We start from the raw sequence: 57,671 nt of genomic DNA, 5'->3' as shown, positions 1-57,671 counted from the left end.
AACAAAAATATTTTGATCTCATAATAAAATATCCTGACCCGGATTTCATTTTAAATACGATAAACCTGATGAACGATATTGGATTATTGAGTAATGGACGAGGCAGGGAAAATTTTGATGCCATTATGAATTGTATTAAAGCTAAGGAAGTGGTTGAAGCATTATGGAGATTACGCACTTCCCATGTATTATTGGCCTCAGAAACTCAAAAGCAGTTTGATGCTCTTCTTATTGATGAAAACCCGATTCGCTACGCTTTATTATATATAGAATCAGAGCAGGTTATGATCGTTCCTCTGTCTTTCAATTTTTTGAAAATACCTGAAAATTTACAGATTATAGATGATTTATACTGGAATGGTGCTTTATCTCATGAGAGTTCTGAAGATTCTGATGCACACGCTGAACATGATATGTTTAATGGAACTCAAGAGTCTATAAAGGATATTTTGGGTGAGTCTTCTCAATCCCCATTATTTGAAATGAATAAAGTCCAAAATAGAAGAGCTGTTTTGAAACATAAAAATGCAACTGCTCTTGCTGCCGCAGTCGATTTTCTTTATCAACATGGACTTTTGAATCAGGATAATTTTAACAGGCTGATAAAGCATAAGCAGATTGATGTTTTAGTTAAAGGGCTTTCTACCTTAAATAATGCCCATTTAATGAGTAGTGATTGGGGGCAAAAACTGTTTAAACAAGTTGCAGCTCATGAAAGTCCTTGGCATGCCGCTGTAGCTTTATGGGAATTTTCTCAGTTTGGATTATTAACAGGGACCAATGTTGATGCTCATATTCGAACTATCGGTGGTTTAAACCCTTCGGACTTGCGCTTATTAGGTGATGCTGTTGAGCTGTTACATCACGATGACCTATTAGACGATGCTGCTCTGCGCCTATTGAGTAGCAGCAGTAATCGTTACGATCTTGCCCAGGCACTGGTTATCTTGAATAACCACGGTTTATTAGCTGGTTATGCTGCAAAGGCAAACATTCAAACAGTAGTCTCTAGCTTGTTTCCAAAAGAAATGGCTTCCGCTTTGGGTATTTTGCATCAAAGAGGCATATTGAAAGGTATTAAAGCGCCAACATTAAGACATAAATTAAGTAAACATAAATCGCCTTATGATTTGGCCATCGCGTGGTGTAAATTAGAGGAGTATGATTTATTAACTGCTGAAAATATAGAACTGGTCAACGCCCACAATAATTCTCTTGCTGCTGCAAGCACACTGGGTACTGTGTATTCTGTGAGTGCCGCTACAGATAAAGCTGATCATTTTTTAAAGAAAGCAATCCGCACAAAGCAAAATCCGGCTGTCATTACAGAGGCAATGCGTGTATTCAGTGATAACGGATTGTCCAATGAATTTTCGGCAACGTTATATCAGAATGCAGTACTGAACCATCCTGATCCAGTGAGCCTGGCCAAAGCTTTTTTCGCGTTTTTACAATCCAAACCTATTAATGAACTATTCCAATTGCAGTATCTTAATGCTATCTCAACACACCCTAACCCGTTGTTTGCTGCAACACTGCTTTTATTACCTTGTTTAGCTGGGCATGAGGCACAAAAACACAGGCATCTAAAACAAATCAATGAACAGAACAACACCCTTGGTGCTCAAACCATCCTGAATGCTTTAGATTCTGTTCACTTATTGTCGGCAGAATTTCTGGAACATCATTTTGGGCTGATTTTGAAATGCAAAGATGCTGATCATTTATCTGTAATGATCACAATGCTTGGTAAGGTTCAACTATTTTCTTCAGACAATGGAAGACGAAATATAGTTTTGCTGTTTCAGCATGAAAATCCACTCATTCTATTTCAGGCGTTAGACAGACTTAACCAGCTGGGTTTGCTTACTTGCGAAAATGCTGAAGAAATACTTATTAGCAGATGCCCTCAATTGCTGTCGCAAGCACTGACAGATTTACATAAAGCCGGATTATTAAATGAGCACAATAGAAATATCCTGGTGAAACACAGTCAACCTTTAGATGCGTCACGCGTGCTTATTCATTTAAGCAATTTTGGTTTATTATCCTTGAAAATGGCCTCCTCTTTTGAGGACGCAATTGCCGGGCATGCCGCACTTGAGACTGTTGCGGATAATCTGGCCAGGTATGATACTGAAGAACTTAATACCAATCGCATGCCTAATGAGCGATATTCTTTAATTATCGACCTTAAAAAATATATTGCCCGGACTGAATTCTATCAGGAAGGACGACCTGGCACGATTGACTTTGAACAAGGCTTTTTGTTTTTTACTAAATCGCGGGGTGCTAACAGACAGGCTAATTATCTGCTGGCTTGTCATTTGTTGAAAGTGCTTCTCTTTTTCCCTGAGATCTCGGTCGGGAATTTGTATGAAAATGTATATGCTTATCGTGCAGAAATTATCATTGAAAACAATATTCAGCATCACAGTGACAGGACTATCCATAGTAACGGATTAAATGCAATTATCGAAAAGCTACGGCATTTGGCTTTGCAAGAAATTAGTGAACTAAACCCATTGCAAACTGATATAGGCGTGGATTTCTGGATGAAAAAAAGGTATGTTTAAGGGCTATTCTCCACGAGGAGAGTATCTTCTTTGTTAACGTCCTTTTTGGAAACTTCGTATACGTGATGAATCAGACTTACAAGCACATATTGATTATATTCACTTTAACCCGGTTCAACATGGATATGTTTCCTCAGTAAAAGAATTGCCATACTCCCAGGCTACGCTGGCTCTTGCTTTGAACAATCGGAAATTACTATTATCAACCAGCCATTTTAACCTGTTGTTCTGTGAAGTTATAAATTGATAAAGTGCATAAGGGGTTTTTTCTAATAACCGAATAGTTAGTTATAGCCTACAATTATTAAAAAACAGGCTGGATGTAACCTCACATCCTTGCATCATTGTTGGCCTGAAAAATAAAGGATTCCTTGAAATGGAAGATTGTCACAAATTACTTGCATCAAAAATAAATGTTTTCATTAGGAATTATATTGGCTATAATGTTTATTTTTTGAACCAGTCAGGGCTTGGCCTTCATGATTTAGGTCTATATTATAAATTAAGGAACTATTATGGATTGGGGAGTTGAATAATTGCAAACCATTTCCGCAACGAAGAAAAATGGAGTTGGCTCATTAGAATATCAACGTATTGCTCATCCCCATTCTGAGCAACATGCAATGGGTGAATTATCCGAAGAGCATTTGCAAAAACAAGCTGATTTTTCAAAAACCATTGAAAACCCTGTTATCTTTGGCAAATTTAATAGTGAGCATCATTACTTAAATACACTCAAACTCGTCCTTTCATCAACGCATGAAACACGAAACAGAATATTGTTTTGCTTAAATGAAATTCTTCCTCAAATTCCCGCAGATGGATCGTTGTTGGATATTGGTCCTGGAGATGGTTCGTTAACAAAAGCTATAGCCCAGCATTTTAAACAGGTTACTTTGGTGGATGTGAACCATAATGCACTAGATAATATGAAAGAGTTATTACCTTTATCTGTGAATAGTACTCAAATTACAGGAAGTATTCTGAATGTTGATTTAAAATTAAGCCAGTATAATTTAGTACTGTTATCACACATGCTCTATTACATCGATCCTCCGTTATGGTTAGGGATCATCAAGTCAGTTTATCAGAGCTTAAAAGATGGTGGGATTTTGGTTATTATTCTGGGTGGAGATGAGCTGGGTAAATCAGAATTAATTCATCATTTTGGTGGCCAAGTATTAGAAATTGACCAACTGGCACATCAATGTCGCAATACATTTGGAGACCATAATGTTCATCTTTATGCGTCTGATGAGTCTTTTGTTACATCCACACAAGAGGCCATGCTTCATATTGCAGGTTTTATGCTAGCAGATGCTGATGTTACTGCATCAAAGGATGAGTTAAATCGTTATATTATCCAAAAATTACAACATTCCCCAAGTCATTTTGAACTGACAACACGGCAGAAGTATATCATTATCAAGAAAAACAGTCTGTTAATGGATGGTCTACATGACTCTGAAACAATACTTCCTGAAATTCAATAAAAATGTTGATGAGCATGCAAAAAAATTTGCTCATCCCTACATAACCTTCGCAATTTTTGGAATTATTACCTATCCATTGTTTTACCTGGTCTGGATGGTTGCGGCTTCTGGTGGTTATGAAAACCTGGAATTACGCTTAGTCACTGTTTTTCTTTGTGTTTTATTAGCTTTAAAAGACTACTGGCCTAATAAATATAAGAAATTTTTTTCTTTATTCTGGTATATAACACTTTTATACAGTCTCCCGTTTCTTTTTACATTTCTTCTATTAAAAAATGATATGTCCTATTCCTGGTCTATGAATGGGATTACAGTCCTGGTGTTATCTATTTTGTTATTAGATTTATTATCACTGTTTATCATATTAACGTTAGGAATTTGTTTAGGATTAATCGTTTTTTTAATCACTGGTGGTGTCCTGAGCTTACCCCCCGATTATATGACTGTTATTGTTACCTATTGCTCAGTATTATTGTTTGGTACGATTTTCTCATATCGCAAAGATCAGCTTAAAGAAAGAGAAAAGAGAATAGCTGCGGAGGCGGCTAATCAAGCTAAATCTGAATTTATAAGTAATATGCAACATGATTTGAAAACCCCGTTTGCGGGTATTAGTGCAGTAGCAATGATGCTGTATGAAATGGAAACTGATTCAGATAAAAAATCACTTTTACAGGACTTGCTCAAAAGCTCTCAACAATGGGAAGCAGTTCATCATCAGATTATTGCCGTGTTGTCAATAAAAGAACCTCAAGCAGTTCGAAAGGAATGGCTTTCTGTGAGCCATGAATTGAATCAAATTAAGGATATGCTATCAGCGACGATAAGGGTAAAAGCACTGGATTTTTATATTGATGAGATTTCAAATCAAGAAAACAAAATAAAAACAGATAAATTGAAATTTAATTTGATTTTATCAAACTTGATCGGAAATGCTATCAATTTCACAGAAAAGGGATTCGTGAAGATAAAGGTCGTGAATGACGGAACGACTTGCACAATACAGGTTATAGATACGGGGATTGGGATTCCTGAGGACAAACTGGATTATATCTTTGAGAAATTCACAAAGTTATCGCAATCGAACAAGTATCAGGATTTTAAGGGGGTTGGTTTGGGGTTATATACTTCCCGTCTGATGGCTATTCAGTTAGGTGGAGATATTAGGGTACAAAGCAAGTTAGGTGAGGGAAGTGTTTTTACACTTACGCTGCCACTTCAGGAAAAAAGCGAGCGACAAGTTCCCTTGCCGTTTCAGGAGTAAAGGGCTTGGAAAATACATCGTCCATGCCTGCTTCGAGACATTGTTCGCGTTTTAGGGGTTCCTCATTCGCAGTGACTGCTACAATTGGTGTTAATGTGTTGTTTATCCTTGATTGATCCATTCTGATTTTTATAGTTGATTCTATTCCATCAATTCCCGGTAATCCTATATCCATAATAATTAAGTCATATTTTTTATTAAGAGCTAAATCTACTCCTTCTTCTCCTGTCATCGCGCAATCAACCTCAAAACCCATACCTTCTAAAATTATTTTTTGCATTTTACTGGCAATGTGGTTGTCTTCAACAACAAGAATATGTTTAGTCAATTGAATAGCCTCTTCAAAATAGGTTTATTTTAATTATAGCTCAAAGGTTAATGGGAAATAATTTTAATGCGCCAGAGTAGCCTGGGAGAAGGCCCCAAGGGCCGAATCCCAGGTTTCATTGTACTTCCAAAGCACAATAAATCCCTATAAAATTCGCTTCACAGGAAATCCAACTTCACAAGCAATTATGGTTACTTTTCGCAGAGACTATACGCCGGGCGGTACTTATTTTTTTACTCTTGTTTTGAACAATCGTAAATCTCAATTATTAACCAGCCAAATTAACCTATTGGGTGAGGCATTCCGGAAAGTTAAACAAAAATATCCTTTTTGTACGGAGGCTATAGTCGTATTGCCTGATCATATACATACAGTGTGGAAATTGCCTGACAATGATTTTAATTACTCTTTACGTTGGCATCAAATTAAATCGAATTTTACAAAAAGTTTAATAAAGGAACACGTAAAAATAATAAAAGATCAACGAGGAGAGTATTCTCTTTGGCAACGTCGTTTTTGGGAACATCGAATACGTGATGAATCAGATTTACAATCACATATCGATTATATTCACTTTAACCCAGTTAAACATGGATATGTCACCTCAGCAAAAGAATGGCCATACTCCAGTTTTCATCGATATGTTCAGAATGGAACATTGCCTGAAAATTGGGGATCTGATGGGGCTCATGGGGAGTTTGGAGAGTGAATGCTTGCGAATGTAAACCTGGGATTCTGCCCTTTGGGCCTACTCCCAGGCTACGATGATAATAGTACTCATTGGCGACGGCTCTTCACTGAGGAAATATGCTTGCAATTTAATCAATGCCGAATGTAAACCTGGGATTCTGCCCTTTGGGCCTACTCCCAGGCTACGTTGATAATATTACTCATTGGCGATGGCGCTTTATTGAGGCAATATGCCTGTACTTTAATCAATACAGGTTATGACAAGAGAATAGAACCTATGTTTAATGAAGAAAAATCAAAACTCATCCGAAATACAGAACTTGCTGCCTTGGGAATGGATGAAATCAATAAAAGATTCCCTCTGGGCGCATTGAACAGAAAAGATGTAGTCGCTACATTGCCTGCAGAAGTGTATAAGGAGCAACTGCTCTTGTTGTTTACCATTCGGAACATGATAAGAGATAAAGATTTTAAGGCAGATCATTTATTTCAGTTTTTACAAGCCGCTCAATGTGGTGAAATGACGTTTTTTGCAGTTTGCAGAATTGAGGAGGCTTGTCCGGAAGCAAAGGTCGAAGCGGTAAGCCTGAAGCATCATGAAATGGTCGTTATTGGTCGAAAAAAAAATTCAGATCCTAAAAATATTCTTACCTGGGGTAAGAACGCAGTCATTTGTGACCCTTGGGCTAAAATGTCTTATATGGCGACATCATTTTTTAAAGTTCGTGACGAAACGCCACACATTCCTTTTTTTGTGAAGGAGGGCGAGGAAATTCAGGAGCATTTTCTTGCTGGTAATCCAAGTATCATTTCCTAGATGCTTTCTCTGATTGGCTGGACTGTCCTAATAAACAATGTTTCATAGAATAAATGACGTTCTGCGATATTATCTATTCCTGGTCGAAATATTGGGACTATGAAACAATCGAAATTAGGATGCTGGAGGATAGGGAGCATGCAAGAATGTGGAACAGTTTATGGAACGTTTTCCAATATCTTTTTAATGAATTATCTATCTACAATGGTATTAACTACATGGACATGCTGATTAATGATCATACGTCTGGATTGGATGATTAACATAATCCTTGTGCTATCTGTTTTTATGAGGAGGTTATTAGCGAGTAGGGTTATTCGCTTGCTGTAAAGTTAGGCATAGCAATTTTTCATTTACCATCTGCATGAAAGATACAAAAAAAATTAAAAAAAGATGATATAATTAACAACATGCAATTAAATAAACCATGGAAGGAATAATGTCATACCATTTCATTAATCACTTTTCTCATGCTGTAAACCAGTATGCTAATAAACCCGCCCTATATTACGACAATGCTATCTATAGCTATGAAACCATAAATAGAATGTCGAATAAAATTGCTCATTTAATAGCACAATTTGACCTTCCTAAAGAAACCATTATTCCTTTGGTATTGGAAAGAACACCAAATATTATTATTACCATGTTAGGTATCTTAAAATCAGGATGTGCTTTTTTACCAATAAGTCCATCTTCCCCATGCTCTCGCATCGAGTATATTTTAAAAGAAACCAAAGCCAAGATCTTATTTTGTGATATTCAGACTGCATTTATGGTACCTGAAGGGGTACATCAAATAGATCCTGCGACACTTCCTTCTTGTGATGAGGACGCTTGTTGTATGACCTATGAAGATCATGATCTTGCCTATGTTATGTATACCTCCGGTTCAACTGGAACACCAAAAGGTGTTTTAATTGAACATCAATCAATGATGAATTTATTTATTTCATTAACTGAAATACTTAATTTTTCGAACAGCGATTTGTTTCTTGCTTTGACAGATTACACATTTGATATTTCCTTAATTGAATTACTCATGCCGTTAACTCTTGGTGCTTCTATTGTTCTTACTGAACATGGTGTTGTAGCCGATGGAAAAAAAATAAAACGTTATTTAAGAGATTTTGATATCAGTTTAATGCAAGCAACGCCATTAACCTGGGAAATTTTGTTAAAAAATGGTTGGGTAAATAATGGATTAATGCGGATATTAGTTGGCGGGGAGCAGTTTAAAACCAATCTTGCTCTAAAGCTGCAGTATGAAAAGGGAAATGTTTGGAATGTATATGGTCCAACTGAAACGAGTATGTGGTCGATGATATACCATGTGAAAAACTCTTTAAACTCCGATTCAGTTCCACTTGGAGAGCCTATAGCTAACACCTATCTTAAGCTTATTGACGAAGAAGGTACCTCTAAATCTGAATTATGTATCGGTGGTTTCGGAGTCGCCCGAGGTTATTTAAATGCTGAAGAACTTACCCGAGCAAAATTTATCGTTGATGAACAAGATAATATTCGCTATTACAAAACAGGTGATTTGGTAGCGCCTACAAACAACAGTATGTTCTGTTATGTAGGAAGAAGAGACAACCAGTTAAAATTCGGTGGTATTCGAATTGAAGCAGGAGAAATAGAAGCTACAATTGAGCAAGAAGTTTTTGTAAAAAAAGCTGTTATAAAAATTCATGAACATAATGATTATTATAAAACCTTGGCGGCTTATATAGAAATTGATGAGGCGCTTCTATTTTCACATGGTACGCATATTATCAGTGAAGACTCATCTGAATATATGGGTAAGATATATGATGAAGCATATGTTCATGCTAAAGAGTTTGAATATGACACTATAAATACGTGTGGCTGGCAGAGTTCATTTACTGGTACTACTTTTCAAGCTGAAGAATTATCCGAGTCTTATAATAACATTCGTCAATACATCCATAAATCCAATCTTGAACACGTACTTGAAGTGGGTTGTGGCACTGGATTTCTGCTTTTGGACTACTTGCCAAATGCTCAAAATGTGACATTGGTGGAAATTTCACAAAAAGCAATAGATTATGTGCAGTCTATTGTTCCTAAAGTGTATCAGCATAAAATTAATTTTAAATTGGAATCTATAGTTAATATTCATGGGGTAAATCAATACAGTTGTATTGTTGTTAATTCGGTGATCCAGTATTTACCTAGCATTAAATCACTTTTGGATACAATGAAACAATTGGTTAAAGCAACAAGGGCTGGTGGAACTATTCTGATTGGTGATGTACGTTCGCTCGAATTATTAGAGTTATATCTGGCTATAAAGCATGCTTGTCATCATCAGCAAGGTGCCGAGGTTTGTCCTTCGAGTCTATTTTATAAATCACGCGATAGTGAAATTGTATTATCCCCCTTGTTTTTTTATGCATTAAAACAGCATTTCAAACGAATAAGTTGGGTAGATATCAGCGTAAAACACGGACACCATCTGAATGAACTGAATTATTTTCGCTATGATGTGATTATTCATATAGAAAAAGAGGTGAAGCAGGTTGATTGTCATGTTTTGGCATATAATGAACTACATCACGAAATGATGTTGAGCGAACTTACAAATCAAATCACAAAACCAATCAAAATCCATAATATACCCTATGACTATTTTTCTTCTCTTTGCAGTAAATTGTCTCTAATCGAAAATCACTATCTAGATCGATTAATAAAAACAACCACGCATTCATTAGACGAGACAAAGAAAAAACAGGCATTATTGTTAATTAATGGTCAATTTGATAAGTTTGAGATATTCATTCAATATCAATCCAATGCCCCTCAAAGCCATTTACAAATGCTTTTAGTGCCTATCACCGATAAACAAGTTTTAATTCGTCCAGTTGAGAAAGAAAAGTTTGATTCGTTTCATGCTTATTGTAGAGAACCATTTAGTCCATGGTTACAAAAATTTTGTTTTGATCATATAAAATTGAATGTCAAAAAGCACGTCATGTCTTGGGTTAATCCCTCCATTTATATTTGGGTTGAACAATGGCCGCAAACTATTAATGGAAAATTGGATAGAAAACAATTAGTACTCCCATCTTCTTACCATCCCGAAGAAGAGAGTGGGGCAATTTTATCACAGCTCAAGCATATTTGGTTTAATATAACAGGTGATAATGCTTTAGTTACTGAGGAGTTTTGGACGCATGGTGTTTCTTCATTATCTATGTATTATTTTTTAGCTACTATAAACGAAACTTTCCATCTGCATCTGACCTATCATAAATTTCATCAATACAATACTATGGAAAAAGTAGCAACGCATATTGAACAATTGCTTAAGACCTCTTCGGAAAATGAACTATCCTCGGAGCAGATTGAATGAGAAATAAAACCTCCATAAATCAAGAGACTCAAAGCATAAAAGAAGGTTCGTTTTTTGAGCTATCTCCACAAGAATCTGAAACCATTGTTTTTTTTCTTAATCAAAAATATGTGATTGAGAATATAATATTGAAAACGAGGCAAAGTTATTTTTCAAAACTTCCTTACTTTAGTAAGAAATCATTTACTACAGCAATTTCTTATTTAAATCTCGATAAAAAAAGTGTTTTGACATTGCTGGAACAGGCAGAATCAGCTTTATTTATTCAACAAGAATTAAGCGACAATAACCATACCTGCGAATACATGGTATCAGTGGCTTACACCTTTCCTTCTTGTGTCGTGATATTGACTGTCATTGATAGAACCAATGAAGCCTTAAAAGCCTATATCAACACGATTATTAATACATTGCCAGGTGCTATCTATTGGAAAGATACTGAAGGACGATATCTTGGATGTAACCAATTTGTTGCTAATATGGCTGGATTTGATCGCCCCGAGCAAATTATTGGCAAAACAGATTTTGATCTATGTTGGAAAGAGTTCGCTTCAGATTGGCGTATTTTTGATCTAAAAGTGATGAATGAAAATAAAACTCATAAGACAGAAGAAATTGCCAGATTAGCGGATGGACGTCTTATCACTGAAATTACGATAAAAAGCCCTTTGTGCAATGATAAGAAAGAAATTGTTGGCATTATCGGAACATCAATGGATATTACGGAGCAAAAGAATTTAGAGCAGGACTTAATTGCAGCACGAAAAAAAGCAGAAGAGGCAAGTCATGCGAAGACGGAGTTTCTTGAAAACATGCGCCATGATATTCGAACTCCTTTAACGGGTATTATAGGATTTGCTGAGATTCTTAAGATGGAGTCGGATAAACCACAATTTAAAGAATATGCTGAGAATTTGGTTGCTTCAAGTCATGCCCTGCTTGACTTCCTGGATGAAGTATTAGAAGCCGTACGAGTAAGCTCGGGGGAAATTCCAAAGATGAAGAAAAAATTCAATATAAAAAAAACGGTGTATGATCTTATTGAGTTAAATCGAGCTAAAGCAGCGCAAAAGAATTTAGATTTAATCATAAATTTTGATGAAACAATCCCTCCTTTTTTAATAGGAGATAAAGTAAGAATTCATCGTATTGTATTGGAACTTATAACCAATGCTTTAAATTTTACTGATTTTGGATATGTTACTTTATCAGTACAACTTGCTAAGCGTGAAGAAAGGGGCATTATTTTAAAGCTTATTGTGGAAGATTCGGGAATCGGCATCCCGAAGGAAAAGCAACAAGATATCTATTTGCAATTTAAACGTCTTACGCCATCATATCAAGGAATTTATAAAGGTGCTGGTCTTGGACTTTCTGTTGTTAAACAATTTATAGATGATGTTGGTGGGGAAATTTATGTTGAAAGTGAAATAAGAAAAGGCTCACGTTTTACTTGTATTCTTCCTCTTCAGGAGCCACTTCTTGATGATGAGTTAGGAATAGATGGGGAATGGGAAAATACTACTGACAAGTGTTACGAAACAACATTTGCTAAAGAAGTGAGGCCAAGCCCAATTGAAATTAATACTCAAAAACATCGTGTTCTGATTGTTGAGGATAATCTTATTGCTCAAACAGTGGCAAAATCAATAGTAGAGAAATTAAACTGTGAAGCAGACATTGCTGAAACAGGAAAGAGTGCAATTAATTTCTGGAAACAAAAATCCTATGATTTAATTTTTATGGATATTGGCTTACCTGATTTGGATGGTTATGAAGTCACTCATCTCATCCGGGTTCAAGAGAGTGTCAGAACCACGCATACCCCTATTATTGCACTTACTGCTCATGCAGGGGATGAAAATAAAAAGAGATGCATTGATGCGGGTATGAATGCTGTGTTATCGAAACCTTTATCTATTATGAGTTGCTCTGATATTTTAGATGCCTTTATTCCGGGTAAACGTCAGGAACTTCAAAATCCGAAACAAATTAATGGATCACTTGAACTCCCGGAAGAGCATGGGCTTATGTTTGATCTATCTCAATTTCCTCTCTTAGATCTTGAGGATGGAGTTAAAATAACAGGTAGTCAATCTATCTTGTATGAGACTCTGGGATTTATGATTCAAAATTCATTACCCAATGATTTTAAGCTTATGAATGAAGCTCATGAGGAATTGGATTGGGATAAAACGCAACAACTAGCTCACAAAATAAAGGGTGGCGCAGTTTATGTCGGCGCAATGAAAATGAAGATGGCTTGCCAATATTTTGAACGTTATTGGAAGTCTGGGCAACATGATTTATTGGAGCCACTTTATCTGCAAGTTGTAAGTGTTATTTATGAAACTATTAAAGAAATAAATAATTGGTTACAAGGACATGAGTTCACTTTGCATAAGCAGTAGCAAATCTTATTAATCATTAATAGTTACAGAAGAAACTCTGTTTTTTCTGCTTCTGTAACTAATCACGATTCACCCTAAAAAGAAAAGGGTATTACGTACCCTTTTTTTCTTGGACGCTCCGAGTGTCTGTTCTAAATCAAATCCAATAACTAATAGCGATCACGATGTTATTGGTATTGAGATTAATACGAGAAGTACCTTCAGTATCTATCAAGCCATAAACACTGGGTATTTTCAGGTTGATAGAGTTTCCATAATGTACGTAATTATATTCTGCGCGTAGCGTCCATTTTTTCATCATGTACCACTCGATACCTGCTCCGATAAGCGAACCAGTGGTGTTCTTTTTTTGTGAATAATAATCATTTCCTTCATTAGTGTAGGTCAAGTGTAGCTTTGCAAAGCTGGCTCCAGCTGTTAAGTAGGGAAGAAACTGGTTTTGATTCCAATTCAGTATTTGTCCTAATCGAGCCTTGATAGAAGGTTGTATCTGATTCTTTAAGACGAATCGATCAGAAACCTCAGGGTTATTTGGGCAGTTACAGTCTAGTGTATTATTTTTTCTTGTGTTAAAGATGAGATTGGCTTCCAAACCGGATACAAGAGTGTTAGTGAATTGGTGCATAAACCCCAATTGTAACCCAGGAGAGTAGGTCGTAAATCCTTCATTGGTATTACAGGTTCCATCCGGGTTAGAAAAACCCAATTGCTGTGATCTTAATTGAACGTCGCTAAAAACAAATCCTTCATTCACACCTGCATAAAATCCATTCCAATTGTTTAACAACGAGCCAGTGGATGTCAGATTATTTGCATAAGTCATATCAATCATGACCGTTGCGAGCATAACCCCCTTCGCTATCATCAAAAGTTTATTCATGGGGCTATTACCTTTAAAGGATTAGAAACGATACCATCTTTGGTGCCTATGATGGTGCAGGAACCGTTTTTACCATTCATCTTCAGATACGTTTGAGATGTGGTTTGTCCAATGTGACATGTGACATTACCCGTCTGATTGATAATGGAATAAGTGGTAGGGCCTGCTCCGGGTACTGGTAATGGTCCTAGAATAACAGGTCTGCCACAACAAACAACAGCAGGATTTAGTATTGGCGAGCCATTTACTGTAGCCGGAATATCAACAGATGAAGGAGGAAGGGGATAGCCTAAGAAATTAAATTGCACATACGTTGGTGCTCCGACAGGCAGATAGGAGAGGGTATAAAGTGGGGTTTGACCTGCAAATCCGGAGGAATTACCTGTGACGGTGACGGTATCAAAGGTACCTGTGATTCCTGATGAGGTGAGCACAGTGTATTGGCCTGGCTGTGCGTTTGAGTCCAGATTGATTTCTAAAGTACCTGCCAGCGTTGCCGGTCCATTAACGGCAACCAAAGAGGTGCCATTGGAGTTGATTTCGATATGAACAAGGCTTCCTATGCCGCCTCCAGATGTTGAATTTAGAGATAAGCTCCCGAGGCTGAGCGTTGCGCCTGTGTCTGGAGAAATTGTTCCCGAGTTGGCAAAGACATTTCCAGTCAGTGTTCCACTGCCGCTAAGCTTGCCTCTTTGTGTACTGACGCTACTGTTTCTACAGACAAAAACGGGTGCCTGATTGATCTGACCATTGACTTTGAAATTCGCATTATCGACTTTTACCGTTCCTTGATAATCTGATGTTCCGTTGTAAACAACAGTTCCCTTTCCTCTTATTAAAACATTGGTTCCACCGGTGCCAAAAACAGTATCATCTGTGAATGCAACCTGAGCTCCGATTGTCAAGAGATCCTGGGTATCTTGGGCCATGAACGTGAGAGAAGATCCTGTTCTTAGAAAAATACTGTTCCCCAAGGCGGAGCCATCGAAGCCATCAGAACCTCCTGGTCCTCCTGTGCCATGAATTCCCGCTTGTACTGAGTTGCTTGGAGTATCGAAGGTGGTTGGAGTCCCCGATTGTGCTTGTACCGTGAAATTCAAACTGCTGTCCACAAAGACAGCAGCACCGAGACCGCTGCCTCCGCCGCCTCCTCCGCCACCGAAGCCCATTCCAACGGAATTGGCACCATATCCTCCGGCTCCACCTCCCAGATGTCCTGTATCCACTCCACCTATAGCTGTGAGACCATTGGAGGGGCCACCGCCACCACCTCCGCCACCGCCAAGAGAGTTGCCTCCTTCCGAAGATGTCGTACTTGATTGATTAACTCCGCCGCCGCCGCCGCCACCGCCAATACCTCCCGTACCGCCTTGCAGCGTATACCCGACATCGTACGCCCCAATGCCAGCAGCACCGCCACCGCCACCGCCATAACCACCAGTTCCGGCGCGCCCATCAAAGTCATTAGTTATGGGCCCCAAGGTAACGACTCCACCACCGCCGCTTCCCGCACCATCTCCTCCACTACCCCCGGAAGGTTCTACAGTTTGTCTGCGTAACGGAGGAATTGTTCCTTGAGGTTGCTGTCCATTCATCCCTGCGCTCCCCCCTCCGCCGCCCCCTGAGGGCATGCCGCTGCCTCCACCACCGCCGCCGGCATTTGCTCCTCCGGCGTTACCTCCTCCTCCGGAACCAGCGAGAACATTGAGACCATAACCGTTCCCATCCAGACCCGGGCTCTGATCCGATCCTCCATTTCCGAGGTTTGTCAGAATACCTAAAGTGGCACGAGATCCTATGCCGCCGCCGCCAGCGCCGCCGCCACCTGATGGATCGCTGGTTGAGAGAGTGACGTCACCTCCGTTACCCCCAAACCCTCCACCTCCAGCGCCACCGGTGCTTCCTGTGGTTGTTATAGAACCACCATTTCCACTAAAGCCACCGCCGCCACCGCCACCTTCATTACCCGTAGACATTAGGCTGAAATAGTTTCCACCATTTCCGCCAACTGCAGAACAATTGCGTATCAATACATTCACTAAGGTGATTGCAGGATTGGAACCATTTAAAAAAGTTTGAGGTGCGTAAATAGCTCCTCCGGCACCCATGCCGCCGCCACCGCCAGAAATCCCGCTTCCACCATCGCCTCCTTTTGCAGTCAGGTTCTGAAAGATCATATTTTGGATCGTAACAATTCCCATCGGAATGAAAAATCCGCTGTAAGCACCGTTGTTACCATCTATTGTGACTATAGACGCCGGGTCAGAATTACCAATTGTAATTTTTACAGGATTTGATGAGTTGTTAATAATCGGCAGAATTCCATTGAGTTGTATCGTCATCGGATGATCAAAAATAATGGCATAATCATCAGGCATCGTATTTAAATTTTGATTCATTGTATTCAGCCAATACCTCAGTTCCCCAACTGCTCCGAAGCCTCCCGGATTAGAATCAGTGGTTTCTGTAACAATGAGTGTGGTTAAGGCGTATAAAGAAGGTGAGGCGAAAAGAAATAAACAATAAACCCATTCCTTTAATTTAAGCATGAAAATCCCTGTATTTTTTTTTGGTGAGCATCGTAATATGTAAAAATAAATAATTCAATGCTAATCATCTTTGATGAGAGAAGTCTTTGATTTTTCTTGAGTTATGGGTTTGAGAGAGAGTATCCCCACGCAGGCAACAATAAATGAGTTCAGCTTTAAAATGACACCAATTAATATCAGCAACATGGATTAGTGAGGGCATAGCTTTGTTGGTAATTTCTTTTGATTTAAGATACATTGGCTCCCAGTCATAAAAGACAGTTGCTTTGCTTTTCTTGCCTGAATTAAGGACTGGCAGAGTTCATTGGCACAGGATGGTCATTCATGTACAAAAAAATAAAACTTCTCACAGGATGTTTGTTGCTGGTTATTTCAGGAACTTCTCTATTGGCAGCTCACTCTCCGAACATCCCGATTTTGTTTTTTGAGTACGGTGTACTGTTTGATATGGGAGTGTGCAGCAATACCGAGAGTAAGCCCATTTCACCCGCAATGATTGACGAGTTGGATTCTTTGTTGCCCAAGATTACAATAGCCTGGGAGCAGGACGGTGAACACTTGTTAACTGCCACTACTCAATTATTTAATATCCCGTTTTCCCGAAAGGAGTTGTCCGTAAATTTTATTTTGTGTGATACTCGTTTTACTGGAATGAGCTATCCGCTTTTGATTAAAATTCGTAATTTTTTAAAATCTGGGAATGACAAGCCATTGTCTGGCAGTTATTTAAATATGGTGATCTATCATGAATTACTGCATCGATACATTTACAAGGATATTCCAGACCGTTTAGATACTTCAAAATTATTGATTAAATACGAATCTGAAAGTAACGCAGTGAAAGCACATTTACACTTGTTGGCTATACAAAAATACGTATACCATGAGTTGAATCGTGATAATGAATTTGAAGAAAGTATTAAAACGATGTTGGACAACTCCTTGAGTCCTGCCTATCAACGAGCCTGGGATATTGTCAATGAAGAGGGCCATATGGCTTTTATTAATGAGTTGCTGGATTTGAACACGCAACAATAATATCAGACATCCATGTTGTTTATAGTCTGATTTGCCTGAATAAAATTCAAAACAAAGGAGGTTGAAAATGAAAAAATCAATTGCGCTCTGTATGTTTATTGCGCTTAAAGCGCAAGCTGCACCGCTTGCAAGTTATGAACACATTGTGGATGCAGTGCATAATGGTTTGGGTATACGCTATGTAGTTGACTGGGATCTTTGTAAAACTTCTGTACCTGAAATTCCCCCTGAATTTTCTTCCAGTTATACACCTGATAATGTGATTATCAGTAAAAAAGGCATGCTGGCCTCCCGTGGTATGACCTATACTCATGAAATTCGACAGGCACCAGGGTTGGGTCCTGTGAATCAGGCCTACGTGTATATGCTGGATAATAATAATGTACTCAAGGTCATTAATCGGTTCCTCGATCCTGTTACCAATATTGAAAAAATGAAAGCTGTTGAGGCAACTTGTGTGCTGGGCGAGGGAGTAAAAGTATTTTCGATAGCCTAATGACTGTGGGAGATAATTCTTTGAGCGATTAACAGTCGTTTCGAAATTTAAAAGTGATTCTCTCTTATCTCTTCCTCAATGTTCTTCCGTTCAGAGTATTTCCCATGGGTAGGGAGCTATTTTTATATTGATAGTTCCTTACATTGTATGTTTTTTCTTTGATTTTTTTTAATATTTTGATATTCTTCGCCTGTTTTAAAAGAACTAACCTCCGATGGAACTGGTACACATTATGGAAATTAAAATAAGAATTCTAAGCATTTTCTTTTTATCGGCTTGCACTTTAAATACTGCACATTCAACTGCAGAGTCTTTAATCCCTCGTTATAAAAAATGGATCAATCCAATTCTAAAAGTCATTCATCAGCGCGATCTCTCTTTATATGAATTTAGTTTTTGTACACATGGAGTATGCCCCAGTTTTTATTTGAATTTTAAACACTCTCCTATTGGTTTGCTCAATAAGTTATCGATTACCCTTAAGTGTATTTGAACCTGAAAAGCTCAATTCATTTTTAGGTTTGCTCTGTTAGATGTAAAAGATAACTTAAAAATTAATGTTGGTTGGTATGGCGAACCAAGAAGTTTCGAATGTTCGCTCTGAGCATGATTTTTAGATTAATGCACAACCAATATTACATAGAAAATGGAATCGTCAGAACACACTCTGACTAATAAAATCAAGTTCATAGTCAAGGAATATAATATGTTAAAGCAGCGTTTTTTTCTTAGCTTTTTAGTTTTGTTCAATTTGATGCATGCATCAAACTGTTTGGCTGAATCTTTAAAAGCGAATCCTTCGGGCACTAAGTCCCAAATCTATGTGACAAGTTTCAATTGCAATAAAGCCAGAACCAAAACAGAACATGCCATCTGTCATTCAGAAAAACTGGCTGATGCCGATCGGCACCTTTCAAAACTATATTATCATCTGGAGAGTAAACAGCCTGCTGATTTTGTTAATAAGCAAAAAATGTGGTTAAAAGAGCGAGATTATTGCGCTTTTTCGCTGAATATAGAGCATTGTTTGCTGAGTAAATATCAAGACAGGATTTTGCAGCTTAAAATATTACAATCATCTGTTTTATTAAAAGAATTGCACGATGAGGATCCTAAGGTAGTGAATCATCCCGTTTTCCCTATTTTGCAAAAACATAGCATCCTATTAAAAAAGGTAGTGTATTCAAGTGATGGTAAATGTCCTACATTTCATGTGAAATTTAAAATCTACCCTCTAAGCACCCAACTTAATGAATATTCTAAAAAAGCTTACACTGAACTATTGGATGCTAACTCATCATTGCCTTATGCGCTGGTCGATGAGGATAATGATTTTAAAGTCAACGTTGGATTTAGTGATAAAGCAAAAACTCAGATTATTATTCGCTCAGCAGAGGTTTCTTCTCCTACTACGTGCCTGGATGGAACTGTAAGTCCTGATGCGGAACATTATACGGTAATTGCTCAAATGAAAAAGCAGATTTTAAATTCACCATTTAAAGCAAGAATACACCAGAAGAATGGCGGAGAGCTTATTGCTTATCTTTATGCAATAGACGAAAAAACTATTCCATATGAATATTATGGCTGCACTAATGGCATCAAACTTAGAACGAATGCAAAAACAGGCAATTATTACATCTATTTATACGATGAACTTACAGACTATTTTTATCCTACTCGAATTCCTGTTTGGAAAGGTGACAAGCCAGCGATAATGGGCATTGAAGGAGCAACATTTGGTAACGTTGTTGCGAGTAATGATTTGAAGCCGGGTACATTGGTTCTGAGTCAACGAGATACATGCCAAAAAAGTTATTATGAAACCTTCAGGCTTTGGGACGATCAACTGTCATTGCAGAAAATTGCTTCTTTTCAAAGTGACACAGATTGGGATTTTTATCAGCGAAATAAAAATGTTTAAGATGCCGACTATTTTTTTCAAATAGCCCCTTAATTTCCAAAACACATATGGTAAATCCATGGTGAGTCGATCCCACTCAGCATGGATTTTCTGGTTGAATTTCATGGTGACCTTGGATCTTGTGCTTGCGAAATCAGTTAAATTGGTAGTCACCAAGGAGGGGAACACTCTGGGCAATGCGTGCACAAATGCGCTCATCTTGTTACACTAGCTGTTGGATTGAGCTTTCGCAGGCTATTCATTTATTAAATGAGATGAGATTTTATGACGCATTCTTTTCAATGGGCGCTTGTTGATATAGAAACCACTGGATTACACGTTACTCGAGACGAAATTACAGAAATAGCGGTACGAATTGTGACAGAGCGGGGTGTCGTCAGGACCTGGCATCGTTTAATTAAACCCACACGTACAATTTCAGAGGTCATCACTCGCTTAACCGGGATTACCATTGAAATGGTAGACAATGCCCCGTCCTTTGATGAAATTGCGAGTGAGTTGTTGGATGAGTTACAGGGCTGTATTTTTGTGGCGCATAATGCTCGTTTTGATTATGGTTTTATTAAAAATGCATTCAAGCGAGTAGGAATTACTTATCAGGCTTCGGTATTGTGTTCCATAAAACTGTTAAAACAACTATATCCTCATCAGAATTCTTATAATCTGGCGTATATTGCCCAATCTTTAAATGTCTCATTAGCACAGCATCATCGAGCAGAAGCGGATGTTGCGGCTTTGCATGATGTGATTCAAACGATGGCGGAGCGACACTCCTGGCCAATGGTACTGGCTGCTGCTAAAACGATTTATCAAACGTCCAGTATTCCATCCAAATTAACTACCGATATCACGCAACTACCAGACAGCCCGGGTGTCTATATTTTTTATGGGGAAAAAAATACGCTACCTTTATACATAGGAAAAAGTATTCATTTGAAACAGAGGGTGCTATCTCATTTTTCGGGTGATTATACTCACGCAAAGGAATTTGCATTATGTCAACAAGTAGTGCGTATAGAATTTATTCCTACGGCAGGTGAGTTGAGCGCTTTATTGCTGGAGTCGGAGCTGATTAAAAAACACATGCCGCTCTATAATCGCATGCTCAGACGAAAAAAGACTTTGGTAGGATTTAAATTAAGTGAATCTCGAGGATATTTAACCCTTTCTATTGCGCGTGAGCAGATCGAGGAGGAGGGGGAAATGCTGCAGCATGGAATTTATGGCGCATTTCGTAGCGTTGCCGCAGCCAGACGCACCCTGCTGAAGTTAATAAAAAATCATGATTTGTGTCCGCAGCTGTGTGGAGTAGAGCAGGGGATCCCTTGTTTTTCTTATCAGCTTAAACGTTGCAATGGAGCGTGCATAGAGGAAGAGGATGTTAAAGACTATAACATGCGCTTATTAGAATCATTAAAGGAGTATCAGGGAGCGGTATGGCCTTATAAAGGAGCTATAGCGATAAAGGAGCATTGCCCCATAAACAAAATAACCCAGTTTAATGTGTTTCATCTCTGGCGACATCTCGGGGCTGTGGCGCATGAAGCTTCCTTAACTCAATGGAGAACGTGTTTTAATTCTGAAACCCAATCACGCTCTACTTATGATGCTTACAAAATTTTACTGGCTTATTTGAAGGATAAAAATGGCAAGGCTCAGATCATTGAGTTGTCCTGATTGAATGAACACAGCATTTCTCAATGTTTACCCGGTAAAGAATTTTTAATTTTTGAAAAATGAAAAATAATGCTCGTCAAGACTGTTTTTTTATTTTTTTTATTGCTAATATCGGTTTCGCGATTACTACGTCCATCCCTTTCTTCCTGTGGATATTTTTCAATACTCTCTGATTGTTCTACTGAATTTAAAATCAATTTTTTCGAAAAGCCTACACCATGTAAGGATTATTCGTGGCTTATTGTGCCTTTTAGAAGGATTACTTATCCACATTTTCTGTGGATATCTCTGTGAATAGGCTCTTGGTTATCGTATGTGTTGAGCCAGTTTGTTAGATGTATTGATAGTTATTTCTACCTTCTGATTTTACCCGATAGAGTGCTTTATCGGCTTGTTTGATAAGTGTGCTCAATTCTTGGCCATCCCTTGGGTAAATGCTGATACCAATACTGACGGTAATGACAAACCGATGTTTTTTTATTTTTATTGGCTTACATATCTCGGTTAAAATTTTCTTGGCAACGGTGTCAATTTGATTATTATCAGAAATCTCAGTGAGCGTGATTATAAATTCATCTCCACCTTGTCGGATAAGAATATCCGTTTCACGTATGATTTTTTTTAATCGAGATCCTATTTCTATTAGCAAGAGATCTCCAACATCATGCCCCAGGGTATCATTGATTCCTTTAAAATTATCCAGATCCATGAACAGAATTGCCAGTTGATTTTGATGCCGTTTTGCAAAAGACATCGCCTGATGAAAGGATGATTCCAACTGTTTTCTATTAGCTAATCCTGTTAATACATCGTGATATGCGATGTATTTTAGCTCTTGTTCCGCTTTTTTTTGGGCATCGATGTTTTGAACCTGCGCGATAAAATAGAGTGGCTTGTTCTCCGCATTTCGTATTAAGGAGCCGCTGAGTAATATCCAAATGATCGTACCGTCTTTTTTGATGTAGCGTTTTTCCAGGTTGTAGGAACTGATTTCACCATCTAACAATTGATGGGCATAATTTAAATCGAGATCCAGATCTTCTGGATGGGTGATAGTCTGAAAGTCAATCTTTAGTAATTCTTCTTCAGTGTATCCCACAATTTGGCACATTGATTGATTGACTTTTAACCACCTTCCTTCCAGAGAAACTAACGCCATACCTATTGCAGCAAAATTAAATGCAGAACGAAATCGAGATTCACTTTCTTGTAAAATGGCATTGTTGCTTATGAGTCTATTGATTAAATCCAGATTTTCATACCTTAAATTAAGGTTGCTATTTAAAAGTTGATTACCTCTCCACGATACCATGATAATGAAAAATAAATAGATGGCCAAAGCCATTCCAAGCGACCAATAGATTGAGCTATGCTGGATGAATAGCCAGAAATTTATTGGTGTAATCATAAATATTAAAAATAAAAAACTTGCAGTCAAATTAGGCTGAAAAGTAAGCAGACCCCCAGCAGAAACCCCTAAGGCAATAATCATGATCAGCATTTGAGATTGTTGGTTGTCATCAGGCATGAGTAGTGAACCGGATATTCCCCAGAGTGTTCCATAGACGGCAGCGATTATAATCAAAAATTTTAAATATCCTTGTGAAGGTAACGCATGAATTCGATTAATGAGGTAGGCGCTGCCATGCACAATAAAGGTTAATAAAGCGCATACAAACCACATCAAAGGATAGATGTGGTTCATTTGGGCATAGAGTTCTTTAAAAACGATGAGGCAACAGACAAAATTGGGAGGGATGCTAATCAGTGAGTTGTCATTGAGTAACATTAATTTGTCGGCACGAATTTTTTGCCTTATTATATTTTCTAATTTATTCCTTTCATCTGTCATGCAAATCTCTTTAGAGAGTATCATTTCCTGGCTTTGGTTGATTTTAAAGGCTAAAAAGTGACTCAACTACTTTATCTTCTCCCACGGTATCTATAATATTCAGTATATTCTCGAGTAATGGAAAATGCCAAAATATATGCATTGTTTACTGTAATACTAACTTCAGATTATTCAAGAACAACATGTGCTCAGGTGCTTTTTCATCTGTACACATAGCAACGGAACGGTCTGGTTTTTAAGGGAGTAAAATGAAATTATTCTTTGCACAATATAAAACAACTCAAACAGTTCAAGCCACTGAATATCCCAAAATTAGTGATGTCAGTACCTCATTTCTCTTGAAAACGATTACATCTGTATTAACGAAAGCAGTTACGACAAACACCTCTAAATCTCATGCAAAAGATGTATTTACTGGAGCATGTGTGCCTCAAATATCAATTGAAAATTATTTATTACGATTTTATGAATTTCTTGACGACGACCCAACTATCTATGTTTTATCTTTGATTTATATAAGTATGTATCTTGAACTGACTCCTGATTCTTCACTAAACGAATTGAATGTACACCGATTAATAGCCTGTTCTATACATTTGGCTTATAAGCAATTAATGGATTTCCGACATAAGAATAAGCGGTTTGCAGCGATTGCAGGCGTTAATTTATCTGAACTTAATTCCCTGGAAATAAAATTTCTGATGATTTTCGATTTTGCCACACATGTTTCACCAGAACATTTTGAAGAATGTTATCATTGCTTATTAGATTCGGTAACTTTGGAATATGAAATAAATAGTTCTCCAGGTTAATCATTCAAAAAAGGGAAGTGAACGTGTAAACCAGGACTGCATTACTTGAAGTTTAAATTCTATAATGAACTAAAAATGCCCTATGATTAAAAAAGAAAAAATAGATAAATTGACCGATAGGATGAATGCCTTGCATATTGAAGAACAAGATCTTATCGAAAAATTCATACTGGGCAGCGGCAATGGCGGGCAAAAACTGCAAAAAACTGCTTCAACAGTCTATTTAAAGCATATACCGACGGGTTTGGAAATAAAGTGCCAGGAATCCAGAAGTCGGGAAGATAACCGATATTTTGCACGAATGAGGCTTTGTGAACAATTTCAAGCCGCCTACAGTAATGAAAAAACCAAAGAGCAACTTCGTATGGAACAAATAAGGCGTCAAAAAAAACGACGTGCGAGAAAATCCAGTAAAAGTCGCTGTCTTTCTCGCACTTCAACCCCTGAATGAGCCCCTTCAAACCATTTAAAATCCCCCTGGGTTCCAAGCGATGTCATCCACAAACATGAGCAAATATTTGAATTGCCCAGTAGGCACATTTTTACTATTTATGGGTTGCAGATCGTAAGTCAATAGTTCTTTCGATAATTGCGGATTGGTCATGATGGCCACAAAATCCTGACGATTACCTTGTGCATCAACTAAAACTATTGCGGCATTGGGTGGATTGCTTTTGAAATCATTTTTAATATTTTTGTTCGTCCAGAATGAATTAAATTCGTTAAGATTAATGATGCCAGTTGTTCTAGCCGGTCGTTCTGAAAAATAATTCACATATTTGGGGGCCTGTTTTATTGTTAAAACATAATGGTTATTATTCATTTTTTCGAGGCTTCCATCTGTAGCTGTCTGAAAAAACAAATAGTTTTTATCAGCAGAAAATGCAACGCCACAAAAAATCATCAATGCAAGCAAAAGCAGTCTGTTCATAGTCCTTTCCTTTAGTGTGACTTTGAATTTTGTTGTGATTACATAACGCACTTTCATTATAGTTCAATGAAAATAAATTGTACCAAGGAATAATCGAGTTGATTGCTTATAAATACTTGAACTTAGTATTGCTCTCCTTCATAGTAAGCCTTTTATTATTAAGGTATACGATTTATGGCTCGGTATTTAATAATTGCAGCAAGCAGCGCGATTGGTCAGTCAGTAGTTGAGCTTCTTAAAAAACAGGGTAATGAAGTGGTGACTACAGCGCAAACCAAAAACAAAATCATCCCCGATTTTTTACTTGATGCATCGGACTTTAACGCTGTTGATAGCGTATTTGAACAAGCAGGCCCTCTTGATGGAGTGGTTAATTGTGCCGGCTCTTTATTACTTAAGAGTGCTCATGCGACACATTTTGAAGAGTTTCAAAAGACCATTAATGCGTCTTTGACCACTTCATTTGCGACTGTACGTGCGGCAGGAAAGAGAATGACTCAAGGAGGATCGGTAGTCCTTATTTCTTCGGCTGCAGCGTTGACTGGATTGGCAAACCATGAGGCCATAGCTGCGGCCAAAGCCGGAGTTATTGGTCTGGCGCAATCCGCTGCCGCGACTTATGCATCCTCTCGTTTACGCATTAACGTTGTTGCGCCAGGTATGGTTAAATCCTCTCTGACTCATTCTCTACTCAGTAATGAATTAGTCGCCAAGGCCTCTGTTGCAATGCATGCATTAGGGCGTGTCGGTGAGCCTGAGGATGTAGCACGAGCCATATTGTTTTTTCTAAATCCAGAGAACAGTTGGATAACAGGACAGGTGCTTGCAGTAGATGGCGGTTTAAGTACCATACGCCCCAAGCTTAAGATGTAACTTTTTATCTATTGAGGGAAATGATGACGAGATTGTGCTTTATTTTGGGCGATCAACTGAGTGAATCTCTTTCCTCACTAACTGCTATCGACAAGCAGCGTGACGTGGTTTTTCTTTGTGAAGTGATGGAAGAAGCGACTTATGTCAGGCATCATCCTAAAAAAATCGCATTTATATTTTCAGTAATGCGTCATTTTGCAGACCGATTAAAATCGCAGGGTTATCGAGTCCGCTACATTCAATACGATGATGCTGATAATACTGGTTGTTTTGAGAAGGAGTTGTGCCGGGCGATAGACATAGAAAATATCTCAGAAGTACATGTAACTCATCCTGGTGAGTGGCGTGTTTTGCAAAAATTAGTTTCATTAAAAGACAAATTGTTGGTACCTCTGAATATTCATGAAGACACTCGGTTTTTATGCTCCCTTGATGAGTTTAAATCTTGGGCAAAAGATAAAAAACAATGGCGAATGGAGTATTTTTATCGAATGATGCGCCAACGGCATCATATTCTTATGGATAATCAAGGCAGGCCGGTTGGCGGAGAGTGGAACTATGATGAGCAAAATAGAAAAAATGCAAATCACATTAAAACATTTCCTGCTCGTTTAGAGCATCCTTCAGATGCAGTAACTTTGGATGTTTTAAGATTGGTAGAACGAGAGTTTTCCCATCACTTTGGGCAATTAAGGCCTTTCAATTTTGCAGTGACTCGAGAACAAGCCCTTTCTGAAAGCCAATATTTTATGCAGCATTGCCTGGTTAATTTTGGCGATTTTCAGGATGCCATGCGTTCTAATGAAGCCAATTTATATCATTCAAAATTATCGTTTTATTTGAATGCAGGGCTTTTATTGCCTCTAGAATTGTGCCACATGGCAGAGGATGCCTGGAAACAGCAGTTGGCTCCTTTAAATGCGGTGGAAGGATTTATTCGTCAAATATTAGGATGGCGTGAATACGTACGTGGTATTTACTGGCTTTTAATGCCCGATTATGCCAATAGAAATTATTTAAATGCCGCAAGATCTTTGCCTGCGCTTTATTGGGGGGGCGCAACTAAAATGTCATGCATGAAAGAGGTGGTGCGACAAACCCAGGTCGAAGCCTACTCTCATCACATTCAGCGTTTGATGATTACAGGTAATTTTGCTCTGCTTGCGGGCCTCAATCCCCAGGAAGTATGCGAGTGGTATCTGGCGGTTTATGCGGATGCATTTGAGTGGGTGGAGTTACCTAATACCCTGGGTATGGCGTTGTATGCCGATGGGGGAGTGATGGCAAGTAAACCTTATGCTGCTAGTGGAAAATACATTCAAAAAATGAGTGATTTTTGTAAGTCTTGCGCTTATAACCCTGCTGATGTGGTGGGGGAAAAAGCCTGTCCCTTCAATTCCCTCTACTGGAATTTTATAGAGCAAAATCAGGTACAGCTCAACAAGAATCCCCGTCTGCGCTATGCCTATCTCAATTGGGATAAAATGACTCAGGAAAAGAAAGCAGCCATCCGCACCAGGGCCGGTCAAGTTCTGGCGGATCTGGAGGCAGGGCAATTATGATCCGAGAGTAGTTTAGAGGATTTATAGAGTATCCTCTGTCGTTTAGACGGCCACGGAATGCAACATTGTTCTTATGATTGGCACCAGAGTATTGCCATTCATTTTCAAGGCATTAAGCCCTTCGTTTTCGAAAGAGTCAGCTTGCAAGTCTTCACGGTTAGGGGCTGGCAAATTATCTACAGACCTAAATCATTTTCTAAACAAACACTTTGATAACCTGGTCCACATAAATTGATGCAGATTATTTACTTGCTAATCGATAAAGTGCATTGCAATTGCGTGTTAACTATCTGTTCTGAAATAAGAAAATAAGCCGCACCAAATAAGGCAGATTACGTTTAAAAAATAACCATTATATGCTAAACTATGCCTATAGCTCAGTGAATTATAGGCCCACTATGCTTGTCGAACTCCTGTCTCGTATTCAATTCGGTTTTAGTATTGGTTTCCATATTTTGTTTCCAACCTTAAATTTGGGGCTTGCTGTATTTCTTGTGATTATGGAAGCTGCCTGGCTGAAAACAAAAAACCCGATTTATCTGGAAATATGCAAGCTTTGGACGAAAATTTTTGCTTTGACTTTTGGAATGGGGGTTGTGTCCGGAATTGTCCTGGCTTATCAAATAGGTACTAATTTTGGGCCTTTTATCACCCAATTCGGAAACGTTTTAGGCGCCTTATTTGCCTACGAAACGCTGACAGCCTTCTTTCTTGAAGCCGGATTTTTAGGCGTCATGCTCTTCGGCTGGAAAAAAGTTCCCCCACCACTGCATTTTATTGCTACTCTTCTGGTGACAATTGGTACGACGGTGTCCGCCTTTTGGATTATGTCAGCCAATTCCTGGATGCAGGCTCCAAGTGGCTATCAATTAGTCGATGGCAAATACATTGTTGATAGCTGGTGGGCTGTAGTGTTTAATCCTACCTTTATTCCTCGTTTCATACACATGCTGCTTGCTTCCTATGTGACCACTTGTTTTGTTGTAATGGCTGTTTCTGGATACTATCTATTAAAAGATAAATTCAAAGCCACGGCCAAAATAACATTAACCTTTAGCTTATGGGCTGCCTTGATTCTAGTTCCTTTACAAATTGGTGTCGGTGATGTCGTGGGCATTAACGTGCACCATTATCAACCCCTAAAAACTGCTGCCATGGAAGGGGTTTGGCAAACCCAGAAAGGGGCACCTTTGGTACTGTTTGCTCTTCCTTCTCAAGAAGAACAGAAAAATTTTTATGAACTTTCCATACCGAAACTTGCGAGCTTCATCAATACTCATGAATGGGATGGTGAGCTGGTTGGTCTTAGTTCAGTGCCTCCTGCTGACCAGCCCCGTATGCTTCCTGTTTTCTTAACCTTTCGTATTATGGTAGGCATTGGTATATTGATGCTCTTAACCGCAATAGTAGGTATTTATTTGCGGTTTAAAGGGACGCTTTTTCAAAGTCCATGGTTTTATAAGTGGATTTTTGCGATGGCTCCAGCAGGATTTATTGCCAGTATTGCCGGTTGGTTAACTGCGGAAATCGGCAGGCAGCCCTGGGTCGTCTACTCACTCTTAAAAACCAAAGATGCCGTATCTTCTATAGGGTATGAAGAGGTGCTTATTTCCTTCATATTATTGATTGTTGTTTACGGAATTGTTTTTGGATTTTACCTTTATTATCTCTTCAAGCTTATCGCCCATGGACCAGATAAATTAAAAGAAGACGACATTGAATATCATGCATTCCAGTACATGACCGACATCCCCGAGGAGAAGAAATAATGCTACCCCTTATTTTTGCAGTACTTCTTGGATTTATTATTATCATGTACGTCATCCTGGATGGGTTTGATCTGGGTGTTGGCATTCTTTTTCCTTTTACTTCCAATGAAAAAGAACGCGATGTCATGATGAACTCTATTGCGCCAGTTTGGGATGGTAATGAAACCTGGCTTGTTTTTGGAGGAGCCATGCTTTATGGTGCATTCCCCAAAATCTACGGTTTGTTGCTCCCCATACTCTATATGCCTATTATGCTTATGTTGATAGGACTTGTCTTTCGTGGTGTAAGTTTTGAGTTTCGTTTTAAGGCTAAAAAATCTAAAGCAATCTGGAACTGGGCCTTTTCAATCAGTTCTGTGGCTGTTGCTTTTTTTCAGGGCGTTATTCTGGGTGCTTTTGTTCAGGGGTTTTCTATAGATGAATCTTCTATGACCATCAATAATCCTGATTGGTTAACTCCGTTTAGTTTGTGCACGGGAATTGCTCTAGTGTGTGGCTATGCTCTTTTGGGAGCAACCTGGATGATCATCAAAAGCTCTGGAAGAGTTCAGCGTAAAATGATTCATCAATCCAGAGGTTTATTAGTCCTTGTCAGTTTGTTCCTGGTATTTGTCAGCATCTGGACCCCGTTACACAGCAATGAAATTTTTCATCGTTGGTACAGTATTCCTAATGTATTTTTATTAAGCCCATTACCTTTGCTGGCTCTGTTTTCCGTCTATCAAATATGGCAAAACCTCAATGGCGGTAATGAATACAAGCCTTTTCTTTACAGTATTGTTCTGTTTTTGTGTTCTTATATTGGAATAGGAATCAGTGTTTATCCCTACTTAATTCCACATCAGGTAACGCTTTGGGAAGCTGCCGCACCAGACTCAACTTTGGTGTTTATTTTAGTTGGCGTGGTCATCATGCTTCCCATACTCTTGGCTTATACACTCTATGCCTATTATCTATTTCGAGGAAAGTCAGCAGAAAATTATCACTAATTAAACCATGCAATAACCCCATTGAGATAACAAGCAAACATCAGCCAAATCAGGTAAGGAATTAATAACCAGGCAACCATTGGGGCCTCATTTCTCGCTTGAATGATTAAGATCCCATTTAAAGCGGTTAGGCCAACAAGCCAAATGGCACTTAACATGATCCAGTGCAAGCCAAAAAACAGAGGGGTCCACGCCCAGTTCATCAGCATTTGCAATACAAACAGCATCATCAGTTTGTTATTAGAAGATTCTTTATCCCGGTGAAACAGCATCACGGCAACCAGAGCAAGAAGGGCATACAACAAACTCCAGACCACTGAAAAAACGAATCCTGGAGGGGTTAGGGAAGACTTGTTAAGGCTCTCATACCAGGGATAAATATTAGCCTGGGTCAGCATACCAAGTAAAAAACCAATGCTTTCAAAAAGTAAGAACCAGAACATCAGTTTCAGTAATTGATTCAGGCGCATGGTCAGTTCTCCAAATTAAGTTTAATCTATTTTTGTGCATGAGCTGTTTATCAGAATATCGAGCATCCTGATTTAATGTTCTTTTTTTAATTGGCTGTAATACTCCAGAGCTTTGGCTCGTGCTTCGCTGTGATTGATGATGGGTTTCGGATAATTGATTTTGCGGTACAGCAATGCCGCATGAGCAGACTCCCAGGGCGCATGAATGATGTCGTTATTCAGTGAGGCCAGCTCAGGGACCCAGCGACGTATATAAACCCCATTAGGATCAAATTTTTGGCTTTGCAACACGGGGTTAAAAATACGAAAATAAGGAGCAGCGTCAGCTCCACAGCCAGCGACCCATTGCCAGCTGGCACTGTTATTGGCTAAATCAGCATCCACTAAAGTATCCAGAAACCAATCCGCTCCTAAACGCCAATCAATGAATAAGCCTTTGGTGAGAAAGGAGGCAACGATCATTCTTACTCGATTATGCATGTATCCGGTAGCCCATAGTTCTCTCATTCCTGCATCGACTATGGGATAACCTGTTGTTCCCTGTTGCCATCGTTTTAATAATGATTCATCGTTATGCCATGGAAAGGCGTCAAATTCGGATTTAAAATTTTTATAGGGCAGGGTGGGTACATGGTAGAGCAGATAATAGGAAAATTCCCGCCAGCCCAGCTCGGACAAAAAGTGTTCGGCTCCTGCTAAATCACAGTGTGGATTGATTTTTGCATTCTCAACAGCTCTTAAAATAGTCCAGGGACTGATTTCACCAAAGTGTAAATGGGGGGATAAATAGGACGTGGCTTGTTTTTCAGGAAAATCCCTATTTGTTTTGTACCCATTAAGATGATGCGAGATGAATTCTATAAGCCGCAGTAAAGCCCCATCTTCGCCTGGTGTCCAAAAATCAGGAAATTGAGACGCCCAATTCAAGTGGGGCAGAAGACTCCAGTCTTGAAGGTCGTCACTGGCCACATCAACTGCTGTAGGTTTATGGGTTATTAACGGTGCAGGTTTAGAGATAAGCCCTTGGCGGCAAGTTTTCCAATAGGGGGTAAACACTTTGAAAAAATCGCCGTTTTTATTTTTTATTGTCCAAGGCTCATTGAGTAAGCTTCCATTAAAACTAAATACATCAAGTCCAGTTTCTTGAAATGCTGCTTTGATTTTTTTATCCCGATCGATACTCGTGGGTTCATAGCAACGATTCCAATAAATTGCATTGAATCCTGTATGACTTTGCAAATCAGACAGAATATCCAAAGGATTCCCCTTACGCAGAATAAGCTTTAACCCAAATTGTGTGGTGAGTGAATTGCTGAGTGCCTGCAGGCTGTGATGCAGCCACCAAGCCTGTGCTTCGCCCAGAATATTGTTTTTTTCATCCAGGATATAGATTGGAATCACTTGGTTATGTTGGCTGATGGCTTCAAAAAAAGCAGGATTATCATTCAATCGTAAATCCTGTCTGAACCAAACTAATGCAGTGCTCATACTGTCCTTATTTCATTTGTTTTATAACGGTGTTTGTTGTCAGGGTTGAGGCGAAAAAGCGGGCCCTGGCTTTTAATTCTTCTAATTGAACTTGCGCATGCAAGCTATTGAGTTGCACTTGAGTGGTCGATTGTTCGCGCTGATTGACCAAAAACAAAGTACTGTCTCCTTGATAAAACTTTTTTGTTTCACCCTGTTGTACCTGTAGTGCCAAACTAAGTTCCTTTTTTAACAGACTGACTTGCCGTATTCCTCTGTTAATGCCAATGAGAATATTGGCGAACTCATTATTTAACTGTTCGAGTAAAAATCTCTTTTCAACGCGGATCTGGCGTAATTCACTCTCTGCCTGGATGAGATTTCCTTTGGCCTGTCTTTGAAATAATGGAAATTTAAACGATACCCCAACCATTGCCGCCTGGGGAATCATTAAGGGGTAGCCTCCCGTTCCATTTTGTTTGAAGGTGTAGGCGGTTGCATCTAATTGGGGTAGAAGTTCATTGCGAGCCTGATTGCGTTTTAGTTTCATCATATTGGCATAAAAATTTAACTTTTTAATTCCTGGGTGCTCTATAAGGGGTACGTTGGAACCTGCATGGGGTACTGCGTGTTTAGCCAAAGCAGGTAAGGAGCGTTGATCCGGGATTTGGGGTTTGCCTTTGGGATCTCGAAAATAAAGGGATAAATTAATAGCTGCTTGCTCGAATATCATGTGACCTTGGTTGAGTAATTGCTCTCGTTGGATGATTTGTTGCAGGTTTTCACTGATCGCAAGTCTGGGTAAGTCACCTTGTTTTGCTTGTTGTTCAATTGCAATTTGTCGCTTTTGAGCCAATTGCAGCAATTGTTTAAATGTTTTTAATTGAAGTCCTGCTTCAACCCATTGCCAATAGGCTTTGATGGCTTCCTGATAAATTTTAATTTTAATTGCTTCAGAATCCTGTTGTTTCATCAGGATTAGTTGGGCTGAGGACAGCAAGCCAGTCCGTTCTTTATCGATGAGTCGGTCGCGAGCCAAGGGCAGGGATAAACCTGCTCTATATTCTCCTCCAGAGTTAGTCAAATAGTTTTGATAGTAAATGGGCCAGTTCCCTTCACCATTTCTGTATCCAGCAAAAAGTTTGACACCATTGTAGAGAGTAGGAACAGTTAATTGTGTATCACCGTAATTATTGATATATCCACCAGCAGGTTGTGATCGCGTAGTCGCTTCCAGGGTAGGGTCAAATTGTCCCTTTGCATTGGTCAACGCCCCACTGGCTTTTACTACTTCAAGATGAGCAATTTTTACCTGCGGATAATGGTTGTCTATGCTTTTGAGTACGTCGATTAAATTTAATTGTTGTGTTTTTTCTGAGGCATAGACGGATGCCGAAGAGCATAGTAAAACGCTCAGTCCAATAAGAACAAGTAATGGCTTACTGAATTGTGCAGTACTCATGAACTTTCCTTGTCTGTCACGCTTTCAGGAGGAAAACCATTAAATTGACGCCATAACTCATACCATAAAGGGACTTCTCCGAGTTGTACCCAACCATGGACGCGCACGCCTTGTCTTAAAAATGTGGGTTGGGGCCAAGGCTCATCAGGAACAATAACGGCTCGAAACTGTCCCATACCATTGTCTGTAGGATCTATAAAAGCCACTTTTCCACCAAAAGTTCCTACGGCAATTTGCGGCCAGCCTCTAAATTGAATTGCAGGCCAGCCTTCAAATTGAAGACGTGCCTTTTGATTCAGGCGGACGAATGGGATGTCATTCCCATCAATCCAAAGTGCTACTGCTCTTGATTGAGTTTCTGGAATAATTTGAGCTAATATTTCGCCCTCTTTAACGACAACGCTTTCTTGTCCTGTCAACCGTTTAAAGATGATTCCCGGTACATGAGCCTTAATCAATTGGGTCTGCTGTCTGGCAATACGTACATCAATGTTGACTTTATCAATATTGGCCTGTGCTAATTCATTTTGATATTTTGCATATTCAATTTGGGCTAATTCGTATTGTCGTTTTGAATTGATCCCTTGCTGGTATAAGTTCTTTTGGCGATCAACGTTGGCTTTTCCTGCACTTAATGATTGTTTTGAAGCCTCTATACGAAGTAATATCGCCTTTTTTTCCAACTCCAATCTTTTGAGTAATTCAGGATCATTGTCAGAAATCTCTACAATGGGATCGCCTGCTTTTACTCGGACACCTTCATCAACGTACCATTTTTTAATTCTGCCATAAACGGGCGAATTGACCGTATGTAAACGTTCATTAGGCGAAAAGGCAATGACTTTTCCGCTTCCGAGTGCAAATTGCTGCCAAGGAGTAAAACTCAGAAATACAATTAAAATCAGCAGCACTAAAAAAATGATCTTGGCGATTTTGCGTGGATTGGGTAATTTGCCAATCATTTGATAGGCGTGGAGTTTCATGAGAGCACCAGACAGTTAGACAATGGAATAATATCGGGGTATTGCGTCACAATAATGAGTAGCGTTTTATTCAGGGTTGCTAAATGGTAGAGCAGTAATTCAACATCCTGTCTAGTCAGTCTATCAAACAGATGATCGACGATAATGAGTTGCGGATTGGCAAGTACAGCACGAATCACCATCAGTTGTATCAGCTCAAGTTCAGTAAACACGCTTTCCCAGTCGTAAATGGCACTTTTTAAGCCATCAGGTTGGTTCATTATTTTGTCCATAAGTCCAAAAGCTTTCAAAAGTTCTTTTAATTGATGTATAGAAAAAGACGGTTGATTAAGACGTAAATTGTCATAGATGCTGCCAGCAAACCAGTCTTTATCTTTAAGTAACAAAGTATGCTCACGAAGGGAGCGTCTATACTCTTCGTTGCAGAGGGTCTCGTTGATGTATACTCGAAATCCGGTATTCGGTTTAAAGCCTAAAAGAAATTCGGTGAATGAGGTTTGTTTTTGCATTTCGTTGACGCAAACTACTAAAGGGTTGTCAGGAGTTGCTGATGCTTTGTTTTGCTGTTTAGTGAGTATTGTGATGGTGTTAATTGGGATAATAAGTTCACTTAATTCTGTTTTGATGGGTTCTATTGGCAGATTTAAAACAGCGTCAATTTTGTGTTCCGAAGCAACGAGATCGTAATAATTTTCCAAAAGAACACCAAAACGCTTAAATGCATAGATTAAAGCACCAAGCACAATCTCTGCAGCCACAAGCTGGCCTAAACTTAACTGATTTTGAATCACCAGATAACCACCTAAGCCGAGTAAAAGACTGCTGGCCATTGCCGAAAGGAGATAAAATCCAATTTGATGTTTGATGAGTTGTTTAAAATGCATATTACGTGCTTTTAAAAATGCAACAAGCCGTTTATCGGTTTGCTGGGTAGAGTAGTGATGATAACGATTAAAGCGAAATAAAAAACGATTGGTAAGCAACTCTTCCAACCAGGCACCAATTCGATGTTTTTCAGCGCACTCATCTTCGGCACTCGCTAATCCTTTGCGATAAGGCAAAAATACTATCAAAAGAAGACTTAATATAATGAATCCATCAAATACAAGAAAGAGCGGATGGTAAAACAGAAGCAAAATCAAACCAAAAATAAGTTGTAAACTTAAATTCACTCCATACAGCAACAGGCTTGCTAATGCTTTGTTGATGGTGACCACTTCGAAGAATCGATTAACGAGTTCTGGTCCATGATGTGATGAAAAATTATCTAATGACAAATGAGTAAACTGACGAGACAGGTTCAGGCTTATTTTTACCATTAATTTTTGCTGGATGACTTCGATGATAATCATTTGCCAAATGTTGAGTGCTCCAAGAGCCATCATTAAGACAAGCACCATAATGCTTAAGGTGACGACTGGTTGCAGTAATTTTCCGAAGGCGATCAGATTAACTAAAGTTTGAGCTGCTATGGGGATACTTAAGGTAAGCAGGCTTACTATCACGCTTATCATAATAATCGATAAAATAGTCGCTTTATCTAATACCTCAAAAATTGAGTTCATTTCTTGCTTCATCAACCGCCTCATATCCTTTGCTTAATGTTTCAATTTGTCCATGATAAAAAATTCCAGGGAGTCAATTGCCTTATTTGCCGCTTCCTTTTTTATTAAGGATACATGGATGTCCTTTAAAGAGGGTAAAAAATAATCGTCCAATCGATCCAGATAGTTAGGAATCATACTGCGTTGAATCGCAGTGATCCCGAGGCCTGCCCGCACTGCTGCCATTTTTCCCGCATAGCTGGTGCTGCTAAATGCAAGGCGCCATTTGAGGTGATGTTGATTGAGTGATTCAATAACGTTTCCTCTATAGACACACGGAGTAGGAGAAAGTATTAATGGAATGATTGCTTTTTCATTCAATTCCGGAAGCAGTTCCTTTTTACCAATCCATTCAACTGGTTCATTCCAAAAATTGATGCCTTCAGTAATTTGATCTTTTTCATTGGTTTTTATCAAAATTAAATCGAAATCCCCCTGATGAAACCGCTCGATTAAATTCAGGGTTAAATCGCAATCTACATTAAGCATCACTCTTGGATGGAGTCTTGAAAATTCAACCAGAACATCGGAGAGCATCATCGATGCGAAGTCTTCAGGTAAACCAAAACGAAGCTCACCCTGTAGTTCTGGTGTTTTGAAGCGGTCGAGCGATTCTCGGTGCAATTCATAGATCCGCTTGGCGTAGCCTAAAAAAAGCTCACCATCAGGGGTTAGGGATAACTCTCTACCTCGATTAATCAGTTGTTTTTCAATTAAATTTTCCAGCTTGGCAATTTGCTGACTTATTGCTGATTGAGTTCGTCCTACTCGAATAGCCGCCTTGGTGAAACTTTGCGTTTCAGCCACTGCTAAAAAACATTGTAAGGTTACCGTATCCAGTGACATTAGAATTCCTTATGGGAAGTGTAAATATTTTTAATTTCACTTATATCAGTATATCTAATATATTTTCATTGTAGCAAAACAATTTCTAATGGGGAATGATGTGAATACCATGTTTCTATTTTTTTTAAGTTTAATTTTAGCCTGCCCGATTATCGCGCTTGCTATTAACTGCATTTTAATTTCCCGGCTTGTATTTGCAGCACGCTGTGCCGGATATTTGATGGGAGCAGGGTTTTTGATCGGAGTTGGCTTGCTCACATGTTCATCCTTATCAATATATCCTGAGACAAGTTCATTAATCAATCCTGATGCACTGAATTTGTTGTTATGCAGTCTGGTGTTATTGGTCAGTTTTGTCGTGCATCGATTTTCCTTAAGGTACATGCATGGAGACAGACTCTACAGACGTTTTTTTCTTCTTTTATCAGCACTCACTTTAACAGTACAGTTGATGATTCTTGCCGATAATTTGTATCTATTCTGGAGCGCATGGTTTATTTCCAATTTGCTTCTTGTGGTCTTGATGGTGCATAAAAATGAATGGAGTGCAGCAAAAAATTCAGGCCTTTTAGCCTTTTACACGCTCGGATCAGGAAGTCTGTTTTTATTAGCTGCTTTCGTTTTGTTGACAATAAATTATTCGACGAGCTCTATTGCCTTATTGAGCCAGACGGCCGCTTTTGGCGACTTATCGATGCGCTCTCTCTCTCTAGGTTTTATTCTGCTTGCTGCACTCACCCAATCTGGTTTATTTCCTTTTCATCGCTGGCTTATCAGCTCTTTGAATTCTCCAACTCCAGTATCTGCTTTAATGCATGCAGGATTGGTCAATGGTGGAGGAATTCTTGTTGTTAAATTTGCGCCCCTGATGATGTTGCATCCAGGGTTGTTAAATCTTCTTTTTATAGTAGGGGCTTTTTCTGCACTACTTGGCACTGTCTGGAAGTTGATGCAGCATGATATCAAAAGGATGTTAGCGTGTTCCACCATGGCGCAAATGGGTTTTATGATGATGCAATGTGGTGTGGGCTTATTTGCCGCGGCCATAGCACACTTGTGCTGGCATGGATTATTCAAGGCCTATCTGTTTTTAAGCTCAGGATCTGCGGTCAAACAGAACCAATCAGAACTTAAGTCTGTGCCCCCTTCGTTCATGATGATATTTTCCTCACTGCTTGGCGGGATGATTGCGATGTCTTCATTTGCTTTCGTTACCAATAAGCCCGTTTCATTCTCTGAGGCCAGTGCCTTTGTCTTATTTTTTGCCTTTATAGCTGGAGCACAACTGATGCTCAGTTGGGGACGCACACACCAAACACTTCTGAGTTTAGTATCAGGATTAGTGTTTGCTTCATTTTCTGGCCTTATGTATGGCGCAAGCATACATCTTATTGAGTGGTTAATTCCGAGTATATCTAATCTACAAGCACCAAAGCTTGCATCAATTCATTGGATCACCATGGGTTTATTTGGCGTCTTGTGGCTGGCATTTAATCTTGGAACGCATAAGAAAATGGGGCAATCAAAATTAGGCTGTTGGCTTTATATGAACTTGCTTAATTCAAGTCAGCCTGCCAGAAAAACTGTGACGGCATTTCGAAGCGATTACAACTACTAAACGAATTAAGGAGTATTTATGACCAGTGCAAAAAAGTTAACGAAACACGACATTTCAAGAACCAAAATTAAAAGTGTTGGTATGACCTGTCACCAGACGATAAGTAACGATATCGAAATACATGCCCTAGTTCACAATGCCGCAAAGAGCATCGCTCCTGTTTGGCCTCTTGAAACGTTTATTGCGTGTAATCCCTTGCAAGGGCTTGAAGCGCAATCTTTTGAGGAGGCGCTTGCTCAAGGTGGGTTCAGGCGTCAACGAGGCGAGCGTAACCTGCAACTAGAAGATGTTAATCTTCAGATGATTAAATGGTGCGGTGGCTTTTTTGATGCAGGTCAGGGCAGCATTGACATGCCTTATCGTGAAAAGGGGTTTTATTATGGCTTTTTAAAATTAGCTTATTTTGACAAGCAATTGCACCATAATAAAAGAGACGCTAAAGACTTTTTGCGGCAATTACCTGGGTCCGCGGAAGAGGCAATCAAAATCTGTCTTTCACGACTTGAAGTCCCTCTGGGTCAAGAAGAAGCCTTTCTTTCACAAACACTTCTTTATTTACCTGGTTGGGCAGGTTTTGTGAAATGGAAGACTGATTGGCAGAACACCAAAAAACCAATAGAAAAACAGGTTACCCTAACTGATTTTCTGGCCGTGCGTTTAGTACTGACTTGCATCCTTTGGCCTGATGCAGCCAGGGAAAAAAAAAGCGTCGAAGATGGCTCTTTGGTTAAAAAAATATTGGGCCAAATAAAAAACAATGAAGAAGAGTACCAGCAAAAGTTATTAGGTTTGCTTTTACCTGAGTTAAATAAAGAAGAGGCTCAAGGGGGGCGCAAAAAGGCTCAGTTGGTTTTTTGTATTGATGTTCGCTCTGAGCCTTTTCGTCGTGCCATTGAGTCCCTGGGGCAGTATGAAACATTGGGTTTTGCAGGGTTTTTTGGTCTTCCTGTGCGCATTGATGAATTTGATACCAATAAAAATAAAGAATGTTGTCCTGTCTTGTTAAAGCCGAAATATTCGATTAAGGAAATGGCAGCTGCTGCCAATAAAGATGACTTTGACCGGTATCAGCGAGGGAAGGCGTTCATAAACCGATGTAAGAATCTCTATACGCAGCTTAAACAAAACATTTCCACTCCTTTTGCCCTGGTCGAATCGTTAGGTCTTTGGTGCGGTTTGAATATGACTCTTAAATCCTTATCTCCGGAGTTGAGTAACTCGTCATTATCAGCAATTAATCGTTGGTTGAAGCCTCCTGTGCCAACAAAAGTGGTTTATGAATTAAGTGAAACCGATGCGGAGCAGGGTTTGTCCTTGACGGAGCAGATTAGTTATGCTGAAACGGTATTACGTCTCATGGGATTGACTTCTGGTTTTGCCAAACTAATCGTTCTTTGTGGTCATGGTAGTGCTACGGAAAATAATCCCTACGCTTCTGCTCTTGATTGCGGTGCTTGCGGTGGGAATCATGGTGGTATTAATGCTCGATTATTGGCATCCATTTTGAATAAACCTGAGGTTCGACGTGGTTTGGAAGATTGCGGCATGCACATCCCGTTAGATACTCAATTTTACGGTGCATTGCATAACACAACCACTGACTTGGTTGAGCTGTATACAGAGGATGTAGTTAAACCCATCTATCCTGAACTCCTAAGTCAATTACAAAAGGATTTAAACGAAGCCAAGTGCATAACCAATCAAGAACGAGGATTGAAAATGCATGGAGGCACTGCTCCCGGGGACATTACACGAAGAAGTTTGGACTGGTCTGAAACTCGTCCTGAATGGGGATTAGCACGAAATGCTGCGTTTATTGTAGCGCCTCGTCAACTTACCAAAAATATCTCTCTTGATGGCCGCTGTTTTTTGCATTCTTATCGTTTTGAACAAGATAGGGAAGGGGCATTGCTCGAGACGATTTTGACCGCTCCTATGGTAGTAGCTGAGTGGATCAATACCCAGTATTTGTTTTCTACCCTGGATAATGTTGCTTTTGGAAGCGGAAGCAAGATTACTCACAATGTGGTTGGAACCATAGGGGTCATGCAAGGAAATGGAAGTGATTTGATGCATGGGCTTCCCCTGCAATCAGTCATGAGTTCTGATAATGAAGCCTATCACGAGCCTCAACGTTTATTGACAGTCGTTTATGCGCCTAAAGAGATGGTTTCTCAAGTGATTGAAAAGCACTCCATCTTAAAAACCTTATTTTTTAACCAATGGGTGCGTTTGCTCGTCATCGAACCGAGCAATCAAGGTGTTTATCAATTAAATCAATTGGGTCAGTGGATTTTAGTAAAATAGCCTGGAGAGTAAAATGAGTGTGATTAAAGTTCAAGAGAGAAAAGATATTGGCATTAATTTGCATCCCATGAAAAAAATCGAGATTATTGTTGCTGGAGAACATGAGCATTTTATCAATTCTATGATGGAAGAAGCTTCCGTTACCGGATTTACCCTCATCAGAAATGTTTCAGGAAAAGGGCATCATGGTTTTCATGAAGGAAAAATGATGTTTAATGACAAATCGTCATTAGTTTTGTTTATCGCTGTTGCTCCTGAAGAGGTAATCGTTTCCCTTGCCTTAGGGATGAAAACTTTGTTTCAGAACGAGTCGGGAGTTATGTTTGTTTCTGATGTTTCAGTGGCACGACTTGATTATTTTCACATTATGAATACTTAATTATGTATTACAACAATCAAGATATTTTATTAGCATCCAAGCATGAAAAGGAACGGGCAATTGCTCCACCTTTTAAGGCAAGATTATCGTGCACTCTAAGGGTGCACGATTTTGACACGGATCAGTTTGGCATGTTTACCGGAGAGATTGCCCGCACTCAGGGGCCTTATGAAACCTGCCTTTTAAAAGCCAAAACAGCAGCAGAGGACTATAATTATGCTTTTGCTGTGGCTTCTGAGGGAAGTTTTGGGCCTCATCCTGCATTTCCCTTTGTGCCAAGTGCGCATGAATTGATGGTCTTTGTAGATAGAGAGCACGATTGGGTGATTGCAGAGCAGCTGGTGAGTTCAAAAACAAATTTTGCAATGATTACGATTAACCAGAATACATCTGTTGATGCCTTTCTCAAGCAAATTCAGTTTCCATCTCATGCACTGATTGTACAAGCAAGCTCTGATAACCGTGTTCTTGCTAAAGGGATTACCAATTTTAATACCTTGAACCATCATTTAACTATCGGATTTAAAACAGAAAAGGAGCTTCTTTTAGCAACCGATATGCGTGCCATGATGAATCCAACCCGAATGGAAGTGATTGCTGAACTAGCCGATAAATTAGCATTAAGAATTGCTAATGTCTGTGTTCGATGTACCTGTCCAGGGTTTGGGTTCAAATCAACCCGTGGCAAACTACCTTGCTCTTTATGTGGATCTTCAACCTCATTTTATGAAGAAGAGGTTTGGGGGTGTATTGCTTGTGATCATCAAGAGTTTAAAAGGCGAAAAGATGGGTTGTTGAAGGCCGATCCTGCGTACTGTGATTATTGTAACCCTTAAAATGCATGAAGTCGCGATGATGAGAGGGGAACTTTTAATCTGAATAAAAGGCCTCAAAATGAGGCCTTGGTTGACTATTCTTCGACGAGTATTTCAATTTTTTTCTCAGTTGCGGCTTCTTTTTTAGGAATTTTTATTTCAAGAACCCCATGAGTATAACGTGCTGTGATTTTAGCATCATCCGCCGTTTGCGGGAGGCTAAAGCGACGATAAAATTGCCCTTGAGCCCGCTCTCTTCGGGTATAACTTTGGTGTTGTTCTGTTTTTTCAAACAGTCGCTCACCCTTTATAGTGAGAACATGTTGCTCTAAAGAAATACTGATGTCCTCTTTTTTTACTCCAGGAACGTCTGCGATGACTAAAAAGCAGTCTTTTTCTTCTGTAATATCCACCAAAGGTGACCAAGTGCTTGTTTCAATGTAAGATGAATCATCCTGCTTTTGCAGGTTAAAAAAATCATCCAGTAAATGGCCCATATCACGGTACATGGGCATTGCTCTTCTTAATGTGTTCATGCTGTCTCCTTAGAATATGTTTTTGGTTGGATATTTAAATAATGGCTTTTGAACAAAATTCAAGGTAGACATCTAAAATTTTTTGTGGGTTATCCTTTCTATTTTTCGATAATATTTGACAATATTGTTATAAAAATTTGCATTAGATTGGTTTTCTCAATATATTGGGTACAATTTTTGAAGCAGGTTTTTATCATGTGTACTAAAAATTCAAGCTGCAGATGCGGCAATTTGGAAATCGCTATTAAGCAAGATCACGAACAAAAGTTAAAACAGGTTTTTGAGCGATATTTTGTTGTAGAGTTGTATAATTTTATATCGGATGCTTATAAAGTAATCGAACTTAAGGATGAGCATCATTACTCCAAAAGGATGAATCATTTAGTACAAGAATATCTACTGGATAATTCCCCAAATTCAATTAATGTCAAAAATGAGCGCTTAAAACTGGAGTTTATGAGTTTCTATGATGAGCATATCGATGATTTGGAGTCAGCAAAAGTTACGCTTAATAATAAACTTGCTCAATTAACAAGAGATGTTCAGTTCCTTGCATATCAAAATCTTTCTCACGAAGATTATTTTATCAAAGCTATGGAACAGGTTGATAAATCAAATAGCATGAAAGAAAAAAATCACAAATCCAGCAAATGTACTGGATGCACTATATTATAATTGCAAAAATGGCACTAGCCCCTCCTTTATTCATTCCAGAACGATGTTTGTTTTGATATAGAATATTTTTTATCAGAAGCAGCTTAAGACATTGGTCACTTTTCAAGTACCAATTGAGGGGGCATTGGGCGCAACGCCTTTAATGGTTCTGATTAATGAAATCCATTATTATCGTCACTGATTCATGGACAGAATATTCAGATGTGTCTAATGTCATTGATTTGGATTGCCATGGCTCATAATCTCGATGTAATACTTCAACCCATTCAGGTAATTTGTGTCCTGGTATATCGGCTTCTCTGCTTTCAATTCGGCGCTGATGCTCTTGGGGATCGGAACAAACCAGTTCAATTTCGATAAAAGGGTGGTGTGCATCTTTGGCTACTTTTTGCCAGTCATTGCGGGTAATTGCAATGGAATTAACTGAATCAGCAACAACAGAAAGTCCTAACTTTAGATTATCTAGCGCAAGAGCATAACAGACCATATAACCCTCTGGCCCTGTGACGTGATCTGGGTTAGAGCATTTTTTCAGAGCTTGTTCTACGGTATCAACGCGCAGATATACAGCCTTTAATTGTTTCGCAATCAGTTTTGATAGTGTTGTTTTCCCAGTTCCAGGAAGCCCGCCAAAAATAATTAACATACTTCAACCTGATTATTAAAATATAACGACTAATGAATGAGTGAGTATAGCTCGATTAAGATGCCATATAGCTTTTTTCATTTGTTTTTTGTGGTTCGATAACCCGTTCCTTTGCCATTAAAATAATCACAATCGCACATAGAGCTATGACTGTCTGGATGTGATACATATTTTGGATATCAAACAGATCAGTACGGAATGTAATGATCAAGTATATTGCCAGCACTCCCAGTCCTGAAATGCTATTAAAAGTCGATTGTAGACACCCTTGAAATGCCTTATCGGCAAGAAGTTGGGCTTGAGTGAGAGACAAGGCCCAGCTTGATAAACCAAAACCAATAATGAAATAGAATACATAGCTGATTATTATATTCTCATTAATTGAGAATACATGCAGACCTATTGCCATGCCCGACATGAGCAGCACTAAGGTTCGTTTTATTTTGATTAATCTGCATAATATGGGTGATATCAGACAACCAATAAAAATTCCCATAGAGAAAAGAGCTTCTAAAATTGAAAACTTATCTGCACCAACCTTAAGCACTTCTTTTGTGTAGGGAAGCAAAAGGATGGGAATAGTCATTAACAAGATCATGATGCAGGTTTGGATTGAGTAAATTCCAAGAAGACGCGGATTGTCTTTTAGATAGTTGATGGAGCTTGCATAGTCCTCTATAAAACTACTTTTTTCTTTATCAGGTGTGCCATAGCAGTGTTCTGGTTTACATTTCATGAGCCAATTGAATGCCCCAGCCAATAAAAACAATAATCCACCAAGAGCAAGAGTGTTCATCAGTCCCAAATATAAAACCAAAAAGCCACTCATTCCCATGCCAATTATTGTTCCTAGTTCATAAAGCATATCGACAGTTGCATTGGCACTCATCAAGTCATGTTCAGGAACAATACTGCTGATCATAGGCACGGCTGCCGGCATATAAAACGACACAAAAATACCGAGAAATGTGGCCAGGATAAATATATTGGTTGGTAGATTCAGGTAGTAGCCTGCTACAAAACCAATAACAAGCAGTCCACGTATCGTATTGGACATTATCATTAAATTTTTACGGTTGTATTTATCTGCGCATACACCAAATAAAGGACCCAATAATATAGTGGGTAGCCAAATACAAAACATCATTAAAGCTATCCCGCTAATTGATTGCATTTTGTCATAAGCAAGCCAGGAAACTGTAATATAAATCAATCCATTTCCTAAAGTTGCTGAAATGCCGCTTAAGGCAAAATTGAGATAGGGCTGAATAGAAAAAAGCTTAAGGCGTATTTTTAGTTCATTTATAATCATAATAAAAATTCTCAGGGCCACCCAATTATTAGTTGGTTACCTAATGGGGAAGAGCCATTTAAGTTAAAGCCAGGGGAATTTAAAAATCGGCGTGCTTTGAGCAATTTGAACCCTGGAAAAAGTTTCATTGTACACAAGGTCATTCATTTCTCAAATTCCAGGACAATGAAGCCAAGAGTGCCTGTTACTCGTATCCCAACGTTATGCTAAAGATTAAGGGATTCTGTGTCCCTCGAAGTTGAAAAAGCCATATTCGTTCATTCCGCTTCATTGGCTTTCACGCTGCGAACTCCGCTTGGAGACACAAAAATACCATTCTTGCGTAATTCATTACTGGTGCGCTGTTGGCCATGAGTTGGATATTCAATCGCATAATCCCTCACCGCCAGTTCGACAGGCTCTTCAACCCGGTTTTTATGGATGGGTTTCCTACGGAGTTGGTCAAATAGAGCCTCAACTCCTCCAGTCTCAACAGCTGACTTATAGCGATAAAATGTGTCTCGGGATAAACCCATTACTTTGCAGGCCCTCGAGACATTGCCTAATTCTTCGGCAAGATTTAACAGGTAAACGTTATGTTTAATGATTTTAGCGTTACTATCTATCATGAGAGTTTTTCTCGTGTTTTGGTTTAAAGTTTGCACTTCTATCAAAACCGGAAACTCTCACCTTATCAATGGGTTGTGTCAGATTAAGTCGAAACTAATTCAGATTAAGTTAGCAGTTCCTAGACGCTGTAAAATAACTGCGCTCCTTTGTCATGCTATTCTCCTTGTACTATCTAAAAATCCGCGCCTATATCAGTGTGCGAGTAGTTACAATTTTTTAACCAATGAATTTATATAAATTTATAAAAACGCTCTTCCATACCCAACCTCTCATCAGGTCTCGGTACTAGGCCAAAAAACTGTAATGTTTTTTTAGAAGCGCCATCAGGATTTCTTGCAGCACGACTTTCTAATCTTTCGAATAACCTCTGACGATAACATCGTTCTTCAGACTCACTTCCGAATAACCACCTATCACCATAAATTTTTTTTTCACGTTCACTTCCATAAAAAACTTCCCTGCTGGCATTAAAAAAACCAGCATGATGTATATAATATTCTTTTAAATAACTAATAGAGACAGATTTTCGATTTCGCGCTATTTCACAAGCCCTCTGTTCTCTTGCTAATCGGCTTCTATAAGGTCCTTCACCTTCTTTCTTAATATGATATTCCTCACTCCATTTCAAATACGCTTCCCGATGCCTCGAGGCAGAACAAGAATTTTCTTCGGTAATTCTCGCCAGCGTCCGTTTACGTTCCTCTGCTCGCTCTCGCTCAGCCTGTTCCAGACGCGCTTTGCTTTGTGCTTGCCACAGCGCATCCCTTTCTTGACGCATCTTGCTGTGTTGATATTCAATTAACTCCTTTTGTTTACGTTCCAACTCGTAATCTTTTGGCATGGATGACTCCGGTTAAAGTGCAATAATAAAGTTAATGGTTGGGTGTCGTCAATCAATTTGCCGCCAGCTGCCAAGGATATTCTGCATGTACATTTTGAAAAACACGAGGCATTTCATAAATTGAAGGCCTTTGATAATGAATCTACACAAGCTCTTGATAGAGTTGTTGAGATGCGGCCGTGATTTGTGAGTTTTCGGCAAGCCTGCATTCTAACCAATACCCGTTCCAGGGTCAAAATTTTATGCTCACGTGTTAACCAATCTATTGATAAATTTAACATAACCGGTTAGCCTTGCCGCCATCTTTTTGTCAGGATGGAAATCCATGAGCGGTAGTGACCTGCCGAAGATAGTAGACAAAACCCGGGATGATATTGAAGCGGCCATTGCAGCGATTGAGACCAGCGATTTGCCTGCCGGCATCAGGGAGTTCACGATTTCCTGTGTACGCTTGGCTGTCTGGCTTCCCAAAGCCCTGCTTGAGCAAAAAATCAAACTATCCAACCTGCGCAAGTTGATATTTGGACAAGACTGCCAACGCAAGAAGAACAAGGCGGATAAAAAAGACCCTGCAGAGGAAAAAGAAGAAGTAGAGCCACCAGTGGTCGAATCGGTTGAGTCAGAAGACACTCCGCTTGATGGCGGGCCGGGTGCGATGGCCAATAGCACCAAACCTCAAGGCCATGGCTGTTTGGCGCACAGGAAGTACAACAATGCCATTGAGCATACCCTCACCATCTCCGGCTTAAAATCGGGCGACTTCTGCCCCGAAGAATACGGTAGGAAATTATACCGCTTTGAACCAGGCATCCTCGTGCGCATTGAAGGTCAAAACCTGGCAGCCGTTCGCATATACTACATTGAAAAAATGCGCTGCATAAAAATGGCACCACCCATGTTGTCTTTGAACCCTTAGATTTTATAGCCAGGCTTGCTGCATTAGTTCCCAGACCCTGGATGAATCTGACTCGATTTCATGGTGTATTTGCGCCCAATAGTAAACATCGTAAAGCGGTAACTGGTTATAATAAATCAAGTGCTGAAGAACTATCGGCTACAACCATAAACCCAATTTCTTTACTCGCCTCTGTAAGATCTGTTGCTATCACTATTCGATTGCAAGCAAAATCAGGCTCTTTTTTTATCAGTAACAACGGAACAGGGCTTTGTCTGATAATTAAGCCAGAAGTGGTTCTTACGACATACTCATTAATATAGTAACGACCATGTGCGCCACCAACAATCAATTCACAATGGTTTTCACTAGCATATGTGACAATATCTTCACAAGTTCTACTTAATACAACAGAAACGCTGGATAGCTTATTATCTTTGAGTTTCTTTGAAATTTTCGCTTCAGCTTAAGAGATATTATCCTCCTGAAGACTTCTGAAACCTTTGAAATAATGTGTCAGCACGTTCTAAAATGATCCTGGTAAATGGGCTAGCCGTTATGTTTTTTTGAATTTTGCTAATTAGATTTAAAACTTCTTTTCGTACCAAAGCACCTGATAAAAGAGCCTCCTCTGCCATTTGTATAAAGTGGCGCGGGAATAAGCTATCAAAATCATATTTACTTCCAATTTTCATCGCCATTTTACTAGCTAGATTAGGATAATATACGGTGGAAATCATATCGTAGAAAGGTGCTAAACGCGTTTTTGAACCATGATAGAGCAAAGAGAAGTTTTTACTACGCGCATCATTGTTGCCAATAATCACGTTAAACAGAATTCCTTGCAATAATTCTTTTATGTCAAAGACAGGTAGACTTGCTATCTCTCTTACCAAACCATTCACTCATTTGGGGCCCACCTTGTCGCTGATATTTCATCTCAGGGCTAATGCCCAATGCCTGACAAAAATCTTCTTGGTGTACACGTTGAGTTCCTTGCTCAGTTTCAACCCTGTCATACCGTTTAACTAAAAGATAAGGAGTGTTATCCGCATAATGGATGGCTGCTCCCACGGCATTTAATCCAATTTTTTTTGCCAGACCAAGGCAGAAGCACTCATTTTCAATTAAGGATGGAAAGTCTCGATTAATTGGTTTTAAAATATGAGTGCTAGGTGCTCCGTTCATTGGTATTGCGAGATTTCCTTCAATAAAGGCAACTGGGAGTTTATCCTCAGCCCCAGCTTGGGATAAACGGATCCCATCCTCACCGACTATCATCGGTCTTTGATGCATGGTGTGCAGGATTTCTAATAAGTCCTTTTTTTTTGATAATTTTATAGTCTGGTTTTAGCTGGGTTATGGATGTGTTTTGAGGTAATAGCATTACAGCACCGGCGCACTCACCACCAATAGCCGCTAATAAGGCAAAATCATTTTTTTCACTGATACTTAATTGACGAGCAATAGCCGTGCGCATATGGGCTTCAGGCAATAGCCCACTAAAAAATGGCCGGCATTGCTTCATGGAGTACATGTTTTTTTGAAGAGGAAGTGAGTGTGACAGAGGGGGATTTTTCTTGTTTTCGAGATAATAGTCATCATATGCAAAAGACATATCACCATGTGCATCAATACTTAATTGACCGGTTAGTATTTGGTTAAGATAGACATCTAATTTATGATTGTTCATTTTCGAATTCAGAATGAGACAGGTTGAGTTGAATCCCGAGTACTTGCAGTACTTGAAGCATTTTTCCAATTTGGCAAGTGGGCTTTCCATTTTCCAAATCAATAATGAAACGCAATCCTGTGCCGGCAGTCAAAGCCAAATCTTTTTGGGTAACTTCAAGTTCTTTACGAACTTTCCGAATATAACGTCCCAGATGTTCCGGAGATTGAATCATCATTTTCTTCCAATATTCCCGTACGGTAATTTTATATCCTGTTTGAATAAAATCCCATAAAATATTCCCGATCGGGAACATCAAATGGGTCACTACGCTGCGGACTAAATCCCTGCCTTATTTTTGCGTCATTGGTAGGTATGGTGCAGGTATTAATAATGTTCGTTGGCATGATGTACGTCATACTTGGGTAAGTTGGTATGTGCAAAATATGAGCCGCAACAAATAAAGCTGGAAATGAATTCCACTTGATATTATGGCTCTTTTTTTAATCAGTTTTTTTTTATCCTTAGTCATTTGTATTGGTTAATATATCTATCAGTATTAAAGAGGTTCATAAATTGGTATATTGTAAGTAGCAAATGTAAATTATGGAGAGCATTTATGAGAGCAAATGGAATAAAAATAGCCTTTATCGGTACATTATTAGTATCAGGTCTAATCTCATCATCGTTATTTGCAAGTTCTAAAGAAACGGCCGTTAATAATAAAATAAATGCGGTCATTTCCCCCCAAGTTTTTGAAATGGCAAAAAAGAATGAAAACTGGAAATTAGCACTGGTGACAGGCAAAGATGCGCAGGTTGTTTTCATGAACATCACTCCTAAAACCAACCCTAACAATGAGATTGGGATCGAAACACATCCATTTGACCAAGTTATATTTGTTGTTGAGGGGCAAGCTAAATCTGTTCTTAATGGCAAAACCTCAACGGTTACAGCGGGTGATATGATTTTTATCCCTCAAGGTGTTCCTCATAATTTTATTAATCTCAATGCGAAGAAGCCATTCAAAATAATTAGCGTCTATTCAGCTACTGATATACCGAGAAATGCAGCATATAAACAGAAATCTGATATGCCACAAGAGTAACTCTAAAATAATTGACGAAAATTGATTCTATACAGGAGTTCTGATCTCTATGCAACATAAAGAATATCATCGAATTGAACGAATTGGCTGGTTACGTGCCGCGGTATTGGGTGCAAATGACGGTATAATCTCAACTGCGAGCTTATTGATTGGGGTTGCTGCAGCGCATACACCTTATAATGGAATATTTGTAGCAGGTGTTGCAGGATTAATTGCTGGTGCCATGTCTATGGCTGCTGGAGAATATATATCAGTAAGCTCTCAAGCAGATACCGAAAAATCTGCCTTAAAACGTGAAAAGGAAGAACTTCAAGAAAATTTACCGAATGAAATAGAAGAATTAACCACAATCTACATGAATCGTGGATTGCAGCGTGATTTAGCTGAAGAAATTGTAAAGCAATTGATGGCTAAGGATGCATTAGGCACACATGCTCGCGATGAGCTTGGTATTACAAAAGTAACAAGTGCGCGTCCACTGCAGGCAGCAATTTTTTCCGCCTGCAGTTTTACTCTTGGTTCGTTATTACCGCTATTAATCATTTTTCTTGTTCCTGAAGCCTATCTTATTCCTTCAGTATCAATAATGGCGGTTTTATTTTTGGCATTACTCGGAGCGGTGGCTGCAAAGGTTGGAGGTGCTCGAATATTATTGGGAGCATCTCGTGTTGTAATTTGGGGAGCAATAGCGATGTTTGTAAGTGCAGGTATTGGCTCGTTCTTAGGTGTAGTGGTATAAAATGCCATTACTGGTTATAAAATGGGTTTAATCGAGATTAAAAATCAGGATGCAACAATTAAATTGGTTTTTTTTCTTGATTGGTGCTCTCCCCGATTTGGGGATGAGCGAACTAAACCTGTCATGCCCGCCTTTCCAATTAGCCTTAAGCATTTCGTAACGAGAGCATACTCAAACTGTTAGAATGCGTGATATTGAAACAGGTAAAACTCTGTTCGCAAAAGAGCGTCAAACAGTCTTAATTTTTGACAGAGAAAGAACTGTATTAGGCGCTTTCCGCTATCTTAGTAAATAAATTGTCATTAAAGCATTTAAAGCGTCTGTGAGTGGTAGGTCGTCCCAAAAACTGGATATTAAAATGCTTCAGCAGTATGCGAGACAGTTTAAACTAAACTGGATCCTTATATTTTGACGGTAACAACATCAATGGACATATGAATAAAGCATATTACCAAAGAGCTGGGTAAGAATTTTAATGAAGCCAGGAAGCGTCATTTGACTAATTTAAATACTTCTACTATTCTAGAATTATGGACATAAAAAATTCACTAAAAATATTTGATACCCTTTCTCAAGAAACGCGTTTACGAGTGTTTCGACTCCTTGTTCAAGCGGGACCGGAAGGATTACCAGCAGGCGCAATTGGCGATGAGTTAGGTATTTTACATAATACCTTATCATTTCACTTAAGCCATTTGTCCAATGCCGGAATTGTCACGTCCTATCGCCAAGGGCGTTATGTATTTTATTCTGCAAATTTTGAGTTAATGCGTGATTTTATCGCATTCATGGTTCAAGACTGTTGCAGTAAACAACAAGTTCAAATTCAACAACCAGGAATAAGAGATTGTCTGGTTATTGAATTAACTGATTGCTGTAATTCTAAAAAGGAGTAAATCATGAAACGTTTTCATATTCACATTGGTGTTAACAATCTTGCTGATAGCATTCGTTTCTATAATGCCTTGTTTGGAGCCGAACCGGTAAAAGTAAAATCCGATTATGCCAAATGGATGCTGGAAGATCCTCGTATTAACTTCGCTATTTCAACTCGCACAGCCAAACATGGTGTGGAACATTTAGGTATACAAGTAGATGATGCTACTGAATTAGATGCCTTGAGAAAGCAGTTTTCTCAAGCCAATATTTCAACTCATAGTGATGGTGAGACGACTTGTTGTTATGCCAAATCGGAGAAATCTTGGGTAAATGATCCTTCAGGAATTGCATGGGAAGCCTATCATACTATGGAAGACGCTCAGTTTTTTTCTGGAGAAAAGATATCAGAGGGTTCTTGCTCAATACCTGGCCAAAATACCTCGACTGCTTGTTGTGATACGAAACCAAAAAAAACTGGCTGTTGTGGGTAATGAATACTAAGCCTATTAAGTTACTATTTCTTTGCACCGGAAACTCATGTCGGTCAATTATAGCGGAAGCGATAACCAACCATTATTCCAATGAGCATTATCTAGCTTTTAGCGCAGGTAGCGCTCCGATTGGCAACGTGCATCCAAAAGCGATTGAAACTCTTGCACGCCATGGAATCCAATGTAACGCAGGACGCAGTAAATCATGGAATGAATTTGAATCACAATCAATTGATTTAGTTATTACAGTCTGTGATCAGGCAGCTAGTGAGAGCTGTCCCATTTTTCCAGGACAACCCAAGAAACTCCACTGGAGTATCCCTGATCCTACTAAAATAGAAGGATCCGAAATTGAAATCAACGCAGCATTTGAGGCGGTATTTAATCAACTTAAGCTACGAATAGAACAGGAGTTGTTATCATGACCACTTGTAGCACTCGCCGCCTTGCATTTTTAGATAGATATTTAACCTTATGGATTTTCATGACGATGGCTTCTGGTGTCGTTATCGGCTCACTCTTTACCAGCGCACCACAATGTTTAAACTCCCTGTCAATTGGCTCCACCAATATTCCTATTGCGATTGGTCTGATTTTAATGATGTATCCTCCATTAGCCCGGGTAAAATATGAAGAACTACCACTGATATTCAAAGACTGGCGAATTCTCCTGTTGTCATTGCTTCAAAATTGGCTCATCGGACCATTTCTCATGTTTGGTCTCGCTGTTTTGTTTTTACATGGATATCCCGAATACATGACTGGGCTTATTCTTATTGGGCTAGCTCGCTGTATTGCTATGGTGATTGTCTGGAATCAGTTGGCAGAAGGGGACAATCAGTACGTTGCAGCCTTAGTGGCATTTAACAGTATTTTTCAACTGCTGTTCTTCAGTGTCTATGCCTGGTTTTTTCTAACTGTCTTGCCACCTATTGTTGGCATGAGTGGGCAAATAGTCCACATCAATTTTATGACGATTGCCCAAAGCGTCTTTATTTATCTGGGCATTCCTTTTTTTGCAGGATTTCTGACTCGTTTTGTATTGATAAAAAGAAAAGGGTTAACCTGGTATGAAACCATTTTTTTACCCAAAATTTCTCCCATTACCTTGATTGCACTGCTTTTTACGATTCTTGCGATGTTTTCTTTGAAAGGCGCTATGGTATTGCAACTTCCACTTGATGTCCTACGCATTGCCATTCCATTGGCCATTTATTTTGTGGTGATGTTTTTTGTCAGTTTTGCGATGGGAAAGCTCATTGGTGCCAGTTATGAAAAGACAACGGCAGCTTCATTTACCGCAGCCAGTAATAATTTTGAATTGGCCATTGCTGTTGCAATTGCCACTTTTGGGCTTAATTCTGCCATTGCTTTTACAACGGTCATTGGGCCACTTGTTGAAGTACCAGTTCTTATTTTACTGGTGAATGTTGCATTTTGGTTACGAAAGCGCTGGTTTTTAAGAACAACTGATAAGTAAGCGCTCTAATCTAATATTGAAATCATTCAGTAGCTGCTCCAGCAGTGGTTATTGAAACAGGGAGGCAAGCTGATGAAATTTCTACAACAACCACCACGCTTCCTATGCTTTACTGGTAAAGGTGGAGTAGGAAAAACATCGATAGCTTGCGCCACTGCAGTGCAACTTGTTGAAACGAATAAGCGTATATTGCTGGTCAGTACTGATCCTGCTTCCAATGTGGGGCAAGTTTTTGGTGTCAGTATAGGTAATCAAATCACCGCAATCCCAACAGTAGCAGGCCTCTATGCGTTGGAAATTGATCCAGAATCGGCTGCGCAAGCCTATCGTGATAGAATTATAAATCCAGTTCGTGGCGTTCTGCCGGACTCTGTAGTCAAGAGTATGGAAGAGCAATTGTCTGGTGCCTGTACTACTGAAATTGCAGCTTTTGACGAGTTCACCGCACTGCTCACTGACACCGCACTGACAGCTGATTACGAACATATTATTTTCGATACCGCACCAACCGGACACGTTTATATCCAGAATTAACAATAAAATTTGCAAGTGATTTTTACAATTCAATAAATCGAAACCACATGAAAAATATTGCCATCAAATTTTCAGAAGATCCCTATAAATACAGGGCTGGTTGGCCTGGTTTAATTTTAATCAGAGATGGTGATGTACAATTTGTAGAAATAAAGACGAGTGATAAATTACATCTCAGCCAAATATATACAATAAGTGCCATGAAATCTGTTGTTCCATATAAATTTAAAGTAGTGCGGCTTAAAAAATTTAAAAATAAATAAAATCATCGAAATAATGGGAATCAGAAACAAATGTATACTTTATCAGTATTAGGTCTATATTAGGACTGATAGTGAGGAACAGTGGACGGAAAGAGCATCAGCAAAAACTCACCCAAAATTTTGGCCAAAGCGAAGCGTGCCCACCAGCTTGACTCAAGGGGTTTTTGTTGCTTTAAGGGAACCGCACCCATTTATAAGAGAGAACAACCTCCGAAACACTTTGTCATTAAAGTCTCTTGATTTGTAGGTAATCGTTGGCTTGAAGGAGGTGCACGATGATGATTGGATGTATTATCGCGTATGGTAGTGAAAATACTGTTTTTAATTAATCCACTTTTTAAATTACCATTATCATCAGGTGTGATATCCGAGCTGTGTGTATCACAAAGAAGCGGGTCAAGCTCGGTTGTTTTTTTACAAAGTTCAGGTAAGGTTAATTCTGAGTCTGGTTCCTGATTTCTGATATGTAAGCTGACTAACTCTGATGAACAGGGCTCATCAATGTGAGGAGACGCAATTTCAGCATGTGCCTTATCTTGTTGAACTGCAATTAATGCCTGGACTAAAACTAAATTTTGTGTTGAGTCATTGGGATGGACCTTCGTATCAACCGATTCTGGTGAGCTGCTCCTGGAAGGGTGAAGTTGTGCAAGCTCAAGGGATGCTTCACTCGGTTCGACAAATGTTATTTCGGGTGTTGAAGTAGTATTGCTTATTACGGAGTCAATCAGATTAGATGCTATTGTTGATGCATTATTGATGGCATGTGAAGCTTCATCTAAAGATGGGGTATCTTTCACAAAAACCTTGCTATCAAAACCAAAATAACGGTCATTCAATATTTGATCTGCTTTTAGCATGGCTTCAGGAAACTCGAGCATTTTATTTATAACTTCGATATAAGATTCTCTTGATTTGGTCAATATTGTTGCCTTTATTTGAGTATCAGAGTAATAGCTGTGAATTGTATTAGGATATACATGAGCAGAGTTTGGCAGGGATTTTATAAATTTATCCCGTACACTCTGTGTAGAGAAAAAAAGTTCAAATCTCATGCAGGTGTGAAGTTTCCTATTGTGATCTACATAATAAATTTGAGGATAAGTAAGAAGAGCTTCTATCAAATCAGGATTGAATAATCCCTTGCTAAAATCAAAAACACTGGTGCAACCTCCGCAAATTAATATCCCTGCTCCTATCAGAGAAAGCTGGGACAGCAGTTTCATTTCACCATCAAGATTCACAAAAGTATCTGGCTGTAATTCAGAAAGAGGAAGAGGATCGCGAAACTCATTGACGACCCATGTACTCCTGTCTCCTCTTTGAAATTGTGAGTCTGATTCAGTCTTCATAAAGCGAGTTGACAGCATATATTTCTCTTAGCTCCGTTGCAAAAATGGACCTGAACTATACTTAACCCATTAAAGAAAGGGAGTAACGTATGGCACAGTACTAACCAACAGACTTTAAATGGCACCATTTTCATGGCGAAGTGATTATGCAATGTGTACTTTGATATTGCAAATATGGTATTAGCTATCGTGATTTGGAAGAAATGACGGCTCATCGGGGACAATATTATTCCAGCATAGATGAGAATTATTTAATCAACGATCAAAGAATTTTTCTTCTTATACCGTTTGTTGCTCAATCTAAAATAGAAGGATTTAAAATTATGGATACCAGCAATTTAAGCCCTGGAAGAATGTCAATCACCACTTAATGGAGCCATTTTAAAATGACGCAAGTTCCAGAGCACGAGGCCAATTTGAAAATATATTTTTACATCATGGTAAACAGATTATTTACTGTAGCGTATGGAGAATATATTGCTCTTTTAATGAGTATTAAAATTATTTTAAAAACAATAACTTAAGTTATTTAGGGTCTAAGCACCTTATTGTCTGCCGCACTCACCTCTTGCGCTGCGGCAGACAATAAGGTGCTTAGTACTATTACAGGCTACTTATCAAGAATTTGCTCACTTATTATTAAAATTTTTTATAGGTGTAAGTAGCATGAATTTAGAAATTGAGATAAGCAGTCCTAAAAATATTTTTGTAAAAATTCGTTTTTCAATATCAAAAAAAACATTAATGAAATTAGTGTTTTTAATTTTTTTAATATAAGAAAATACGGTCAAATGGTTATTTGCTTGATTGAGTTTGTATATTATATATTAAAGATAGACAACAAATTCTTTTACTTCTTAATAATCAATACATTTAAGGTGAGAAATACCTCTTTGTTAGGGGGAGCTCCAAATTTATCCAAGTGCTCTAACCAGTTTATGGTAGAATAAATATACAAAAAAGTTGTGATTTATACATTAAATTGGGTTGCTAAGTCACGTTTTGGTCACAAAAGGGCTTAAATACGGCTCTACCCCAAATAAAGGGGCATTTTAATCAAGTTAGTCTAGACTAACCCTTTGATTTGACGGTCAAAAGGAAGATTAAAATGCCTAAGAAAGATTGTATCCTAAATTTACCTGGATATTCTATTAAAAAAGTAAGTGGAGAGAACCCGGTTTTTATCGAAGTCACCTATCGTTGTGTTGTTCGCTGTATTCATTGTGGTAATAAGAAGTTACGTAAAAAAGACAGTTTCATAAGGCGAATCCGCCATGAGTCGATTGGCTTGCGTCGGAGTTACTTGTGTATCAAAGCGCATAAGTATTATTGTCCTGCGTGTGGTCGCTATTTCAATCAACGTTTTCCTGGGATAGGG

Annotated in this window: 53 protein-coding genes and 4 pseudogenes (1 of these 57 running past the window's edge); 35 read left to right on the top strand and 22 right to left on the bottom strand. The window is 39.0% G+C overall.

Annotation, left to right across the window (positions count from 1 at the left end; translation table 11 throughout):
* The 3 genes from G543_RS0104950 to G543_RS0104935 all read left to right on the top strand — a co-directional run.
* Window positions 1–2,576: the 3' portion of a hypothetical protein gene (locus tag G543_RS0104950; RefSeq protein ID WP_028383554.1), read on the top strand. The gene continues 1,228 nt to the left of window position 1, outside the view; only the last 2,576 of its 3,804 coding nucleotides appear in the window; the start codon falls outside the window, past its left edge; it ends in the stop codon at window positions 2,574–2,576.
* A gap of 536 nt (window positions 2,577–3,112) precedes the next feature.
* Window positions 3,113–4,069 carry a class I SAM-dependent methyltransferase gene (locus tag G543_RS0104940; protein WP_028383553.1) on the top strand — a complete coding sequence of 319 codons (957 nt, stop codon included), beginning with the start codon at window positions 3,113–3,115 and terminating at the stop codon, window positions 4,067–4,069.
* A gap of 94 nt (window positions 4,070–4,163) precedes the next feature.
* On the top strand, window positions 4,164–5,333 hold the full coding sequence (locus G543_RS0104935; protein ID WP_162145880.1) for a sensor histidine kinase: 1,170 nt from the start codon (window positions 4,164–4,166) through the stop codon (window positions 5,331–5,333).
* On the opposite strand, the gene G543_RS18640 is transcribed toward G543_RS0104935, so the two are convergent.
* Window positions 5,275–5,661, bottom strand: coding sequence for a response regulator (locus G543_RS18640; protein ID WP_081675611.1), 387 nt, complete (start codon window positions 5,659–5,661; stop codon window positions 5,275–5,277). The two genes, G543_RS0104935 and G543_RS18640, sit on opposite strands and share 59 nt — an antisense overlap.
* Window positions 5,662–5,848: 187 nt before the next feature.
* On the opposite strand from G543_RS18640, the gene G543_RS0104930 reads away from it, so the two are divergent.
* From G543_RS0104930 to G543_RS0104910, 4 genes are all read left to right on the top strand, one after another.
* The gene (locus G543_RS0104930; protein WP_028383551.1) at window positions 5,849–6,370 is read left to right on the top strand and encodes an REP-associated tyrosine transposase; all 522 of its coding nucleotides are present in this window, start codon (window positions 5,849–5,851) and stop codon (window positions 6,368–6,370) included.
* Between the two features lie 168 nt (window positions 6,371–6,538).
* Window positions 6,539–7,168: a hypothetical protein gene (locus G543_RS0104925; protein ID WP_133141312.1), complete on the top strand. Its 630-nt coding sequence runs from the start codon at window positions 6,539–6,541 to the stop codon at window positions 7,166–7,168.
* A 439-nt stretch (window positions 7,169–7,607) separates the two neighbouring features.
* Window positions 7,608–10,547 carry an amino acid adenylation domain-containing protein gene (locus G543_RS0104915; protein ID WP_028383549.1) on the top strand — a complete coding sequence of 980 codons (2,940 nt, stop codon included), beginning with the start codon at window positions 7,608–7,610 and terminating at the stop codon, window positions 10,545–10,547.
* Window positions 10,544–12,958: a response regulator gene (locus G543_RS0104910; RefSeq protein ID WP_238584702.1), complete on the top strand. Its 2,415-nt coding sequence runs from the start codon at window positions 10,544–10,546 to the stop codon at window positions 12,956–12,958. Before G543_RS0104915 ends, G543_RS0104910 begins: the two co-directional genes overlap by 4 nt.
* A gap of 136 nt (window positions 12,959–13,094) precedes the next feature.
* On the opposite strand, the gene G543_RS0104905 is transcribed toward G543_RS0104910, so the two are convergent.
* Window positions 13,095–13,838: an outer membrane protein gene (locus tag G543_RS0104905; RefSeq protein ID WP_028383547.1), complete on the bottom strand. Its 744-nt coding sequence runs from the start codon at window positions 13,836–13,838 to the stop codon at window positions 13,095–13,097.
* Window positions 13,835–16,387, bottom strand: a complete 2,553-nt coding sequence (locus G543_RS19400; RefSeq protein ID WP_051190582.1) for a hypothetical protein — start codon at window positions 16,385–16,387, stop codon at window positions 13,835–13,837. Before G543_RS19400 ends, G543_RS0104905 begins: the two co-directional genes overlap by 4 nt.
* Window positions 16,388–16,711: 324 nt before the next feature.
* On the opposite strand from G543_RS19400, the gene G543_RS0104890 reads away from it, so the two are divergent.
* The 5 genes and pseudogenes from G543_RS0104890 (at window position 16,712) to G543_RS0104870 (ending at window position 21,522) form a co-directional block, all read left to right on the top strand.
* A complete protein-coding gene (locus G543_RS0104890) occupies window positions 16,712–17,425 on the top strand; it encodes a hypothetical protein (RefSeq protein ID WP_028383546.1) in 714 nt (237 codons plus the stop codon).
* A 67-nt stretch (window positions 17,426–17,492) separates the two neighbouring features.
* Window positions 17,493–17,921: a hypothetical protein gene (locus tag G543_RS0104885; RefSeq protein WP_028383545.1), complete on the top strand. Its 429-nt coding sequence runs from the start codon at window positions 17,493–17,495 to the stop codon at window positions 17,919–17,921.
* Between the two features lie 706 nt (window positions 17,922–18,627).
* Complete coding sequence (locus tag G543_RS18325; RefSeq protein ID WP_028383543.1) at window positions 18,628–19,845, top strand: lysozyme inhibitor LprI family protein; 1,218 nt, start codon at window positions 18,628–18,630, stop codon at window positions 19,843–19,845.
* A 170-nt stretch (window positions 19,846–20,015) separates the two neighbouring features.
* A pseudogene (locus tag G543_RS19540) lies at window positions 20,016–20,141 on the top strand (DUF4113 domain-containing protein); the annotation flags it as partial.
* Complete coding sequence (locus G543_RS0104870; RefSeq protein ID WP_028383542.1) at window positions 20,110–21,522, top strand: 3'-5' exonuclease family protein; 1,413 nt, start codon at window positions 20,110–20,112, stop codon at window positions 21,520–21,522. The pseudogene G543_RS19540 and the gene G543_RS0104870, both read left to right, overlap by 32 nt.
* Window positions 21,523–21,853: 331 nt before the next feature.
* On the opposite strand, the gene G543_RS0104860 is transcribed toward G543_RS0104870, so the two are convergent.
* Window positions 21,854–23,374, bottom strand: coding sequence for a GGDEF domain-containing protein (locus G543_RS0104860; RefSeq protein WP_028383541.1), 1,521 nt, complete (start codon window positions 23,372–23,374; stop codon window positions 21,854–21,856).
* 248 nt (window positions 23,375–23,622) lie between these two features.
* Here G543_RS0104860 and G543_RS0104855 point away from each other — a divergent pair, with 248 nt between their 5' ends.
* On the top strand, window positions 23,623–24,186 hold the full coding sequence (locus G543_RS0104855) for a cyclin family putative virulence effector (RefSeq protein ID WP_028383540.1): 564 nt from the start codon (window positions 23,623–23,625) through the stop codon (window positions 24,184–24,186).
* Window positions 24,187–24,268: 82 nt separating this feature from the next.
* Window positions 24,269–24,637 (top strand): peptide chain release factor family protein, encoded by a 369-nt coding sequence (locus G543_RS0104850; protein ID WP_028383539.1) that lies wholly within the window; start codon window positions 24,269–24,271, stop codon window positions 24,635–24,637.
* 15 nt (window positions 24,638–24,652) lie between these two features.
* On the opposite strand, the gene G543_RS0104845 is transcribed toward G543_RS0104850, so the two are convergent.
* Window positions 24,653–25,117 carry a hypothetical protein gene (locus G543_RS0104845; protein WP_028383538.1) on the bottom strand — a complete coding sequence of 155 codons (465 nt, stop codon included), beginning with the start codon at window positions 25,115–25,117 and terminating at the stop codon, window positions 24,653–24,655.
* Window positions 25,118–25,291: 174 nt separating this feature from the next.
* Here G543_RS0104845 and G543_RS0104840 point away from each other — a divergent pair, with 174 nt between their 5' ends.
* From G543_RS0104840 to cydB, 4 genes are all read left to right on the top strand, one after another.
* Window positions 25,292–25,990, top strand: coding sequence for an SDR family NAD(P)-dependent oxidoreductase (locus G543_RS0104840; RefSeq protein ID WP_028383537.1), 699 nt, complete (start codon window positions 25,292–25,294; stop codon window positions 25,988–25,990).
* A gap of 23 nt (window positions 25,991–26,013) precedes the next feature.
* Complete coding sequence (locus tag G543_RS0104835; protein WP_028383536.1) at window positions 26,014–27,552, top strand: cryptochrome/photolyase family protein; 1,539 nt, start codon at window positions 26,014–26,016, stop codon at window positions 27,550–27,552.
* A gap of 398 nt (window positions 27,553–27,950) precedes the next feature.
* The gene (locus tag G543_RS0104830; RefSeq protein WP_028383535.1) at window positions 27,951–29,321 is read left to right on the top strand and encodes a cytochrome ubiquinol oxidase subunit I; all 1,371 of its coding nucleotides are present in this window, start codon (window positions 27,951–27,953) and stop codon (window positions 29,319–29,321) included.
* On the top strand, window positions 29,321–30,310 hold the full coding sequence (gene cydB, locus G543_RS0104825; RefSeq protein ID WP_028383534.1) for a cytochrome d ubiquinol oxidase subunit II: 990 nt from the start codon (window positions 29,321–29,323) through the stop codon (window positions 30,308–30,310). The genes G543_RS0104830 and cydB overlap by 1 nt, the downstream gene beginning before the upstream one ends.
* On the opposite strand, the gene G543_RS0104820 is transcribed toward cydB, so the two are convergent.
* The 6 genes from G543_RS0104820 to G543_RS0104795 all read right to left on the bottom strand — a co-directional run bounded on the left by G543_RS0104820 (window position 30,307) and on the right by G543_RS0104795 (window position 37,142).
* Window positions 30,307–30,780 carry a TspO/MBR family protein gene (locus tag G543_RS0104820; protein ID WP_028383533.1) on the bottom strand — a complete coding sequence of 158 codons (474 nt, stop codon included), beginning with the start codon at window positions 30,778–30,780 and terminating at the stop codon, window positions 30,307–30,309. The genes cydB and G543_RS0104820 overlap by 4 nt on opposite strands.
* A 72-nt stretch (window positions 30,781–30,852) precedes the next feature.
* Complete coding sequence (locus G543_RS0104815) at window positions 30,853–32,268, bottom strand: cryptochrome/photolyase family protein (RefSeq protein WP_028383532.1); 1,416 nt, start codon at window positions 32,266–32,268, stop codon at window positions 30,853–30,855.
* 7 nt (window positions 32,269–32,275) lie between these two features.
* Complete coding sequence (locus G543_RS17085; protein ID WP_051190581.1) at window positions 32,276–33,709, bottom strand: TolC family protein; 1,434 nt, start codon at window positions 33,707–33,709, stop codon at window positions 32,276–32,278.
* Window positions 33,706–34,692, bottom strand: a complete 987-nt coding sequence (locus tag G543_RS0104805) for an HlyD family secretion protein (protein WP_028383531.1) — start codon at window positions 34,690–34,692, stop codon at window positions 33,706–33,708. Before G543_RS0104805 ends, G543_RS17085 begins: the two co-directional genes overlap by 4 nt.
* Complete coding sequence (locus G543_RS0104800) at window positions 34,689–36,257, bottom strand: ABC transporter transmembrane domain-containing protein (protein WP_028383530.1); 1,569 nt, start codon at window positions 36,255–36,257, stop codon at window positions 34,689–34,691. Before G543_RS0104800 ends, G543_RS0104805 begins: the two co-directional genes overlap by 4 nt.
* Before the next feature lie 33 nt (window positions 36,258–36,290).
* Window positions 36,291–37,142, bottom strand: coding sequence for a LysR substrate-binding domain-containing protein (locus tag G543_RS0104795; protein WP_028383529.1), 852 nt, complete (start codon window positions 37,140–37,142; stop codon window positions 36,291–36,293).
* A 109-nt stretch (window positions 37,143–37,251) separates the two neighbouring features.
* Between G543_RS0104795 and G543_RS0104790 the strand changes: the two genes are divergently transcribed.
* The 4 genes from G543_RS0104790 to G543_RS0104775 are packed head-to-tail and all read left to right on the top strand — an operon-like array spanning window position 37,252 to window position 42,282.
* Window positions 37,252–38,760, top strand: coding sequence for a proton-conducting transporter transmembrane domain-containing protein (locus G543_RS0104790; protein ID WP_238584712.1), 1,509 nt, complete (start codon window positions 37,252–37,254; stop codon window positions 38,758–38,760).
* An 18-nt stretch (window positions 38,761–38,778) separates the two neighbouring features.
* A complete protein-coding gene (locus G543_RS0104785; RefSeq protein WP_035921442.1) occupies window positions 38,779–41,067 on the top strand; it encodes a DUF2309 domain-containing protein in 2,289 nt (762 codons plus the stop codon).
* Between the two features lie 13 nt (window positions 41,068–41,080).
* A complete protein-coding gene (locus tag G543_RS0104780; protein WP_028383526.1) occupies window positions 41,081–41,446 on the top strand; it encodes a P-II family nitrogen regulator in 366 nt (121 codons plus the stop codon).
* Window positions 41,447–41,448: 2 nt separating this feature from the next.
* Window positions 41,449–42,282 carry a DUF6671 family protein gene (locus G543_RS0104775; RefSeq protein WP_028383525.1) on the top strand — a complete coding sequence of 278 codons (834 nt, stop codon included), beginning with the start codon at window positions 41,449–41,451 and terminating at the stop codon, window positions 42,280–42,282.
* A 74-nt stretch (window positions 42,283–42,356) separates the two neighbouring features.
* Here G543_RS0104775 and G543_RS0104770 read toward each other — a convergent pair whose 3' ends face one another.
* Window positions 42,357–42,797 (bottom strand): Hsp20/alpha crystallin family protein, encoded by a 441-nt coding sequence (locus tag G543_RS0104770; protein ID WP_028383524.1) that lies wholly within the window; start codon window positions 42,795–42,797, stop codon window positions 42,357–42,359.
* 195 nt (window positions 42,798–42,992) lie between these two features.
* Here G543_RS0104770 and G543_RS0104765 point away from each other — a divergent pair, with 195 nt between their 5' ends.
* Window positions 42,993–43,472 carry a hypothetical protein gene (locus G543_RS0104765; protein WP_028383523.1) on the top strand — a complete coding sequence of 160 codons (480 nt, stop codon included), beginning with the start codon at window positions 42,993–42,995 and terminating at the stop codon, window positions 43,470–43,472.
* A 139-nt stretch (window positions 43,473–43,611) separates the two neighbouring features.
* On the opposite strand, the gene G543_RS0104760 is transcribed toward G543_RS0104765, so the two are convergent.
* The 4 genes and pseudogenes from G543_RS0104760 to G543_RS0104745 all read right to left on the bottom strand — a co-directional run bounded on the left by G543_RS0104760 (window position 43,612) and on the right by G543_RS0104745 (window position 46,880).
* Window positions 43,612–44,118: a P-loop nucleotide/nucleoside kinase family protein gene (locus tag G543_RS0104760; RefSeq protein ID WP_028383522.1), complete on the bottom strand. Its 507-nt coding sequence runs from the start codon at window positions 44,116–44,118 to the stop codon at window positions 43,612–43,614.
* 55 nt (window positions 44,119–44,173) lie between these two features.
* Window positions 44,174–45,430 (bottom strand): MFS transporter, encoded by a 1,257-nt coding sequence (locus G543_RS17080; protein WP_035921438.1) that lies wholly within the window; start codon window positions 45,428–45,430, stop codon window positions 44,174–44,176.
* Between the two features lie 278 nt (window positions 45,431–45,708).
* Window positions 45,709–46,038 (bottom strand): annotated as a pseudogene (locus G543_RS0104750) (helix-turn-helix domain-containing protein); the annotation flags it as partial.
* A gap of 230 nt (window positions 46,039–46,268) precedes the next feature.
* Window positions 46,269–46,880 carry a hypothetical protein gene (locus G543_RS0104745; protein WP_028383520.1) on the bottom strand — a complete coding sequence of 204 codons (612 nt, stop codon included), beginning with the start codon at window positions 46,878–46,880 and terminating at the stop codon, window positions 46,269–46,271.
* Between the two features lie 325 nt (window positions 46,881–47,205).
* On the opposite strand from G543_RS0104745, the gene G543_RS18320 reads away from it, so the two are divergent.
* Both G543_RS18320 and G543_RS18615 read left to right on the top strand, forming a co-directional pair.
* Window positions 47,206–47,796, top strand: coding sequence for a hypothetical protein (locus G543_RS18320; RefSeq protein ID WP_051190580.1), 591 nt, complete (start codon window positions 47,206–47,208; stop codon window positions 47,794–47,796).
* Window positions 47,760–47,900, top strand: a pseudogene (locus G543_RS18615) (transposase); the annotation flags it as partial. The gene G543_RS18320 and the pseudogene G543_RS18615, both read left to right, overlap by 37 nt.
* A 2-nt stretch (window positions 47,901–47,902) precedes the next feature.
* On the opposite strand, the gene G543_RS19290 reads toward G543_RS18615, so the two are convergent.
* The 5 genes from G543_RS19290 to G543_RS0104715 all read right to left on the bottom strand — a co-directional run bounded on the left by G543_RS19290 (window position 47,903) and on the right by G543_RS0104715 (window position 49,685).
* Window positions 47,903–48,127 (bottom strand): hypothetical protein, encoded by a 225-nt coding sequence (locus G543_RS19290; RefSeq protein WP_028383519.1) that lies wholly within the window; start codon window positions 48,125–48,127, stop codon window positions 47,903–47,905.
* Window positions 48,128–48,251: 124 nt separating this feature from the next.
* A complete protein-coding gene (locus G543_RS19395) occupies window positions 48,252–48,680 on the bottom strand; it encodes a HipA domain-containing protein (protein WP_274519380.1) in 429 nt (142 codons plus the stop codon).
* The gene (locus G543_RS19390; RefSeq protein WP_278043775.1) at window positions 48,637–49,071 is read right to left on the bottom strand and encodes a HipA domain-containing protein; all 435 of its coding nucleotides are present in this window, start codon (window positions 49,069–49,071) and stop codon (window positions 48,637–48,639) included. The genes G543_RS19395 and G543_RS19390 overlap by 44 nt, the downstream gene beginning before the upstream one ends.
* Window positions 49,043–49,468: a HipA N-terminal domain-containing protein gene (locus tag G543_RS19285; protein WP_028383516.1), complete on the bottom strand. Its 426-nt coding sequence runs from the start codon at window positions 49,466–49,468 to the stop codon at window positions 49,043–49,045. Before G543_RS19285 ends, G543_RS19390 begins: the two co-directional genes overlap by 29 nt.
* Window positions 49,455–49,685: a helix-turn-helix transcriptional regulator gene (locus G543_RS0104715; RefSeq protein ID WP_238584704.1), complete on the bottom strand. Its 231-nt coding sequence runs from the start codon at window positions 49,683–49,685 to the stop codon at window positions 49,455–49,457. Before G543_RS0104715 ends, G543_RS19285 begins: the two co-directional genes overlap by 14 nt.
* Window positions 49,686–50,066: 381 nt before the next feature.
* Here G543_RS0104715 and G543_RS0104710 point away from each other — a divergent pair, with 381 nt between their 5' ends.
* From G543_RS0104710 to G543_RS0104670, 8 genes are all read left to right on the top strand, one after another.
* Window positions 50,067–50,555, top strand: coding sequence for a cupin domain-containing protein (locus tag G543_RS0104710; protein ID WP_028383514.1), 489 nt, complete (start codon window positions 50,067–50,069; stop codon window positions 50,553–50,555).
* Window positions 50,556–50,604: 49 nt separating this feature from the next.
* Entirely contained in the window at window positions 50,605–51,294 is a 690-nt protein-coding gene (locus G543_RS0104705) for a VIT1/CCC1 transporter family protein (protein WP_028383513.1), read from the top strand.
* Window positions 51,295–51,824: 530 nt separating this feature from the next.
* Entirely contained in the window at window positions 51,825–52,190 is a 366-nt protein-coding gene (locus G543_RS0104695) for an ArsR/SmtB family transcription factor (RefSeq protein WP_028383512.1), read from the top strand.
* Window positions 52,191–52,193: 3 nt separating this feature from the next.
* On the top strand, window positions 52,194–52,664 hold the full coding sequence (locus G543_RS0104690) for an ArsI/CadI family heavy metal resistance metalloenzyme (RefSeq protein WP_028383511.1): 471 nt from the start codon (window positions 52,194–52,196) through the stop codon (window positions 52,662–52,664).
* Complete coding sequence (locus tag G543_RS0104685; RefSeq protein ID WP_028383510.1) at window positions 52,664–53,089, top strand: arsenate reductase ArsC; 426 nt, start codon at window positions 52,664–52,666, stop codon at window positions 53,087–53,089. The genes G543_RS0104690 and G543_RS0104685 overlap by 1 nt, the downstream gene beginning before the upstream one ends.
* A complete protein-coding gene (gene arsB / locus G543_RS0104680) occupies window positions 53,086–54,144 on the top strand; it encodes an ACR3 family arsenite efflux transporter (protein WP_028383509.1) in 1,059 nt (352 codons plus the stop codon). The genes G543_RS0104685 and arsB overlap by 4 nt, the downstream gene beginning before the upstream one ends.
* Before the next feature lie 72 nt (window positions 54,145–54,216).
* A complete protein-coding gene (locus tag G543_RS0104675; protein WP_028383508.1) occupies window positions 54,217–54,678 on the top strand; it encodes a TRC40/GET3/ArsA family transport-energizing ATPase in 462 nt (153 codons plus the stop codon).
* A gap of 47 nt (window positions 54,679–54,725) precedes the next feature.
* Window positions 54,726–54,941, top strand: coding sequence for a VRR-NUC domain-containing protein (locus tag G543_RS0104670; RefSeq protein WP_028383507.1), 216 nt, complete (start codon window positions 54,726–54,728; stop codon window positions 54,939–54,941).
* A 191-nt stretch (window positions 54,942–55,132) separates the two neighbouring features.
* Here the strand turns inward: G543_RS0104670 and G543_RS0104660 are convergent, their stop codons facing one another.
* A complete protein-coding gene (locus tag G543_RS0104660) occupies window positions 55,133–56,311 on the bottom strand; it encodes a type 2 periplasmic-binding domain-containing protein (protein ID WP_028383506.1) in 1,179 nt (392 codons plus the stop codon).
* 122 nt (window positions 56,312–56,433) lie between these two features.
* Here G543_RS0104660 and G543_RS19480 point away from each other — a divergent pair.
* A pseudogene (locus tag G543_RS19480) lies at window positions 56,434–56,514 on the top strand (IS6 family transposase); the annotation flags it as partial.
* A gap of 887 nt (window positions 56,515–57,401) precedes the next feature.
* On the top strand, window positions 57,402–57,671 hold a 270-nt coding region (locus G543_RS18610), incomplete at its 3' end, for a transposase family protein (RefSeq protein ID WP_162145879.1).

It is taken from the genome of Legionella moravica DSM 19234, assembly GCF_000423305.1.
GTDB lineage: Bacteria > Pseudomonadota > Gammaproteobacteria > Legionellales > Legionellaceae > Legionella > Legionella moravica.
This window is presented reverse-complemented; position numbering and strand designations above follow the sequence as displayed.

Bases quoted from the DNA above. Each gene is read 5' to 3' on its own strand.
- arsB (WP_028383509.1), top strand. From the start codon at position 53,086: ATGACCACTTGTAGCACTCGCCGCCTTGCATTTTTAGATAGATATTTA.
- G543_RS0104685 (WP_028383510.1), top strand. From the start codon at position 52,664: ATGAATACTAAGCCTATTAAGTTACTATTTCTTTGCACCGGAAACTCA.
- G543_RS0104850 (WP_028383539.1), top strand. From the start codon at position 24,269: ATGATTAAAAAAGAAAAAATAGATAAATTGACCGATAGGATGAATGCC.
- G543_RS18320 (WP_051190580.1), top strand. From the start codon at position 47,206: ATGAGCGGTAGTGACCTGCCGAAGATAGTAGACAAAACCCGGGATGAT.
- G543_RS0104770 (WP_028383524.1), bottom strand. From the start codon at position 42,797: ATGAACACATTAAGAAGAGCAATGCCCATGTACCGTGATATGGGCCAT.
- G543_RS0104820 (WP_028383533.1), bottom strand. From the start codon at position 30,780: ATGCGCCTGAATCAATTACTGAAACTGATGTTCTGGTTCTTACTTTTT.
- G543_RS0104785 (WP_035921442.1), top strand. From the start codon at position 38,779: ATGACCAGTGCAAAAAAGTTAACGAAACACGACATTTCAAGAACCAAA.
- G543_RS19400 (WP_051190582.1), bottom strand. From the start codon at position 16,387: ATGCTTAAATTAAAGGAATGGGTTTATTGTTTATTTCTTTTCGCCTCA.
- G543_RS0104805 (WP_028383531.1), bottom strand. From the start codon at position 34,692: ATGAAACTCCACGCCTATCAAATGATTGGCAAATTACCCAATCCACGC.
- G543_RS0104855 (WP_028383540.1), top strand. From the start codon at position 23,623: ATGAAATTATTCTTTGCACAATATAAAACAACTCAAACAGTTCAAGCC.
- G543_RS0104765 (WP_028383523.1), top strand. From the start codon at position 42,993: ATGTGTACTAAAAATTCAAGCTGCAGATGCGGCAATTTGGAAATCGCT.
- G543_RS0104690 (WP_028383511.1), top strand. From the start codon at position 52,194: ATGAAACGTTTTCATATTCACATTGGTGTTAACAATCTTGCTGATAGC.
- cydB (WP_028383534.1), top strand. From the start codon at position 29,321: ATGCTACCCCTTATTTTTGCAGTACTTCTTGGATTTATTATTATCATG.
- G543_RS0104800 (WP_028383530.1), bottom strand. From the start codon at position 36,257: ATGAACTCAATTTTTGAGGTATTAGATAAAGCGACTATTTTATCGATT.
- G543_RS0104915 (WP_028383549.1), top strand. From the start codon at position 7,608: ATGTCATACCATTTCATTAATCACTTTTCTCATGCTGTAAACCAGTAT.
- G543_RS17080 (WP_035921438.1), bottom strand. From the start codon at position 45,430: ATGATTATAAATGAACTAAAAATACGCCTTAAGCTTTTTTCTATTCAG.
- G543_RS0104775 (WP_028383525.1), top strand. From the start codon at position 41,449: ATGTATTACAACAATCAAGATATTTTATTAGCATCCAAGCATGAAAAG.
- G543_RS0104815 (WP_028383532.1), bottom strand. From the start codon at position 32,268: ATGAGCACTGCATTAGTTTGGTTCAGACAGGATTTACGATTGAATGAT.
- G543_RS0104695 (WP_028383512.1), top strand. From the start codon at position 51,825: ATGGACATAAAAAATTCACTAAAAATATTTGATACCCTTTCTCAAGAA.
- G543_RS0104675 (WP_028383508.1), top strand. From the start codon at position 54,217: ATGAAATTTCTACAACAACCACCACGCTTCCTATGCTTTACTGGTAAA.
- G543_RS0104860 (WP_028383541.1), bottom strand. From the start codon at position 23,374: ATGACAGATGAAAGGAATAAATTAGAAAATATAATAAGGCAAAAAATT.
- G543_RS0104795 (WP_028383529.1), bottom strand. From the start codon at position 37,142: ATGTCACTGGATACGGTAACCTTACAATGTTTTTTAGCAGTGGCTGAA.
- G543_RS17085 (WP_051190581.1), bottom strand. From the start codon at position 33,709: ATGAGTACTGCACAATTCAGTAAGCCATTACTTGTTCTTATTGGACTG.
- G543_RS0104670 (WP_028383507.1), top strand. From the start codon at position 54,726: ATGAAAAATATTGCCATCAAATTTTCAGAAGATCCCTATAAATACAGG.
- G543_RS18325 (WP_028383543.1), top strand. From the start codon at position 18,628: ATGTTAAAGCAGCGTTTTTTTCTTAGCTTTTTAGTTTTGTTCAATTTG.
- G543_RS0104935 (WP_162145880.1), top strand. From the start codon at position 4,164: ATGGTTGCGGCTTCTGGTGGTTATGAAAACCTGGAATTACGCTTAGTC.
- G543_RS0104835 (WP_028383536.1), top strand. From the start codon at position 26,014: ATGACGAGATTGTGCTTTATTTTGGGCGATCAACTGAGTGAATCTCTT.
- G543_RS0104885 (WP_028383545.1), top strand. From the start codon at position 17,493: ATGAAAAAATCAATTGCGCTCTGTATGTTTATTGCGCTTAAAGCGCAA.
- G543_RS0104710 (WP_028383514.1), top strand. From the start codon at position 50,067: ATGAGAGCAAATGGAATAAAAATAGCCTTTATCGGTACATTATTAGTA.
- G543_RS0104745 (WP_028383520.1), bottom strand. From the start codon at position 46,880: ATGCCAAAAGATTACGAGTTGGAACGTAAACAAAAGGAGTTAATTGAA.
- G543_RS0104930 (WP_028383551.1), top strand. From the start codon at position 5,849: ATGGTTACTTTTCGCAGAGACTATACGCCGGGCGGTACTTATTTTTTT.
- G543_RS0104830 (WP_028383535.1), top strand. From the start codon at position 27,951: ATGCTTGTCGAACTCCTGTCTCGTATTCAATTCGGTTTTAGTATTGGT.
- G543_RS0104905 (WP_028383547.1), bottom strand. From the start codon at position 13,838: ATGAATAAACTTTTGATGATAGCGAAGGGGGTTATGCTCGCAACGGTC.
- G543_RS0104910 (WP_238584702.1), top strand. From the start codon at position 10,544: ATGAGAAATAAAACCTCCATAAATCAAGAGACTCAAAGCATAAAAGAA.
- G543_RS0104790 (WP_238584712.1), top strand. From the start codon at position 37,252: ATGTTTCTATTTTTTTTAAGTTTAATTTTAGCCTGCCCGATTATCGCG.
- G543_RS0104715 (WP_238584704.1), bottom strand. From the start codon at position 49,685: ATGATGATTCAATCTCCGGAACATCTGGGACGTTATATTCGGAAAGTT.
- G543_RS0104845 (WP_028383538.1), bottom strand. From the start codon at position 25,117: ATGAACAGACTGCTTTTGCTTGCATTGATGATTTTTTGTGGCGTTGCA.
- G543_RS0104890 (WP_028383546.1), top strand. From the start codon at position 16,712: ATGTACAAAAAAATAAAACTTCTCACAGGATGTTTGTTGCTGGTTATT.
- G543_RS19285 (WP_028383516.1), bottom strand. From the start codon at position 49,468: ATGAACAATCATAAATTAGATGTCTATCTTAACCAAATACTAACCGGT.
- G543_RS0104705 (WP_028383513.1), top strand. From the start codon at position 50,605: ATGCAACATAAAGAATATCATCGAATTGAACGAATTGGCTGGTTACGT.
- G543_RS0104870 (WP_028383542.1), top strand. From the start codon at position 20,110: ATGACGCATTCTTTTCAATGGGCGCTTGTTGATATAGAAACCACTGGA.
- G543_RS0104660 (WP_028383506.1), bottom strand. From the start codon at position 56,311: ATGCTGTCAACTCGCTTTATGAAGACTGAATCAGACTCACAATTTCAA.
- G543_RS0104780 (WP_028383526.1), top strand. From the start codon at position 41,081: ATGAGTGTGATTAAAGTTCAAGAGAGAAAAGATATTGGCATTAATTTG.
- G543_RS0104840 (WP_028383537.1), top strand. From the start codon at position 25,292: ATGGCTCGGTATTTAATAATTGCAGCAAGCAGCGCGATTGGTCAGTCA.
- G543_RS0104760 (WP_028383522.1), bottom strand. From the start codon at position 44,118: ATGTTAATTATTTTTGGCGGGCTTCCTGGAACTGGGAAAACAACACTA.
- G543_RS19390 (WP_278043775.1), bottom strand. From the start codon at position 49,071: ATGCATCAAAGACCGATGATAGTCGGTGAGGATGGGATCCGTTTATCC.